The sequence below is a fragment of the Caulobacter sp. genome (genome assembly GCF_017744445.1).
GTDB lineage: Bacteria > Pseudomonadota > Alphaproteobacteria > Caulobacterales > Caulobacteraceae > Caulobacter.
In genome coordinates this window covers 168,570-214,290 of record NZ_JAGIBH010000009.1, presented here as the reverse complement: position 1 = coordinate 214,290, position 45,721 = coordinate 168,570, and the positions used below count along the sequence as shown (strand labels likewise).

General features: G+C 68.2%; 45 protein-coding genes and 2 pseudogenes (1 of these 47 running past the window's edge). 17 read left to right on the top strand and 30 right to left on the bottom strand.

Annotation, left to right across the window (positions count from 1 at the left end):
• A partial coding sequence (gene carB, locus J7528_RS14995; RefSeq protein WP_291875844.1) for a carbamoyl-phosphate synthase large subunit occupies positions 1 to 1,519 on the top strand: 1,519 nt, incomplete at its 5' end.
• A 124-nt stretch (positions 1,520 to 1,643) separates the two neighbouring features.
• On the opposite strand, the gene J7528_RS14990 is transcribed toward carB, so the two are convergent.
• From J7528_RS14990 to J7528_RS14980, 3 genes are all read right to left on the bottom strand, one after another.
• Complete coding sequence (locus J7528_RS14990) at positions 1,644 to 1,826, bottom strand: hypothetical protein (RefSeq protein ID WP_291875842.1); 183 nt, start codon at positions 1,824 to 1,826, stop codon at positions 1,644 to 1,646.
• 383 nt (positions 1,827 to 2,209) lie between these two features.
• Positions 2,210 to 3,370 carry an alkaline phosphatase gene (locus J7528_RS14985; protein ID WP_291875841.1) on the bottom strand — a complete coding sequence of 387 codons (1,161 nt, stop codon included), beginning with the start codon at positions 3,368 to 3,370 and terminating at the stop codon, positions 2,210 to 2,212.
• Between the two features lie 91 nt (positions 3,371 to 3,461).
• A complete protein-coding gene (locus tag J7528_RS14980; RefSeq protein WP_291875839.1) occupies positions 3,462 to 3,998 on the bottom strand; it encodes a hypothetical protein in 537 nt (178 codons plus the stop codon).
• A gap of 188 nt (positions 3,999 to 4,186) precedes the next feature.
• Here J7528_RS14980 and J7528_RS14975 point away from each other — a divergent pair, with 188 nt between their 5' ends.
• The gene (locus tag J7528_RS14975; RefSeq protein WP_291875837.1) at positions 4,187 to 6,118 is read left to right on the top strand and encodes a hypothetical protein; all 1,932 of its coding nucleotides are present in this window, start codon (positions 4,187 to 4,189) and stop codon (positions 6,116 to 6,118) included.
• 39 nt (positions 6,119 to 6,157) lie between these two features.
• Here J7528_RS14975 and J7528_RS14970 read toward each other — a convergent pair whose 3' ends face one another.
• From J7528_RS14970 to J7528_RS14955, 4 genes are read right to left on the bottom strand one after another with little or no spacing between them, the layout of a single operon-like run.
• Complete coding sequence (locus J7528_RS14970; RefSeq protein WP_291875835.1) at positions 6,158 to 6,886, bottom strand: class I SAM-dependent methyltransferase; 729 nt, start codon at positions 6,884 to 6,886, stop codon at positions 6,158 to 6,160.
• A complete protein-coding gene (locus J7528_RS14965; protein WP_291875834.1) occupies positions 6,874 to 7,350 on the bottom strand; it encodes a GtrA family protein in 477 nt (158 codons plus the stop codon). Before J7528_RS14965 ends, J7528_RS14970 begins: the two co-directional genes overlap by 13 nt.
• The gene (locus J7528_RS14960; RefSeq protein WP_291875833.1) at positions 7,347 to 8,330 is read right to left on the bottom strand and encodes a glycosyltransferase family 2 protein; all 984 of its coding nucleotides are present in this window, start codon (positions 8,328 to 8,330) and stop codon (positions 7,347 to 7,349) included. Before J7528_RS14960 ends, J7528_RS14965 begins: the two co-directional genes overlap by 4 nt.
• A gap of 40 nt (positions 8,331 to 8,370) precedes the next feature.
• Positions 8,371 to 8,772, bottom strand: coding sequence for a DUF2177 family protein (locus J7528_RS14955; protein WP_291875831.1), 402 nt, complete (start codon positions 8,770 to 8,772; stop codon positions 8,371 to 8,373).
• 113 nt (positions 8,773 to 8,885) lie between these two features.
• Between J7528_RS14955 and J7528_RS14950 the strand changes: the two genes are divergently transcribed.
• The 4 genes from J7528_RS14950 to J7528_RS14935 all read left to right on the top strand — a co-directional run bounded on the left by J7528_RS14950 (position 8,886) and on the right by J7528_RS14935 (position 12,318).
• The gene (locus tag J7528_RS14950) at positions 8,886 to 10,250 is read left to right on the top strand and encodes an FAD-dependent oxidoreductase (protein ID WP_291875829.1); all 1,365 of its coding nucleotides are present in this window, start codon (positions 8,886 to 8,888) and stop codon (positions 10,248 to 10,250) included.
• 2 nt (positions 10,251 to 10,252) lie between these two features.
• The gene (locus J7528_RS14945) at positions 10,253 to 11,035 is read left to right on the top strand and encodes a DUF1365 family protein (RefSeq protein WP_291875827.1); all 783 of its coding nucleotides are present in this window, start codon (positions 10,253 to 10,255) and stop codon (positions 11,033 to 11,035) included.
• 87 nt (positions 11,036 to 11,122) lie between these two features.
• Entirely contained in the window at positions 11,123 to 11,683 is a 561-nt protein-coding gene (locus J7528_RS14940) for a sigma-70 family RNA polymerase sigma factor (RefSeq protein WP_291875826.1), read from the top strand.
• Positions 11,680 to 12,318, top strand: a complete 639-nt coding sequence (locus J7528_RS14935; protein WP_291875823.1) for a ChrR family anti-sigma-E factor — start codon at positions 11,680 to 11,682, stop codon at positions 12,316 to 12,318. Before J7528_RS14940 ends, J7528_RS14935 begins: the two co-directional genes overlap by 4 nt.
• 48 nt (positions 12,319 to 12,366) lie before the next feature.
• On the opposite strand, the gene J7528_RS14930 is transcribed toward J7528_RS14935, so the two are convergent.
• From J7528_RS14930 to J7528_RS14920, 3 genes are all read right to left on the bottom strand, one after another.
• Positions 12,367 to 13,524, bottom strand: a complete 1,158-nt coding sequence (locus tag J7528_RS14930) for a hypothetical protein (RefSeq protein WP_291875820.1) — start codon at positions 13,522 to 13,524, stop codon at positions 12,367 to 12,369.
• 35 nt (positions 13,525 to 13,559) lie between these two features.
• Positions 13,560 to 15,854, bottom strand: coding sequence for a ShlB/FhaC/HecB family hemolysin secretion/activation protein (locus tag J7528_RS14925; protein ID WP_291875818.1), 2,295 nt, complete (start codon positions 15,852 to 15,854; stop codon positions 13,560 to 13,562).
• A gap of 324 nt (positions 15,855 to 16,178) precedes the next feature.
• Entirely contained in the window at positions 16,179 to 16,637 is a 459-nt protein-coding gene (locus J7528_RS14920) for an Lrp/AsnC family transcriptional regulator (protein WP_291875816.1), read from the bottom strand.
• Positions 16,638 to 16,741: 104 nt separating this feature from the next.
• On the opposite strand from J7528_RS14920, the gene J7528_RS14915 reads away from it, so the two are divergent.
• On the top strand, positions 16,742 to 17,533 hold the full coding sequence (locus tag J7528_RS14915; RefSeq protein WP_291875814.1) for a tryptophan 2,3-dioxygenase: 792 nt from the start codon (positions 16,742 to 16,744) through the stop codon (positions 17,531 to 17,533).
• Positions 17,509 to 18,669: an aminotransferase class V-fold PLP-dependent enzyme gene (locus tag J7528_RS14910; RefSeq protein WP_291875811.1), complete on the top strand. Its 1,161-nt coding sequence runs from the start codon at positions 17,509 to 17,511 to the stop codon at positions 18,667 to 18,669. The genes J7528_RS14915 and J7528_RS14910 overlap by 25 nt, the downstream gene beginning before the upstream one ends.
• A 146-nt stretch (positions 18,670 to 18,815) precedes the next feature.
• Here the strand turns inward: J7528_RS14910 and J7528_RS14905 are convergent, their stop codons facing one another.
• The 10 genes from J7528_RS14905 to J7528_RS14860 form a co-directional block, all read right to left on the bottom strand.
• Complete coding sequence (locus J7528_RS14905; protein ID WP_291875885.1) at positions 18,816 to 19,385, bottom strand: sigma-70 family RNA polymerase sigma factor; 570 nt, start codon at positions 19,383 to 19,385, stop codon at positions 18,816 to 18,818.
• A 94-nt stretch (positions 19,386 to 19,479) separates the two neighbouring features.
• Complete coding sequence (locus J7528_RS14900; protein ID WP_291875809.1) at positions 19,480 to 20,613, bottom strand: TonB family protein; 1,134 nt, start codon at positions 20,611 to 20,613, stop codon at positions 19,480 to 19,482.
• Positions 20,614 to 20,678: 65 nt separating this feature from the next.
• On the bottom strand, positions 20,679 to 21,014 hold the full coding sequence (locus J7528_RS14895; protein WP_291875807.1) for a response regulator: 336 nt from the start codon (positions 21,012 to 21,014) through the stop codon (positions 20,679 to 20,681).
• Positions 21,011 to 21,379, bottom strand: a complete 369-nt coding sequence (locus J7528_RS14890; protein ID WP_291875805.1) for a response regulator — start codon at positions 21,377 to 21,379, stop codon at positions 21,011 to 21,013. Before J7528_RS14890 ends, J7528_RS14895 begins: the two co-directional genes overlap by 4 nt.
• A 98-nt stretch (positions 21,380 to 21,477) precedes the next feature.
• Complete coding sequence (locus tag J7528_RS14885; RefSeq protein ID WP_291875803.1) at positions 21,478 to 21,951, bottom strand: GatB/YqeY domain-containing protein; 474 nt, start codon at positions 21,949 to 21,951, stop codon at positions 21,478 to 21,480.
• Positions 21,952 to 22,023: 72 nt separating this feature from the next.
• A complete protein-coding gene (locus J7528_RS14880; RefSeq protein WP_291875801.1) occupies positions 22,024 to 22,254 on the bottom strand; it encodes a hypothetical protein in 231 nt (76 codons plus the stop codon).
• A 21-nt stretch (positions 22,255 to 22,275) separates the two neighbouring features.
• Complete coding sequence (locus J7528_RS14875; protein ID WP_291875800.1) at positions 22,276 to 23,685, bottom strand: family 43 glycosylhydrolase; 1,410 nt, start codon at positions 23,683 to 23,685, stop codon at positions 22,276 to 22,278.
• 254 nt (positions 23,686 to 23,939) lie between these two features.
• Positions 23,940 to 25,856: an excinuclease ABC subunit UvrC gene (gene uvrC, locus J7528_RS14870; RefSeq protein WP_291875883.1), complete on the bottom strand. Its 1,917-nt coding sequence runs from the start codon at positions 25,854 to 25,856 to the stop codon at positions 23,940 to 23,942.
• Positions 25,857 to 25,873: 17 nt separating this feature from the next.
• The gene (locus J7528_RS14865; RefSeq protein WP_291875797.1) at positions 25,874 to 26,152 is read right to left on the bottom strand and encodes a type II toxin-antitoxin system RelE/ParE family toxin; all 279 of its coding nucleotides are present in this window, start codon (positions 26,150 to 26,152) and stop codon (positions 25,874 to 25,876) included.
• A complete protein-coding gene (locus J7528_RS14860) occupies positions 26,149 to 26,391 on the bottom strand; it encodes a hypothetical protein (RefSeq protein WP_291875795.1) in 243 nt (80 codons plus the stop codon). Before J7528_RS14860 ends, J7528_RS14865 begins: the two co-directional genes overlap by 4 nt.
• Before the next feature lie 61 nt (positions 26,392 to 26,452).
• Between J7528_RS14860 and J7528_RS14855 the strand changes: the two genes are divergently transcribed.
• Together J7528_RS14855 and J7528_RS14850 are read left to right on the top strand one after the other, a co-directional pair.
• The gene (locus J7528_RS14855; RefSeq protein ID WP_291875792.1) at positions 26,453 to 27,073 is read left to right on the top strand and encodes a TIGR02466 family protein; all 621 of its coding nucleotides are present in this window, start codon (positions 26,453 to 26,455) and stop codon (positions 27,071 to 27,073) included.
• 68 nt (positions 27,074 to 27,141) lie between these two features.
• Positions 27,142 to 27,690, top strand: coding sequence for a YbhB/YbcL family Raf kinase inhibitor-like protein (locus J7528_RS14850; protein WP_291875789.1), 549 nt, complete (start codon positions 27,142 to 27,144; stop codon positions 27,688 to 27,690).
• Here the strand turns inward: J7528_RS14850 and J7528_RS14845 are convergent, their stop codons facing one another.
• From J7528_RS14845 to J7528_RS14835, 3 genes and pseudogenes are all read right to left on the bottom strand, one after another.
• On the bottom strand, positions 27,691 to 28,266 hold the full coding sequence (locus tag J7528_RS14845; protein WP_291875786.1) for a hypothetical protein: 576 nt from the start codon (positions 28,264 to 28,266) through the stop codon (positions 27,691 to 27,693).
• 44 nt (positions 28,267 to 28,310) lie between these two features.
• Positions 28,311 to 29,008, bottom strand: a pseudogene (locus tag J7528_RS14840) (DUF998 domain-containing protein).
• A 163-nt stretch (positions 29,009 to 29,171) separates the two neighbouring features.
• Entirely contained in the window at positions 29,172 to 30,881 is a 1,710-nt protein-coding gene (locus tag J7528_RS14835) for a M28 family peptidase (protein WP_291875783.1), read from the bottom strand.
• 377 nt (positions 30,882 to 31,258) lie between these two features.
• Here J7528_RS14835 and J7528_RS14830 point away from each other — a divergent pair, with 377 nt between their 5' ends.
• Both J7528_RS14830 and J7528_RS14825 read left to right on the top strand, forming a co-directional pair.
• Positions 31,259 to 31,498 carry a flagellar basal body rod C-terminal domain-containing protein gene (locus J7528_RS14830; RefSeq protein ID WP_291875780.1) on the top strand — a complete coding sequence of 80 codons (240 nt, stop codon included), beginning with the start codon at positions 31,259 to 31,261 and terminating at the stop codon, positions 31,496 to 31,498.
• A 91-nt stretch (positions 31,499 to 31,589) separates the two neighbouring features.
• A pseudogene (locus tag J7528_RS14825) lies at positions 31,590 to 31,694 on the top strand (hypothetical protein); the annotation flags it as partial.
• A gap of 194 nt (positions 31,695 to 31,888) precedes the next feature.
• On the opposite strand, the gene carA reads toward J7528_RS14825, so the two are convergent.
• Positions 31,889 to 33,055, bottom strand: coding sequence for a glutamine-hydrolyzing carbamoyl-phosphate synthase small subunit (gene carA / locus J7528_RS14820; RefSeq protein ID WP_291875776.1), 1,167 nt, complete (start codon positions 33,053 to 33,055; stop codon positions 31,889 to 31,891).
• A gap of 278 nt (positions 33,056 to 33,333) precedes the next feature.
• On the opposite strand from carA, the gene J7528_RS14815 reads away from it, so the two are divergent.
• Entirely contained in the window at positions 33,334 to 33,588 is a 255-nt protein-coding gene (locus J7528_RS14815) for a DUF1272 domain-containing protein (RefSeq protein ID WP_291875773.1), read from the top strand.
• Positions 33,589 to 33,734: 146 nt separating this feature from the next.
• Here J7528_RS14815 and J7528_RS14810 read toward each other — a convergent pair whose 3' ends face one another.
• Positions 33,735 to 34,103 (bottom strand): endonuclease domain-containing protein, encoded by a 369-nt coding sequence (locus J7528_RS14810; RefSeq protein WP_291875770.1) that lies wholly within the window; start codon positions 34,101 to 34,103, stop codon positions 33,735 to 33,737.
• A 553-nt stretch (positions 34,104 to 34,656) separates the two neighbouring features.
• Between J7528_RS14810 and J7528_RS14805 the strand changes: the two genes are divergently transcribed.
• Positions 34,657 to 37,734 (top strand): TonB-dependent receptor, encoded by a 3,078-nt coding sequence (locus J7528_RS14805; RefSeq protein ID WP_291875767.1) that lies wholly within the window; start codon positions 34,657 to 34,659, stop codon positions 37,732 to 37,734.
• A 246-nt stretch (positions 37,735 to 37,980) separates the two neighbouring features.
• Positions 37,981 to 38,124, top strand: a complete 144-nt coding sequence (locus J7528_RS14800) for a hypothetical protein (protein WP_291875765.1) — start codon at positions 37,981 to 37,983, stop codon at positions 38,122 to 38,124.
• Positions 38,125 to 38,187: 63 nt separating this feature from the next.
• On the opposite strand, the gene J7528_RS14795 is transcribed toward J7528_RS14800, so the two are convergent.
• Positions 38,188 to 38,454, bottom strand: a complete 267-nt coding sequence (locus J7528_RS14795; protein WP_291875763.1) for a hypothetical protein — start codon at positions 38,452 to 38,454, stop codon at positions 38,188 to 38,190.
• A 126-nt stretch (positions 38,455 to 38,580) separates the two neighbouring features.
• Between J7528_RS14795 and J7528_RS14790 the strand changes: the two genes are divergently transcribed.
• On the top strand, positions 38,581 to 39,291 hold the full coding sequence (locus tag J7528_RS14790; protein WP_291875761.1) for an HAD family hydrolase: 711 nt from the start codon (positions 38,581 to 38,583) through the stop codon (positions 39,289 to 39,291).
• An 82-nt stretch (positions 39,292 to 39,373) separates the two neighbouring features.
• Here J7528_RS14790 and J7528_RS14785 read toward each other — a convergent pair whose 3' ends face one another.
• The 4 genes from J7528_RS14785 to manD all read right to left on the bottom strand — a co-directional run bounded on the left by J7528_RS14785 (position 39,374) and on the right by manD (position 43,587).
• A complete protein-coding gene (locus tag J7528_RS14785; RefSeq protein WP_291875759.1) occupies positions 39,374 to 40,474 on the bottom strand; it encodes an acyltransferase in 1,101 nt (366 codons plus the stop codon).
• A gap of 161 nt (positions 40,475 to 40,635) precedes the next feature.
• Positions 40,636 to 41,292, bottom strand: coding sequence for an AraC family transcriptional regulator (locus J7528_RS14780; protein WP_291875757.1), 657 nt, complete (start codon positions 41,290 to 41,292; stop codon positions 40,636 to 40,638).
• Positions 41,293 to 41,515: 223 nt separating this feature from the next.
• Positions 41,516 to 42,265: a FadR/GntR family transcriptional regulator gene (locus tag J7528_RS14775; RefSeq protein WP_291875754.1), complete on the bottom strand. Its 750-nt coding sequence runs from the start codon at positions 42,263 to 42,265 to the stop codon at positions 41,516 to 41,518.
• A 110-nt stretch (positions 42,266 to 42,375) separates the two neighbouring features.
• Complete coding sequence (gene manD / locus J7528_RS14770) at positions 42,376 to 43,587, bottom strand: D-mannonate dehydratase ManD (protein ID WP_291875751.1); 1,212 nt, start codon at positions 43,585 to 43,587, stop codon at positions 42,376 to 42,378.
• Between the two features lie 329 nt (positions 43,588 to 43,916).
• Here manD and J7528_RS14765 point away from each other — a divergent pair, with 329 nt between their 5' ends.
• Positions 43,917 to 45,721: the 5' portion of an alpha-glucuronidase family glycosyl hydrolase gene (locus tag J7528_RS14765; protein ID WP_291875749.1), read on the top strand. Its footprint extends 301 nt past the window's final position; the window shows 1,805 of its 2,106 coding nt (coding positions 1-1,805); the start codon lies at positions 43,917 to 43,919; its stop codon lies off the right edge, out of view.

Sequence of the window (45,721 nt, the reverse complement as noted above, 5' to 3'; positions counted from 1 at the left end):
CTTCGCGCTCGCTGAGGCGGGCTACGAGTCGATCATGGTCAACTGCAACCCCGAGACCGTCTCGACCGACTACGACACCTCCGACCGCCTGTACTTCGAGCCGCTGACGGCCGAGGACGTGCTGGAGCTGCTGCATGTCGAGATGGGCAAGGGCGAACTGGCCGGCGTCATCGTCCAGTTCGGCGGCCAGACCCCGCTGAAGCTGGCCCACGCGCTGGAAGAAGCCGGCGTGCCGATCCTGGGCACCAGCCCCGACGCCATCGACCTGGCCGAGGACCGCGAGCGCTTCCAGCAGCTGCTGAACGGCCTGAACATCGCCCAGCCGGAAAACGCCATCGCCCGCACCTGGGAAGAAGCCCGCGCCGAAGGCGAGAAGATCGGCTTCCCGTTCGTGATGCGTCCGTCCTACGTGCTGGGCGGCCGCGGCATGGAGATCATCCGTGATCATGAGCACCTGGAACGCTACATCGCCAACGCCGGCGAGATCTCGTTCGAGCACCCGATCCTGCTGGACCACTATCTGAGCCGCGCCACGGAAGTGGACGTCGACGCCCTGTGCGATGGCAAGGACGTGTTCGTGGCCGGCGTGCTGGAGCACATCGAGGAAGCCGGCGTCCACTCGGGCGACAGCGCCTGCTCGATGCCGCCCTTCTCGCTGAAGGCCGAGACGGTCGAGGAGCTGAAGCGCCAGACGGTGCAGATGGCTCTGGCTCTGAACGTCCGTGGCCTGATGAACGTGCAGTTCGCCATCGAGGAGCCGCACGGCGACAACCCGCGCATCTACGTGCTGGAAGTGAACCCGCGCGCCTCGCGCACCGTGCCGTTCGTGGCCAAGACCATCGGCCAGCCCGTCGCCGCCATCGCCGCCAAGGTCATGGCCGGCGAGCCCCTCGCGGGCTTTGGCCTGAAGGACGTTCCGTACGACCACATCGCGGTCAAGGAAGCCGTCTTCCCGTTCGCCCGCTTCGCCGGCGTCGACACGGTGCTGGGCCCGGAAATGCGCTCGACCGGCGAGGTCATGGGCCTGGACTGGAAGCGCGACGGCGAGGCCGACATGGCCCCCGCCTTCGCCCGCGCCTTCGCCAAGAGCCAGCTGGGCGGCGGCGTGAAGCTGCCGCGCAAGGGCACAGCCTTTGTCTCGGTCAAGGAAAGCGACAAGCCCTGGATCGTCGAGCCGGTGAAGCTCTTGCAAGCCGCCGGCTTCACGGTGCTGTCGACCGAAGGCACCCGCGCCTATCTGGCCGAGCAGGGCGTGCAGGTCGACTATGTGAAGAAGGTCCTGGAAGGCCGTCCGCACATCGTCGACGTGATGAAGAACGGCGGCGTCCAGCTGGTGTTCAACACCACCGAAGGCAAGCAGGCGCTGGAAGACAGCTTCGAGATCCGCCGCACGGCCCTGATGATGAAGGTGCCGTACTACACGACCTCGGCGGGCGCCCTGGCCGCCGCCCAAGCCATCGCCGGCGCGCCGGACGAGGCCCTGGATGTCCGCCCGCTGCAAAGCTACGCGGCGGAGTAGGCGCTCTTCCCCTCTCCCCTTGCGGGAGAGGGTGGCCGCCGCAGGCGGTCGGGTGAGGGGTTGAAAAACAGAACCGCCGCGACAGCCTCACAGCCGTCGCGGCGGCTTTCGTTTGGGCGAAGCCTCAGGCGCGTTTCGGGATGCTGCTTCGACGGGCTTCGATCAAAGCTCGCGCACGGTCGGCGACCTTGGCGGCGTGGGCGATCTCTTCGGCGTCGCCCGAGCGTGCATCCGCAAGATAGGCGGTGATCGCCTCTTCGCTATCGAGGTACTCGGCGGGGTCGAAAGGCCGTGTTTCCTGGCTCAAACCTCCTGCGCCATGGCCTTGGCGCGAGCGATGTCGCGCGGCTGCGAGGCCTTGTCGCCGCCGCAGAGTAGCACGATCAGGGTCTCGCCGCGCCGGACGAGGCGCTGGATGTCTGTTCGCGGTGCCGGAGTGAAGCGGGCAAAGGAAACCCTCTCTCATGGAGAGAGGGAGGGGCCCGCCGCGAAGCGGTGGGAGGGTGAGTGGGTACGCCGCTGGCCGGGAACCCACGAGCCTTTCAGCGCCGTCTCAGTATCACGGCTCTGTCCGGCAGACGGCTATGCTGTTCCGAGGTCTATTCTGAGAGGGTGAAACCACTCACCCTCCCATGCCTTTGGCGTGGGCCCCTCCCTCTCTCTAAGAGAGAGGGTTTCTATCTTGGACCCCTACTTCCCGTCCTTCTTCCAGCCCCACGCGTCCATCACCACCTCGAACAGGTGCGTGTTCGGGAAGTACCCCCGCACCCGCTCGGCCCCCGCGCCGGTGGCCAGCGCCACGACTTCCTCGCCGGTGTGCGTCCGGTTGACCATCACGTTCTTGAGGCGGACCAGGTCCTCCTCCTTGGCGCCGGGCGTCTGGGCGGCCTTCCACGCCTCATAGCCTTCCAACAGCGGCTCGCCGCGCGTCCCGCCGTCGACCTGCAGGCCGAACGAGTGGTCGGCGGTGAAGAGGAGCAGGGTGTCCTTCAGGTCGACGCGCTTTTCGATCTCGGCGATCAGCTTGTCGAAGTCGACGATGTGCTGCAGGCCTTCCTTCGGGTCGTCGGTGTGGGCGTCCCATTCGACCACCAGCAGGTAGCCCTTGGGCGCGTCCTTCAGCAGGTCCAAAGCCCGCAGCGCAGCGGCGCGGGTGTCGATCGCATCGTCCTCGGTCACCACGATGGGGCGGGCGTTGCTCGCCGGGGCGTCTTCCAGCTTGGCGTAGATCGGGCGGTTGTGGGCCTTGGCCAGCTGGTCGAAGCCGGTCCCGGCCGCCGTCAGCTGCTTGTCGATCGCCGAGCGGCCCGTGCCGAACAGCACGTCGACGCCGTCGCCGAAGCGGGGCTTGAAGGCCTGCTGGAAGATCTCGCCCCACTTCTTGCGGTCGTTGGCGTGGGCGTAGGTCGCCGCCGGCGTCGCGTCGGTGATCGGCTGGGAGGTGACGACGCCCGTACGAAGCCCGCGCTCCTCGGCATATTCCAAGAGGGTCTTGGTCGACGTCCCGTCGGCCTTGCCGCGCACGCCGTCGGGGGCCTGGCTGATCACGCCGTTGTGGGTCTTCACGCCGGTCATGATCGCCGACATGCCGTTGGCCGAGTCCGAGACGAACTGGTCGACCGGCGTGGTGTCGCTGAGGCCGAGGTTGGGCCACTGCTGGACGTGCAGCTTCAGCGGCTGGCCGTAGCCCAGGAGGCTGGCGGCGTTGACCGACGGCACGCCGCCGGCGTCGGCCAGGAAGACGATGACGTTCTTGGCCTTTTGGGAGGGGGCCTTCTGCGGCTCAGCCACGGCAGGAGCGGCGAGCGCCAGCGACAGCAGCGAGGCGGCGGCGAAAAGACCTCTGAACATCGGCGTCTCCCAAGCGAACAGGTATCGATGGAGACGGCTTCTAACCGCTGCGCGGCGCGGTGAGTGTGAAACAAGTGCGACAGTCGCCGGCCTACTCCCGCACCCCGTTGCGTACGTTGAAGCACCGCCGCCGACCCAGCTCGCTGCCGCAGAACCCTGGCTCGAACGTGCCGGCGTGCAGCATCACATACTGGTCGCGCCGGCACTGGAACCAGGCGTGCTGGAAGGGGATGTGCTCGACGTCCTGGTGGAACACCGGCCGCTGGTCGACGGTGTAGAACCGCACCATGCTGGACAGGCCGCCGAAGCTGCCGCGGCCGTTGACCAGCCCGCAGATCTGGCCCTTCCGGGTGGCCCACACCGCGCCCAGCTCCAGCGGGCTGCGCTGGTCCAGCCGGGTCTCCAGATTAGCGTGGACGATGCGCCACTCGGCCTGGGCCCGGGGGCGATAGCGGGCCGCCTGTTCGGCCGAGGGCGGGGGCAAGAGGGCGTTCTCACGCTCGAACTGCATGAAGTCGACGCCGGTGAAGCCCATGGCCCACAGCGTGCCGCCCACCGCTACCGTCGAGATCGCCAGCGCCACCCACGAGCGCCGCACCTTGCGCGTCCCGAAGTCCTTCACCGTCATGACGTCGTCTCCCCTGGTCCCTACGACCTGGATGAGATTACAGGCATAAATTAATTACAAGCGTAATTGTTCGGCGAGCGCCCTGTCCGACGCGACCGGATCGCCGCTCAACCGAGGATGGGCTTTCCCGCATCAGCTTTGCTGCTAGTAATCCCCCTCGCGGTGGGTGCGACGGAATCAGAAAAATCATGACCGGAACCAAGGCGAAATGGGTCTGGGGCGTCGTCGCGACGCTCTGGTGTCTGCTGGTTGGCGCGCTGCTGTCCTGGAACCGCATCCTGTCGCTGTCGGTCGACAGCTCCTACCACCTGCAGGTCATGGAGGTGGTGCGCCACGCGTTCATCATCGCCCCGCAGGGCCATGAGTTCATGGCCGAGATGGCCATCTATCCCAAGCTCTCGCACCGCCTGGCCGCCCTGGCCGCCAGCCTGGGCTGGCCCGAGATCAATGCGCTGCTGCTGGTCGGGGTGACCTCGGCGGCGATCGTCTGGCTGACGCTGTTCGACCAGGCGCGGCGGGTGTCGCTGGGCTTCATGGCCATGTGCGGCTTCTTCGCGGTCGTGAACGTCTTCGTCACCCGGGCGGCCTTCGGGGGCGAGCTGGTCGACAACTTCTTCTATCCGCAGATCGTCGGCGAGGCCGTCGCGGCCCTGGCCCTGGCGGGCGGCGGGGTGCTGCTGTTGCGCTGGCGACCGGTGTTCGTGGCCTACGCCGCCGCCGCCGTGCTGCTGGCCGGCTGCTTCCACCTGGTGCCGACCCTGAAGCTGGCCGGCGCGTTCATGGCCATGCTGGGCGTCGCCTGGCTGCGCGACCTGATCCACGCCCGCCGCTTCGACTGGGTCGGCCTGGTGGGCCTGTTCGTCATCCTGGGCGGCGTCGTGGGCAGCCCGTTCTTCTGGCGCATGCGCTGGATGGCCGCCAACAACGGCAGCCTGCACCTGGCCGCGCCGCTGACCCTGGAAGGCCTGGCCGCCGCCGCCGTCATCCTGCTGCTGCTGTCGGCCTGGATCCTGATCGTCGAGCTGATGCGCGCCCCCGGCGCCGTCGAGGCCGACGAGAAGCCGACCGCCTCGGCCGTGCTGCTGGCCTCGTTCGGCGCGGCCGCCGCCGCCGCCATGCTGGCCCAGTACGCCATGTGGGTGCTGAAGCACGACGGCTCGCCCTACGCGGTGATGAAGCACAGCTTCGGCGTCTTCAGCATGCTGGCCTTCGTCGTGCCGCTGTGGGGCCTGACGGTGCTGGGCCTGCGCGCCACCAGCATGAGCAACGAGCCGCCGGCCTGGGTCCGAGCGATCGGGCCGGCCCCGGCCTTCGCCGCCCAGCTGGTCGTCATGCTGTGCCTGTTCCTGCGTCCCAGCGTCTTCGACGTGCCCAAGGTCAACGCCATCCTGCGCGACGTGCGCGAGGTGCGCCTGACGCGCGGCCTGGAGGGTGAGAAGGTGATGTTCTCGACCACCGGCGTGCCGCCGATCACCACCTATATGGGCACGATCGCCATGCTGAAGTCGCCGCACGGCGGCAATGTGCTGAGCCTGATGCATGACGGCCGTCCGGACCGTCCGGGCGACGTGCCCTTCATCGTCACCCTGGCCGGCGACGCCTATGACAAGCCCGGCTGCCGCTCGGGCGCGCCGCTGGGCCTGGTGGTGGTCGTGGTCGGCGCCTGCGTCGAGCCGCCGTCGCTGATGTTCAAGGCCGGCGGCGCGGGCGTGCCCTATCTGCGCGAGGGCTGGGGCCAGCCTGAGCTGGGCGGCGTCTGGTCGAACGGCAAGCGCGCGATCGTCGACCTGCCGATCTCGCCGGCCCAGCGCACGCTGGCCAATGCGTCCGTGCAGGTGGCCGCCTTCGCCTTCCTGCCGACCAACGACTCGACCCGGACGGTCACCGTGTCGGTTCCGGGCGGCGCGCCCGAGACCTTCACCTTCAACCGCCAGGACGCCATCCGGCACGACTACCTGCTGGCCCTGCCGCCGGAAGCGCTGAAGGGGCAGTTCGTGCGGGTGACCTTCGACATCAAGGATCCCAAGACCCCGCTGGAGCTGGGCCTGGGCACGGACACGCGCCTGCTGGGCGTGGGCCTGGAGGCGATGCGGATCATCCCGACGCCCACCTTGCGTTAGAGGGCGCTTCGATAGAAGATCCGGAGGCCGGCTAGGAGACTAGCCGGCCTTGCGAGCGATCACCGCGATCGACAGGCCGAACGGCAGGCCGCCGCCGGCCGCCAGCGGCGCTTCCAGCGAGAACACCTTGGCCAGAGCCTTGTTCAGCCAGCCGGGCGGCATGGTGTCGTCGGCGCTGTTGTCGCCGACCAGCTTCTTGACCGTGCGCTGGGCCGCGGCCAGCGGAAACAGCAGGGTGTTGAAATAGGTGGCCGTCTCCACCGTCAGCCCGGCCTGGTCGAACAGCGCGCGGTACTGCGGCAGCAGGTAACGACGCTTGTGGTGGTGCAGCACATCGTGATGGCTCCACATCCACTGATAGGCCGGCACCGTGGTCAGCATCGCGCCGCCCGGCTTGATCAGGCCGGCCAGGGCCTTCACCGAAGCGGCGTCGTCATCGACATGCTCGACGACGTCGAAGGCGCAGACCAGGTCGAAGCTCTCGGGCGCGTAGGGCAGGCCGTCGGGCAGCAGGCCGGTGTCGATGGCCAGGTTCAGGCGCTCCGACGCATAGGCGCGCGACTCGTCGTCGGGCTCCAGCGCGGCCACCGCGCCGAACTCGCGCAGCAGGGGGACGTTGCCGCCGGCGCCGCAGCCGACCTCCAGGATCTTGGCCCCCGTCGGCGCGCCGATGCGGCCCAGCAGGCGGCGCAGGATCGTGCGGCGGCCCACGAACCACCAGTGGTCGGTCTCAAGCTCGCGGATACGGTCGTAGATCAGGCGGTCCATGCGGTGTCCTTGCCCGAATTCGCCTCTGATTTCGAGGGGGCGGATGTCGCGTGGTGGGCGAACACCCAGAAGTGGCTCAGCAGGAACAGCGTGCCGGTGTAGCTGACCACGGCCGCGCCCTGGGCGGCGACGTCGAAGATCCGGCCGACCGGCAGCAACAGGTGCGCCAGGCTCAGGACCCCCTGGTTGATCGCGAAGGCGACCGCCACGGCGATGGCGTAGCGCAGCGGCGCGCGCGGCTTATGCTGACGCGTCTTGAACACGAAGAACTTGGACAGGGCGAAGCTGACGCAGATACCGACCGCATAGCCGGCGGCGTTGGCCAGGTGCGGGTCCAGGCCCAGCCCCACGTCGAGGGCCAGGATGACCGACAGGCCGACCAGTGTGTTGGCTACGCCCGCCACGCCGTAGCGCAGGGCCGAGACCAGGAACTCGCGCCGCGCCGGCGTCAGCAGCGCTGTCACTGGTCGAACCCGTGACGGTCCATGACCACGTACAGCGGCCGGCCCTTCACCTCCTGATAGATGCGGGCCACGTATTCGCCCAGCGCGCCGATGGCCAGCATCTGCAGGCCAAAGCTCATCAGGATCACCACCATCAGCGACGGATAGCCGGGGACGTCGCGACCGAAGAACAGGGTGCGCAGCACGATCAGCCCGGCTACGCCTACGGCCAGCACGCCGGCGATCAGGCCGACATAACTCCACACCCGGATCGGCGCGGTGCTGAACGAGGTGATGCCGTCCAGGGCGAAGTTCCAGAGCTTCCAGTAGCGGAACGAACTGGTCCCGGCCGCGCGCTCGGGGCGGGCATAGGGGATGGCCTCCTGGCGGAAGCCGACCCAGGCGAACAGGCCCTTCATGAAGCGGTTGCGCTCGGGCAGCTGGCGCAGGACCTCGACCACCCGCCGGTCCATCAGCCGGTAGTCGCCGGCGTTGTAGGGCAGGTCGACATCCGACATCCGGTTGAAGGCGCGGTAGAAGCCCTGGGCCGTCAGGCGTTTCAGGAAGCTGTCGGCGCTGCGGTCGACGCGCACGCCATAGGCGACGTCGGCCCCGTTCTCCCAGGCGTCGATGAACTGGCCGATCAGTTCGGGCGGATCCTGCAGGTCGCAGTCGATCGGCACGACCATGTCGCCGCTGGCCGCGTCCAGGCCGGCCGACAGGGCGGTTTCCTTGCCGAAGTTGCGGGCCAGGTTGATGACCTTGATCTTCGGGTTGCGCTGGTGCTGGCGCAGCAGCACCGCCAGGGTGTGGTCACGGCTGCCGTCGTTGACGCAGACGATCTCGTAGTCGACGCCGATCTTGGCCAGCTCGTCCTCGATCCGCGCGAAGAACAGGTCGAGGACCTCCTGCTCGTTGAAGCAGGGCGCGACGATCGACAGGCGCTTGCCGGCGCGCGAGCGGCGGGCGGAGGCGGGAGCGGACGCGGAAGACTGAACCATGGCGCTGGTTTAGCCGCGTTGCGCGCAAAGGGGGAGGGGGCTACTTCGCCACCAGCCGCGCGACGGCGTAGCCGATCATGGCCGCCACGGCGGTGAGGGCGGCGCCCCAGGCGATGTCGACCAGGGTGAGCTTGGTCGACCAGGTCCGCAGCGTGGCCTGGTTGGTCAGGTCGTAGGTGGCGTAGGCCATCGCCCCCAGCACCAGGCCACCGACGCCAGCGCGGGTCAGGCTGGCCTCCTTCAGGGCCGGCGCGACGACCAGGAACACCAGGCCGGCGGCATAGGCCAGGTAGAAGACCACGGCCGCGCCCATCCGCGGCTTGGCGGCCAAGAGGTCGCCCAGGGCCGGGCGGTAGATCCGCTCGACCATCAGGCTCAGCCACACGAAGTCCAGCGCGACGAACGCGACCAGCGAGGCGGCATAGGCGGCCAGCATTCTCATGTCGGAACTCCATCCGGGGACGATGCTGGGAATACGCGTGGAAAAACCGACCGGATGCATCCATCCGCCCGCCGCGCCCGCCCGTAGCTGTCTTCGAACCAGGGAGACTTCTCATGCAGGCGCACGTCCCGTTCCAGCCCGATGCCCGGCCGCAGCGGATCGCCGTGATCGGGGCGGGCATATCGGGCCTGTCCTGCGCCTGGCTGCTGAGCCAGCGCCACGACGTCACCCTGTTCGAGGCCGGCGACCGCCTGGGCGGCCATGCCCACACCGTCGAGGTCGCCACGCCGCGCGGGCCGATCCCGGTCGACATGGGCTTCATCGTCTATAACGAGGTCAACTATCCCAACCTGACGGCGCTGTTCCGCCACCTGCATGTCCCGACCAAGCCGGCCGACATGTCGCTCGCCATCTCGCTGGACGACGGCCAGCTCGAGTACGGCAGTAAGAGCCTGGCCTCGCTGTTCGCCCAGCCTAGCGCCCTGCTGCGGCCGCGCTTCTGGTCGATGCTGCGCGACCTGCACCGCTTCTACCGCACCGCGCCGGGCCACCTGGCGACCCTGGATCCGGTGGTGTCGCTCAGCGAGTATCTGCGCGAGAACGATTACGGCGCGGCGCTGAGCCAGGATCACCTGCTGCCCATGGCGGCGGCGATCTGGTCGGCCAGCATCGAGGGCGCGGGCGAGCACCCGGCGGCGGCCTTTATCCGGTTCTTCGAGAACCACGACCTGCTGCGTTTCGTCGGCCGTCGCAGCTGGCGCACGGTGGACGGCGGCAGCCGGCGTTATGTCGAGGGCCTGGCCCGCGCCTTCAGCGGCCGCCTTCGGCTGTCGGCCCGCATCCAGGCCGTGCGCCGCACCGAAGATGGCGTGCGGGTCCTGGAGGCCGACGGTCGCGAGACCGGCTTCGATCAGGTGGTGTTCGCCACCCACGCTCCGACCACCCTGTCGCTGCTGGCCGACGCCGACGCCCGCGAGCAGGCCCTGCTGGGCGCCTTCCGCTACACGTCCAACCAGGTCGTCCTGCACCGCGACCGCCGCCTGATGCCGCGCCGGCGCCTGGCCTGGGCCAGCTGGAACCATCTGGGCCGCCGCGACGATCCCGCTAGCGGCTGCGTCAGCTACTGGATGAACCACTTGCAGAGCCTGCCCCAGACCCCGCCGCTGTTCGTCACCCTGAACCCGCACATCGCGCCGCGCGACGAGCTGGTGCACGAGGTCCGCGGCTTCGAGCACCCGCACTACGACGCCGCCGCCCTGACGGCCCAGCGCGACCTGTGGGCGCTGCAAGGCGTGCGCCGGGCCTGGTTTTGCGGGGCTTGGTTCGGCTCGGGCTTCCACGAAGACGGCCTGCAGTCGGGCCTGGCCGTGGCCGAGCAGCTGGGCGGCGTGCGCCGGCCCTGGACCATCGACGATGAGAGCGGCCGGATCTTCGTGGGCCCCGGACCGGGTCTCGTCGAGTTCGCCAGGGCGGCCTGATTATGGGCGGCCTGACCATGGAGGCCTCGGCCCTCTACCAAGGCGTCGTGACTCACGCGCGGTTCGGGCCGCGCCGCCACCGGCTGCGCTATCGCATTTTCATGCTGCTGCTGGACCTGGACGCGCTGTCGTCGGTGCTGGGGCGGCTGAAGCTGCTGGCGTCCGGGCGTTTCGGTCTGCTGTCGTTTCGCGCCGCCGACCATGGCGACCGTACGGGCGGCGACCTCAAGGCCTATGCGCGAGGCGTCTTGGCCGACGCCGGCATCGTCGCCGACGGCCCGGTGCGGCTGCTCTGCATGCCGCGCATCCTGGGCTATGGTTTCAACCCGCTTTCCCTCTATTTCTGCCACCGCGCCGACGGCGAGCTGGCGGCGATCCTCTACGAGGTGCGCAACACCTTCGGCCAGAGCCACAGCTACCTGGCCGCTGTTCCGGCCCAAGGCGCGGTGGTGCGCCAGACCGCGCCCAAGCGGTTCTACGTCTCGCCGTTCATGGACATGGACCTGGCCTACGACTTCGAGATCAGCCCGCCCGGCGAGGCGGTGTCGGTCACGGTCGGCGTCCGGCGGGGCGACGAGCCCGTGCTGACCGCCAGCTTCTGGGGCCAGCGCTCGGCCCTCACCGACACAAACCTGCTGAAGGCCTGGATCCGCCACCCGCTGCTCAGCTTCAAGGTCATCGCCGGCATCCATTGGGAGGCCGTCCGCATCCTGGCGCGCGGCATCGGCCTGCGCCGCCGCCCGCCGCCGCCCGCTCACCCCGTCACGCTGGGAAAGCCGGCGTGATCCGTTTCTAGTCCAATCCCAGCTCCGTCCCGTATCATGGCCATGCATGCGATTCAGGAACGTCCTTTTGTCCGGAAGCCTCGCGCGGTGACCACCTCGCGCGACTTCGACGGCTGCGTCGTGCGGATCGCCCAGGACCGCGACCGCGAGGCGTTCGTGCTGCTGTTCGACCACTACGCGCCGCGCGTGAAGGCGCTCCTGGTGCGCACCGGCTCCAACCCCGTGGCCGCCGAGGAGCTGGCCCAGGAGACCCTGCTGGCGGTCTGGCGCAAGGCGCACCTGTTCGACCCCGGCCGCGCCTCGGCGGCGGCCTGGATCTTCACCATCGCCCGCAACCTGCGCATCGACAGCATCCGGCGCAGCGACCGCGCCGTCTATGCCGAGGACCAGGCCCCGCCGGGCGACGACCCGCCCCAGCCGGACGCCATCCTGGCCGGCGTGCAGGACGGCCAGCGTGTCCGGGCCGCCATGGCGTCCCTCAACCCCGACCAGGCCCAGGCGATCGAGATGGCCTTCTTCCACGAGCAGACCCATACCCAGATTTCCGAGGCGCTCGGCGTGCCGCTGGGCACCATCAAGGCCCGCATCCGGTTCGGCATGATGAAGCTGCGCGCCTTCATCGAACGCGAAGCGGGAGAGCGGTCATGAGCCTGCGTCGCCTGCCCAGCGAAGAGCGCCTGCTGGCCTATGCCGCCGGCACGCTCAGCCCGCCCGAAGCCGTGGTCGTCGCCACCCACCTGGCCCTGCGCCCGCAGAGCCGCGCCTGGACGGCGCTGGGCGAGGCGGTCGGCGGGGCGATGCTGGACGACCTGTCGCCGCTGGCCCTGGAGGCGCGCGCCCGCGACGACGTCATGGCGCGACTGGAGACCGCCGCGCCCGTCCAGGCGCCAGAGGTCGTGAAGGGCAGTGACCCCACGCTCCCCGAGCCCCTCCGCCACTTCCCGCTGAGCCGCTGGCGCTGGGTCGGCCCCGGTGTCCAGGTGCGCGACGTGCTGGGCCCCCGCGACGGCGACAGCCGCGTCATCATGCTGCGCATCGCCCCCGGCCAGTGCACCCCGGTCCACACCCATGGCGGCGTCGAGCTGACCTGCGTGATCGAAGGCGCCTACGCCACCGCCGACGGCGTCTTCGAACCCGGCGACTTCGAGGAAGCCGACCCCAGCATCACCCACCAGCAGCGCGTGGTCTCGCCCAAGCCCTGCCTGTGCGTGGCGGCCCTGGACGGCCAGATCCAGCTGCCGGGACGCCTGGGCCGCTGGCTGGCGCCATTCGTCAAGCTGTAGGGGCAGGCTCGCCGGCGACCACGCCGGGAGCCTGTTGCCCGCGCGCCGTTACCAGGACAGGCCCAGGGCGCCGTAGACGCCGTACGCCTTGCCGTCCTTGGTGACCGTGAGGTGACCGTCGAGCTCGGCGCCCTCCTTGAGCAGGAACTTGGTCGACAGACTGACCGTCGTCCTCGGTCCATCCTTTTCGTAGGAAACCTCCAGCGCGCCGTTCTTCCAGGTGAACTGCGTGGCGATCATCAGCGCGACGACGGACTCATGGCCAGCGGTCTGGGTGTTCGAATAGGCGAAGGTGATGTCGAGCCCGTTGGGGCCCAGCGCCACATGGCCCTCGCCCTTGACCGTCACCCGCTTCGAGGTCGGGGTCTTGGTCACGCCGATATAGAGGTCCAGGGCGGCGTTCAGGCGGCTGTTGTCGTCCGGGGCGAAGACGGCCTTGATGGCGATGGTCGTGGTCTTGACGCCGCTGGCCGTGTGCTGCTGGTCCAGGGTGAAGACCAGGCTGAAGTCGCTGTCGTCCTTGCGGACCGACAGGGCGCCCTGGATGGTCACGCCCCAGGCCTGACCCTTCTTCACGCCGGTAATCAGCAGCTGGTTCTGCGGCGAGATCGCCGTGCTGGAGCCGGTCGGCATCGTGAACTTGTAGGCGGTGGCGTCGACCTTGAACTGGAAGAACAGTTCGATCTGGTCGGGCTTGCTGGTGTCCCGAACCCATTCGCCCCAGAAGGCCAGCAGGATGGCCGGCGAGGGCGCGGCCTTGTCGCGGAAGGTGTAGCCGAAATAGGCCTTGTTCGAGGTCGGCGTCCCCGTGAGCTTGGATTTCTGGCCGTTGATAGCGACCTCGAGATTGCCGTCCGCCAGCAGGGCGAAGCCGCAGACCAGGGTGAACTCGAACAGCGTGCCTCCGGAAGGCGGCCGCACATGCAGCTTGTTGTCGGAGTCGAGCCGCAGGTCCGGGCGCACGGCCGAGACCGTGAAGTTGAAGGCCGCGCCGGCGCCCTGGGCCACGCAGAGCTGGTTGTCGGCATTGAAGCTCCAGACGACCGCGATGGCCTTGGTCGTCCCATCGGCCTTGGTGAGCACGATCTGGTTGGTGCTCTTGCCGTCGGTCGCCCACGTGCCGAAGGCGCCCGCCGGCGTCGAGACGTCGCCGTTCAGGGTCAGGGTGTAGGTGACGCCACTGTCGGTGAGCGTGAAGCTGGTCATGCGAAGGCTTCCTTCTGAGGCCCCTACATCTTTCATTAGGGGATCACGGTGATCGAGAAGTAGATCGACTGGTCGGACATGCCCCGGGGCGCGCGGGTCGCCAGGTGGGCCCAATCCAGCCGGAACGCCACGGCGTCGCTCGGCTTGAGGCGCAGCCCCAGGCCCAGGCCGGCGTTGAAGGACGGCAGGTCCTGCCGGTTGTTGTCGGCGCCGCCGATGTCGATGAAGGCGGCCAGCTTGAGGCTGTTGCGCAGGATCCCATCGACGCCTCGGCCGAACCGCTCGGTGAAGCGCAGGGGGACCCAGATCTCGTTCTGGACCGACCAGACGAACGTGCCGGCGGCCGCGTCGGATCGCAGGCCGCGCAGGCTGTCGCCGCCGCCCAGGCGCGGCAGCTCGGTCACCGGCGTGCGGTCCGAGGCCCAGTCCAGGGCCAGGCGGCCGTCGTATTCGAAGAAGGTCTCGAAGCTGTCGTGCGCGACCCCGCGCAGCGCGCCTTGCCAGTAGGACGGGGTCGATCCTTCGCCCCACGCCCGGGTGATCGATGGCTCCAGGGTGATGTTGGGTCGGTTGAGAGCCTCGCGGCCGATCCAGACATAGTCCGCGCCCAGCGTCACGCGCGAGGTGCGCGTGGCCGGCGGCGGCGCGGCGCCCGCGCCGGTGTCGAGCGTGACATCCTCATAGCTGAAGGCGGCGTTCAGCCGCAGCGCCTGGTCGTTCCAGTCGCGGAACATTTCGAGCTGGGCGCCGACGCTGGCGCCGGTGCGCCGCTCGTCCGCCCGCGCCGTCCCGTTGGGGACGTCGGGCGTATAGTCGGAGGCCCCTTGGACGCTGAGGGAGAGACGCTTTCTAAACCCCGGAAAGCCGACGAAATCCTTCTCGTAGGCGCCGCTGATGATCGCCTTGCCGCGACTGCCGACCCGCAGGTCGATGGTGTCGTCGCCCAGGAGCTTGGCCTGGTGATATTCGATGAAGGCCGCCGTGGGCTTGTGCGGCTGGGCGTCGACGCCAACGCTGAGCTTGTGCCGAGGCTCGATCGTGATCGGGACGAGTTTGACTTCCTGGCCGTCCTTGGGCTTTTCGCCATCCTTGGCCTTGTCGTCGGTCCGTGGCTCGATCTGGACCCTGGTCCAGAGGCGAGCGCCGCCGAGCTCCATGGAATCGTCGACGAAACCCGCCTCAAAGCCTAGGGCCGTGATCGGCTTCAGGCGCGGCGCCATCTGATCGGCGTAGATCACCGCGCCGGGCGCGGTGGGGAGGTCAAAGGTGCGGTATCGCTTCGACGCCGGTCCCTCGGCCTGGTCGCCGCTGCTGATGATGAGCGTGGGATCGCGCTGGACCGCCCGGAACGCCTGGTCCGGCAGCATCAGATACAGGGCCTTCAGAATAGAGGCCTCCTCGGCCGCCGCGTCGACCGGCTTTTCCCCCGACTTGGGAAGTGGGAAGGCGAACTGCAGGGCCGCCACCGGCGAGGGGCCGTCGACCACGACCGTGCTCGTCGGGTCCAGGCTCGGCGGGACCTCGCCCGCGTGAAGGGGCTGCAGCGCGGCTTCGTCGCGCGCCGGGGTTCTTGATGTCGTGGACGGGAAGCCGGCGAGATGGAGGAGGTCGCCCAGCTGGCGATGAATACGCGCCAGATTCCAGACGCTCCCGCGCAGGGGCCTCAGAGACCGGGCCATGGCGCGTTGGCTGACGCGACCGTCAAAGGCCGCGGCATTTTTCCCTAGGCCGACGACGCAGTCGCCTTGGTCCTTGTCGCAGGCCTGGATCTGCTGGGAGGCGATCGGCCGACGAACGATGAAGTTCAGTCTGCCCGCGTCGAGGTCGGCGTCCGGTCCGCCCGGATCCTCCCAGAGGAGCGCGGTGGGCTCCAGCAGACGCTGAAAATTGTCGTTGTTTCCCAGCTTGCCGAGCAGCCTTCCGACGAGGACCATCTCGGACAGATAGAGCGACCCCTCACCGCCGTACTCGGGATCTCGCACCGCGATCCACTGACTGAACTTTTCGGAAGCCTCTCCCCAGGACGCGTCCTTGATGGTGCAGACCGCCTCGTCCCGGGGCGAGGCGGGCGCGCAGGATGCGCCATCCAGCGTGGCGGCCTTGTCCGTCGTGGCCAGAACGCGATTGAGATCCGCGATCAGTCGCTTCTCGACCTGGTCCTGGGTCTGGCGGTATTCGGCGCCGAACGTCTCGGAGGCCTCCAGCCTGGTCTCCTTCGACTCCGCGTCCGCCGCGAAACGGCCGTCGACGATCTTCAGCTGGACCCGCAGGCGCGTTTCGTCCGCCGCCATGGCGTGCGCCGGCGTCAGGGCCAGCCAAGCGGCGGTCACGAGCGCGATCGCGCCCGCGAGGCTTCTCCGTGGGGGCATGCGCCGCATGGCGTCCTCCGAACACGATCAGACCTGACTCGGGTTTCGGACAGGGGCCGACAGGGCCCGTCCGCTCGACGTACGCCACGCTGGGAGATCACACTGGTGAGGGATCGCGCCCACGCGCCGTCCTCTCCCGGCTGGCCGGGACGACGGCGGCGTCGCGCAAAACGGATAACTACCCCCGGCATTAACCTTGACAGCAACGCCGGGCGCTCGTCCAGCCTCAACCTTCGCGATAACCGGGAAAGCGTGCAGCGAATGACTGTGTTTTGGGTATTGCCCTCACAGCCCCGCCGTCAGCAGCCCGTCCTGCTTGATCGCCTTCATGCACACCGTGGTGGTGTAGCGCTGCACGCCGGGCAGCTGGCTCAGCTCCTTGCGCAGCAGGTGGTCCAGGTCGGCGACGTCGGCCGCCACGATCCGCAGCAGGTAGTCGCCGGCGCCGGCCGTCGAGTGGCACTCGATGATCGACGGATGGCGCAGGACGGCGGCTTCGAAGGCCTCGGCGCGGGCGAACTCGACCGTGGCCAGGGCATAGACGGTCAGGCCCTTGCCGACGGCCTTGGCGTCGATGCGGGCGCGGTAGCCGGTGATGACGCCCTGCTTCTCCAGGGCCTGGACGCGCGACCAGCACGGTGACTTCGACAGCCCCACGCGCTCGGCCAGGGCCGCGAACGAGATGCGGGCGTCGGCCTCCAGGATGCGGAGGATCGACAGGTCGACGCGGCTGAGGATGGACATTCGTTCTGTCTATGACAACTGGATCGGAACATTGTTCTATCCCGCTCGCCTGGCCGCGCGCAAACGAGGACAATGTGCCGTCGGCAACGGCCTAGGGTTCCGCCATGGCGCAAGACATGACCTACGCGCGGTACCTCGCGCTCGACACCCTGCTGGCGGCGCAGCAGTCGCAGAGCGACCGGCACGACGAACTGTTGTTCATCGTCATCCACCAGACCAAGGAACTGTGGCTCAAGGAGATCATCCACGAGGTCGGCCTGGCCAAGGGCCTGATCGCGGCGGGCGATGTGGAGCCGGCCTACAAGGCCCTGGCGCGGGTGTCGCGGATCCAGACGGTGATGACCCTCTCGTGGGACATCCTGGCGACCATGACGCCGGCGGACTACCTCAGCTTCCGGGGCTCGCTGGGGACCAGCTCGGGCTTCCAGTCGGCCCAGTTCCGCACCCTGGAATACATGCTGGGCCTGAAGGACCAGAGCTTCCTGAAGTTCCAGGAGGAGGGCTCCGACGGCCTGGCCTTGCTGCAAGCCGCCCTGGCCGCGCCCAGCCTGTACGACGTCGCCATCGCGCAGCTGCCGCGCCATGGCCTGACGGTTCCGGACAGCGCCCTGCATCGCGACTTCACGCAAGCCTACGTCCCCTCGGAAGAGGTCGAGGCCGCCTGGCTCGAGGTCTATCGCGACCCGCAGCGCTATTGGGAGCTGTACCAGCTGGCCGAGAAGCTGGTGGACCTGGACGATGCTTTGGTCACCTGGCGCCACAAGCACGTGCTGACGGTCGAGCGGATCATCGGCGGGCGGCCGGGCACGGGCGGGACGGACGGCATCGGATATCTAGCGAGCACACTGCGCCGGCGGGCCTTCCCGGAGCTGTGGACGCTGCGGGGCAAGCTGTGAGCGCCCGCAAGGACCTGTTCTCCAAGGCGCTGTCCGTCCCCGGACGGCTGCACATGGCCGCCCACAGCCACCACCTGTGGCCCGACGCCACCCTGGCCGCCCAGCTCGAGGCCTGGGAGGACGCCGTCGTCCTGGCCGACCACAAGTGGGGCAAGGCGCTGGGCGAGGTCTATCCGGCGGCTCAGGGCCTGGTCGCGCGGGAGCTGAACCTGCCGAGCAGCGACACCGTGGTCTTCGCGCCCAACACCCACACTTTGCTGGCCGTGCTGAAGTCGGCGGTGAGCCGCAAGCCCGTCCGTATCCTCTCGACCGACGGCGAGTTCCACTCGTTCCGCCGCCAGGCCCAGCGCTGGCTCGAGGCCGGCGAGATCGAGCTGACCCTGGTGGACAGCAAGGGCCCCGACTTCGCCGATCGCTTCATCGCGGCGGCGCGTGGCGGCGACTACGACCTGATCTTCGTCAGCCATGTGTTCTTCAAGACCGGCTTCGTCTTCGACCGCGTCTGGGAGCTGGCGGACCTGTCACGGCCCGAAGGCCCGTGGCTGGTGGTCGACGGCTATCACGGCTTCCGGGCCGTGCCGACCGACCTGTCGGCGGTGGCGGACCGAGTGTTCTACCTGGCCGGCGGCTACAAATACGCCATGGCCGGCGAGGGCGCGGCGTTCCTGCACGCGCCGCCCGGCTTTGGCCCGCGTCCGGTGCTGACGGGCTGGTATGCCGAGTTCGGCGATCTGGAGGGGCCGCCGGGCGGGGTGGGCTACACCACCGACGCCCAGCGCTTCATGGGCGCGACGTTTGACCCGTCGGGCCTCTACCGCTTCGTGGCGGCCGGGCGGATGCTGGAGGCGGAAGGCCTGACCACGGCGACGGTCGCCGCGCATGTCGGCGGGCTGATGCGGAGCCTTGTCGCGGCCGAGCCCTTGAAAGGCGCGGTGGTGCTGAACCCGCCGGGCGAGGGCCCGCAGGCGCGTTTTCTGGCGCTGCGGCATGAAAAAGCCAGCGCCTGGAAACAGGCGCTGGGCGAAAAGGGCGTGGTCGTGGATGTCCGCGATGATGTGTTGCGGATCGGCCTGTCGATCTATCATGACGAGGCGGATGTGGCGGCGTTTCGGGAGGCTTGCAGTCACCTCACCTAGCCACCCCTAACCCGTATTCCCGGCGAAAGCCGGGACCCAGATCTCATGGCGCTGGGGATGATTGGAAGAGCGCGGCGCCTTTAGAGACCGCCACAGCGCCCTTCCATCTGGGCCCCGGCTTTCGCCGGGGAAACGGATCCACCAGATTAAGCGGCCAGACGCTCCAGCGCCTTGAGCATGCTGCCCATGGCCTCATGCACGGGCAGGCCGTCGCGCTCGTAGTTGCCGCTTTCGAAGATCTGCTGCAGGTCGGCGCGGGCGCGGCTGACGCGGCTCTTGACCGTGCCGACGGCCACGCCGATCACCTCGGCCGCCTCTTCGTACGAGAAGCCGCCGGCGCCGATCAGGATCAGGGCTTCGCGCTGGCTCTCGGGCAGCATCATCATGGCCTGGCGCAGGTCGTCCAGGGCGATGGCGCTGTCGAAATTGGTGTTGGCCACCAGGGTCCGCTCGGCGGTCTCCTGGTCCAGGCCCACCGAGCGCCAGCTGCGGCGCTTGTCCGAGTAGAACTGGTTGCGCAGGATCATGAAGGTCCAGGCCTTCATGTTGGTGCCCATGGTGAAGCTGCCGCGGCTGGCCCAGGCCTTGGCGACGGCGTCCTGCGCCAGGTCGTCGGCGGCGGTGGCGTCGCCGCACAGCGAGCGGGCGAAGGCGCGCAGGTGCGGGATCAGCGCGATCAGGTCACGCTCGAAGGTCTTTTGGTCTTGATGGTCCATCATGGCCCCCTTCGGGAAGAAACACTCAAGCTCAAAACGAGGCAGGAGGGCTCAGGTTCCAGGGGGCGCCGTAGGAAATCCTCGTTTCGAGTCTTCAGTAGTCGTCCTCGGGGATCGCCGGGATGGCGAAGACGATCGGTACGACGCAGCCGCGATAGCCGGTCGGCGGCGCGGTGGGCCGCGCGCCGTTCAGCATGTTGCGGGCATAGTTGCCGAAGATTTCGCTGGGCTGGGCGGCCAGCACCTCGACCGCGCCGACCTGGCCCCACGGCGCCACGTCGAAGCGCAGCATGGCCCAGCCGGCCACCCGCCGCTTGCCGAAGGCGGGCGGATACATCTTGGTCTCGGGCAGGTTCAACTGGGCCTGGGTGATCTTGCAGGCGTCCTGCGGCCGCTCGAACGATTCCCCCGTCGGACGGGCCGGAGCGGGGGTCGCCTTGGGCGTGGCGGTGAAGATCACGAAGCAGCCCGTGCGCGCCGGACCCGGGAAATAGCGAGCCTCGGCCACGGCGCTGGCGGCGGTGTCGGCGAAGGCGGCCTCGCCGTGCTGGGCGGCGACCTTGACATTGCGCACCACGCCGTTGGCGTCGATGTCGTAGCGTAGGCCCGCCCAGGCTGGATCGACGGACTTGTCGTCGAAGGCGCGCAGGTCGGGATAGACGATCATCTGCGGCCGGCGGCGGCTGTCGCAGTCGCCGCCCAGGACCTTGCGGATCCCCGGCCAGGGCGAGCGCGGCGCGGTGGCCATGGTCTCGAACAGGCGGGCGGGGGAGGCCTGGTTCAGCGGCGTGGCCGTCGGCGCCAGGTCGATCGAGCAGTTGCTGGCCGCCGCGCCCGGCGCGAACCGCCAGCTGGCGATGATCGCGGTCTGGTCGTCGATGGCCCAGGGGATTGTGACATTGGCGGACGGCGTGCGCTTCAGGTCGGTGACGTGGCCCTCGGTGTCGACCGAGAAGGTATAGACCTCGCTGCTCGCCAGCGGCGGAGGGGCATAGGGCGTGAGGCCGGTCGCGGCCACGGGCGGGATGTAGGGTTGCCAATACCGAGGCGGCACGGCCGCGCCCTCGATCAGCCGGGCCGAGCCCTGGCCGCAGGCGATCTGGGCCGGCGGAGGGACGAAGGCGACGAGCTGGGCCGGCGCGGTGGACCCGCCCGGCGGCGGCGCGATGTCGGCCATGGCCGCAGCAGGCGTCAGGAAGGCTAAGGCCACAAGCAACAAGCCGCGCATGTACGCTCCGCGATCTAGGGTTGAGGCTATCTCCTCATATCGCGGCGTTCGGTCAAGTGAAGGTTCTAGGCAGCTCGCCTTATCGCCTCGCCCAGCCGGCCCAGGCTGTAGGGCTTGGGCAGGAACGGGTCATTGGCCGGCAGGCGGCGGCCCGAGGTCAGCAGGCAGCGCACGGCGGGGCGGCGGCGATGGATCTCGTCGGCCAGCTCCAGGCCGCTCATGCCGGGCATGTCGATATCGGTGAAGACGACGCCGACCTCCTGGTGGTCTTCCATGACCTCCAGCGCCTCGCTGGCGTCGGCGGCCTCATAGACGGTGAAGCCCTCGTCGCGCAGGGCCTCGGCGGCGCTCATCCGGACGAGAGGTTCGTCCTCGACGACCAGAACCACGGGGGCGTTCATTGGCGAGACTCCAGCGCTCTGCCCAGGGCCTGGAGCAGCTCCCACGGCGCGATCGGCTTGGCGACGAACTCCGAGCGGCTGACGCCGTCGCTGGGGAAGCGATGGGCGCAGCGGGCCGAGACATAGACCACCGGCAGGCCCGGATCGGTCATCCGCGCCCGGCGGGCCAGGTCGAAGCCGTCGGCCCCGGCGCCCAGATTGATGTCCGTGACCAGCGCGGCCGGCGGCTCGCGGTCCAGGCGGCTCAGCGCCTCGTCCGCGTCCGCGGCGACATGCACGCGATATCCCGCCGCCGCCAGCATCGCCTGGCTCATCGCCCGCAGGGCGGCGTTGTCTTCGACCAGGAGCACCGAGATCTGTTCCATGCCCATCCTCCTGAGCAATGGAATGTTCGAAGTGCTTCCTGGTTTCAGGTTTAGTAGAATTAATTTCTTGTAAATACTGGTTAATGTTTGGCTTTTCTTTACCCCCGGGCCAGGGCGCTGGCCATCTTGCCGTCGTACTGGCCGCCGAAGTTCGTCTTCAGGTGCGCCATGATCGCCCCGACATTGGCGTCGGGAGTCTTGGCCTTGAAGTCGTCGATGGCCGCGCGCAATTCGGTTTCCGTCATCTGCTTGGGGCCATACGAGGACAGGATCGCCAGTTCGGTCTCGGCCGCCTTGATCCGTTCGTCCGCCTTCGACACGTCGCCGCCGGCCGCGGCCAGGCGCGCGCGTTCGGCGGCAAGGTTTTCCAGCGTCTGCTTGATGTTCTTCGAGAACTTGGCGACGGTGGCGACGACCTTTTCGTCGGTGACTTCCGTCACGCCGCGCTTGAATTCTTCGGTCGTGATCTGCGTGGCTTCGCCGATCAAGGTGGTGAGCAGGTCGGCCTTCAGGCGGTCATTCGCCTTGCGCGCCGCCAGTTGGTCCGCCTTGAGCGCGTCAAGCAAAGCCATGTCGTCGTCCTTTCAGTATTTCGGTCGTGCTGTCGTGGATAATGGCCGCGACTCTTCAGGGGAAGGGCCTGGCTACTCGTCCAGCGGCGGTTCGTCGTTTTCCGGCGAGCCCTTCATCGGCTCGGCCGCCTCGATGGCGTGCTTGGATGGCGGGTCCATGACCGCGCCCAGGCCCAGCAGCATCGAGGCCAGCATCAGCCCGCCCTTGGCCCTGGAGCCGAAACGGTGCGCCAGCCACGCGACCAGCGGCGCCAGCACCACCAGGGCGGCGAACGCGATCAGATATTGCAGCCAGACAGCCATGCCCTCGTAGGTAGGGCGGCGTCAGGTCACCGCAAAGGTCGCCGCGCCCATATCGCCGCCGCCGACCAGGACCACGCCGTCGCGATGCCGCAGATGTCCGCCGCTCAAGCCCGCGAAGGATACGCCCTTGCCGGCCAGGCCGACGCCGCGCTTGAAGCTGGCGCGCTTGGGATCGCCGCCGCCCGCCGGGACGATCTCCACCGCGCCGTTCGCCCCGACCGCCAGCACCGAGCCCGGCTTCAGGATCGGCTCCAACGACACCGTCCCCGGACCCGCCAGGCCCGGCTTCTGGCGGAACTGGGTAGTCGGCAGCTCGCCCGCCCCGACCACCGGCCGGTCGCCCTCATGGCGCAGGAACATCCCCGGCCGATCCAGCGGCGAGAACCGGTCCGGAACCTCGCCCGCCCCGACCGGCACGCCGAAGTCCGGGGTTCCGTCGGGCTTGTAGTAGAGGCGCTGCACCCGCGTGTGGCGGTTGGGGTCGAACAGGGGATCGCCCTTGATCTCCTTGTAGTCGCGGCCGTGATAGACCAGGACGTCGCGGCCCTGCTCGTCGACCGTGAACGAATTGTGGCCTGGCCCCCAGATGCGGGTCTCCTCGCAGGTCTTGAACACCGGCTCGGGCGACTTGCTCCAGGAGGCGGGCGCCATCAGGTCGGCGTCCTCGTCGGCGGACAGCAGGCCCAGGCAGTAGCGGTCGTCGGTGGCGCTGGCCGAGTAGCTGATGAACAGCTTGCCGTTGCGGTGCAGCGGGGCGGGGCCCTCGGCGACCTTGAAGCCGCGGATCTCCCAGTCCAGCGTCGGCACGGTCAGGCGCGCCGGCGGCCGGGCCAGGGTGGTCGGGGTCGCCATCGGCGCCAGGTACAGGTTGCTGTTGGTCTTGATGCCCGGCTCGGTCTGGGCCCACAGGATGTAGCGCACGCCCCTGTGGCTGAAGACCGTCGAGTCCAGCGTGAAGGTGTCCCACGGCGTCTGGAACTGGCCCTCCATCGCCCAGCGGCCGGTCAGTGGGTCCTTGTCCTGGCAGCGCAGCACATAGGTCCGGATGTGGAACGGCGCGCCCGCGTCGCCGGCGGCGAAGTACAGGCGCCAGGCGCCGTCGAACCAATGCAGCTCCGGCGCCCAGATATAGCCGCCCAGCTTGCCGGTCGCGGGCCTACGCCAGATTACCGTCTCCTGGGACGTAGAGAGGCCGGCCAAGGTCGGCGCGCGGCGGAGGACCAGGCGGTCGTACTCCGGGACCGAGGCGGTCATGTAGTACTGGCCGTCGCGGTGCTTGAAGATCTGGGCGTCGGCGCGCTGGCGGACCAGGGGGTTCGACGGGGTGACGGGGGAGATGCGGGCGGCGGCTGGTCCGGCGATGGCCAGGGCGCCGGCGCTCGCCAGGACAGCCCGGCGCGAGGTGGCCGCCTCGATGAACCTGCCCGCCATGCCACGCCCTTGCCAACACATCCCCGTCCGCGCGGAGTTGCGCGGATATTGTAGGACAAATGGTAGGGTCGCAAGGCCGCGGTGGGGCACATGCAGCTTGGAGCCACCCTCTACCCGACGATCCCCGCGAAAGCGGGGACCCAAGCCGAGGCAGAGGGTCATCGCTCGGTCTCACCCCATCCTGAAAGGCAGCTTGGATCCCCGCTTTCGCGGGGATAGTCGGTGGTGGTGGGGGCGGTGAATGCCGGCTCGCGCTACCCCTTCCGGAAGAACCCGTGGATCCGTTCGGCCAGCGCCTGGCTGACGCCTTCCACCTTCACCAGGTCCTCGACGCTGGCGCGGCCCACGCCCTTGGCCGATCCGAACGCGTGCAGCAGGGCCTTCTTGCGGCCCGGTCCCACGCCTTCGATCTCGTCGAGCGGGTTCTTCTTCAGGTCCATGGACCGGCGCGTGCGGTGGGCGCCGATCGCGAAGCGGTGGGCCTCGTCGCGCAGGCGCTGCAGGTAGTAGAGCACCGGCGACTTGGGCTCGAGCATGAACGGCGTCTGGCCGGGGATGAAGAACCGCTCCAGCCCGGCGTCGCGGTCCGGACCCTTGGCCACGCCGACCACGGCGATGTCGTCGACGCCCAGGTCGGCCATGATCTCCAGCGCCGCGTCCAGCTGGCCCTTGCCGCCGTCGACCAAAACGAGGTCGGGGCGGTTGGCGTCGTCGCCTTCCTCCTCTTCCTTGACCAGGCGGGCGAAGCGGCGGCGCAGCACCTCCTTCATCATGCCGTAGTCGTCGCCGGGCGTGAGCTCGGTGCTCTTGATGTTGAACTTGCGGTACTGGCCCTTCATGAAGCCTTCCGGCCCGGCCACGATCATGCCGCCCACGGCATTGGTGCCCTGGATGTGGCTGTTGTCGTAGACCTCGATCCGCTCGGGCGGGGCCTCCAGCTTGAAGGCTTCACACACGCCGGCCAGCAGCTTGGTCTGGGCCGAGCCCTCGGCCATCTTGCGGCCCAGGGCCTCGCGCGCATTGGTCAGGGCGTGACCGACCAGGTCGGCCTTCTCGCCGCGCTTGGGCACGCTGATCTCGACCTTGCGGCCGCTCTTCAAGGCGAAGGCCTCGGCCAGCAGCTCGGTCTCGGCCGGTTGGACATTGGCCAGGATCAGGCGCGGGATCGGCTTGTCGTCATAGAACTGGCCCAGGAACGCGGTGAGGATGCGCTGCTCCTCGGTCGTGGTCTCGTCCTCGGATTCATCGGCGTTGCCGGTCACCCGCGGGAAATAGGCGCGGTTGCCCCAGTTCTGGCCGGCGCGGAAGAAGAACACCTGTACGCAGGCCTGGCCGCCCTCGACGTGCAGGGCCACGACGTCGGCCTCGTCCACGGTCTCGGGGTTGATCTGGGTCTCCTGGGCGACGCTGGAGAGGGCGCGGATGCGGTCGCGCAGGCGAGCGGCGCGCTCGAACTCCAGCTCCTCGGCGGCGGCTTCCATCTCCTTGGCCATCTGGCTCATCACCGCGCGGGATTTGCCGCGCAGGAAAGCCTCGGCCTGGTCGACGAGCGCCTGGTAGTCGTCCTTGCCGATCAGGCCGGTGCAGGGGGCGGCGCAGCGCTTGATCTGGTGCAGCATGCAGGGCCGGTCGCGGGCGTCGTAGACGCTGTCGCTGCACGAGCGCAGCAGGAACGCCTTCTGCAAGGTGTTCAGCGTGCGGTTCACCGCCCAGGCGCTGGCGAATGGCCCGAAATAGTCGCCCTTGAGGGTGTGGGCGCCGCGATGCTTGCGCAGCTGCGGCGCGTCGTGGTCGCGGCGGATGACGATCTCGGGGAAGCTCTTGTCGTCGCGCAGCAGCACGTTGAAGCGCGGCTTTAGTTGCTTGATCAGGTTGATCTCGAGCAGCAGGGCGTCGGCTTCGGTGCGGGTGGTGACGAACTCCATCGACCGCGTGGCGTCGACCATGTGGGCGATGCGGTTGGTGTGGAAGCGGCCCTGCGCGTACTGCACGACCCGCTTCTTCAGGCTCTTGGCCTTGCCGACGTACAGCACCTCGTCGGCGTCGCCGATCATGCGGTAGACGCCCGGCGCGTCAGGCAGGCGCGTGACCTCGTCCTTGATCAGGGCGGCGCCGATCAGGCGGGGGGAGGCGGTGTCGTCGAAGGAGGTGTCGGTCACGAGGGCAGATATAGGCGAGTCCGGCGCGTTCAGCGACGTTCCAGGCTGTGGAAGACGCGGGCGATCACGACGCGGTCGCCTTCGACGAAGTATTGCAGAACGTAGCCGGCGGAGCCGAACTTCACCGGAAGCTCCCTGATACCCGCCTGGGTCAGGCGGCCGCGCTCAGGGAAATCGATCAAGGACCGAGCCGCAGCCAAGATTGTGTTCGTCGCGCGCTTGGATGCGCTGGAAGACCGCTCCGCCAGCCAGCGTCGCAAATACCGAATGTCACCTTGGGCGGTCGCCGAAATCTCGACGCGCCTCATTCAGCCTCGCGACGGCGCGGCTCGGGCGGTGGCAACTCGTTCTCTGTGTCCCAGGAGTCGACCCAACGCTGGACATCTTCCAGCGGAATACCTCCGTCGCGCAGGGTCTCTTCTGCGATGCGCTGAACTTCCTCCCAATGCGCTTCGTTATCCTCGAAGCCGGGACGTTCGACGAAGTCGCTTTCGGGGAGGCTGCCAGCCAGCGTCGGATCGATCTTGGTGGGCGAGTTACCGGCCATGTTCTGACTATGTTCCACTCGCCGTTTGTCGTCAACGCACTCCGGCGCTATGACGCGCCCCATGACCACGCGCAGCCTCTTCGTCACTCCGCTCTATGAAGCCAGCCTCGCCAGCGAGAAGGGCTTCGACGACTTCATCGACGAGCTGCACGACGCCTGCATCGCCATCGCCGAGGACGACGACGCCGGCCAGGCCTGGGCCTACAACAAGGGGTATCTGGGCTACACCTCGTACGCTTCGCTGAACGATCTGCCACAGCGCGACAGCCTGTTCGCGGACCTCAAGAAGAAGCTCGACAAGCACGCGGCCGCCTTCGCCAAGGACCTCTGCTTCGATCTGGGCGCGGGCAAGCTGGTCATGGACAGCTTCTGGATCAACATCCTGGAGACCGGCGGCCAGCACACCGGCCATATCCACCCCCACAGCGTTATCTCCGGCACGGTCTATGTGACGATCCCGCCGGGCGCCTCGGCCATCAAGTTCGAGGACCCGCGCCTGCCGATGATGATGGCCGCCCCGACGCGGGAAGAGGAGGCCCCGGAAGGCCTGCGGCCGTTCGTCTACGTGCAGCCGTCGCCGGGCGCGATCCTGATGTGGGAGAGCTGGCTGCGCCACGAGGTGACGCCCAACCAGGCCGACGAGCAGCGCATCAGCATCAGCTTCAACTACGCCTGGCGGTAAGCGTCCCAGGTTAAGCCGGGAAACTTGGCTGGGCGCTCGAGGGTTGCGGCCCTCGAAGGAGACCCGCCATGGCTCAAGCCCCAGATCATTCCGGAGACGCGCTCGTCATCCAGAAGGTCCAGCCGTTCGGTGAGGGCCAGGTCGTCCTGACCACGCCGTCGCTGGACGCCGACGGCCGACTGGAGGACCGCCACTCGGCGTATCACGAGAACCGCTCGCCGCCGCTGGTCTGGACGCCGGTGGAGCACGCGGCCGCCTACGCCATCGTGGTCGAGGACCCCGACGCCCCGCGCGAGCATCCGTTCGTGCACTGGTTGATCTGGAACATCCCGGCCGAGGCGACCAGCCTGCCCGAGGGGCTGCCGAACGAGGCCAGTCTGGGCGCGATCGGCGGCGCGACCCAGGGCGTCAACGGCGCGGGCAAGATCGGCTGGTTCGGACCACGCCCGCCGCCGGGCCACGGCCTGCACCGCTATCACTTCCAGATCTTCGCCCTGGCCGAGCGCCTGGCCTTCGGTCCCAACGTCCCGATGGAGACCCTGGTCAGCGCCCTGAAGGGCGACACCTTGGCCGAGGGCCTGCTGGTGGCGACCTATGAGGCGCCCGAAACCCAGTGACTACGGCCCGCAGGTCCAGGTGCCCTCGATGACCCGCTTGGCGCCGTCGGCGCGGTCGTAGGTCAGGGTGGCGGGATAGGCCGGGGACTCGCCGCCGCCAGTGGCCTTGCCGGTGATGGCGATCTTGATGGTCTTGCCCTGGCCGCTGAAGGTCGTGCCATTGACCATGGCGTCATAGCCGCCCGGCGCGACGATGCGCTCGACATAGGTTCCGACCTTGACCAGGCCGTAGCCCGGCTCCTTCACGCCCGAATAGCCCACCGCGTAGAGCAGCGGATCGGTCCCGCCGCCGCTGTTGAAGCCGCAGCCCAGCTCGCCGTCCAGCTTGTTGGCCTCGAAGTCGGCGCGCAGCAGGGGCGACAGCTGGATCTGCGAGCCGTCGCCGCCGACGGTCCCATTCGAGGGCGCGCCGTCGTTGGGCGCGGCGGTGACCGGGGCGGGGACCGCCGGCGCGACCGCCGGGGTGCGCACCTCGTCGGGCGCGGGCGGCGCGGCGGGCTGGTCCTCGGTCTTCTGCTGCGAGCAGGCGGCCAGCACGAGAGCGGCGGCGATCACGGTCGCGAGGCGGTAGGTCATGGCGTTCCCCCCAAATAACGCTGAATGCATCGTTGAGAACGAGGTTAGACGGTCGCCGGCTGCGCCGCCACCGCACTCGCCTTCCAGCCCTTCTCCAGGGTCCAGGCGGCGATGGCCAGCCACAGCAGGCCCAGGAACGCGTGGCCGCGCTGCCAGTAGCCGACGTCATAGCCGGTGCGGATGTTCCACACGCCCGTCAGCAGGGCGAAGACCAGGAACAGGCCGAAGAACCAGCCCAGCGAGAAGTGGGCCAGGCGCCGATAGCCAGTCTTGCCCCACAGGGCCCAGGCGGTGAACAGCGGCGCGAACTGCATGGCCAGGCCCACCCCGCAGGCGCGGTGCATGGGATCGGGCCAGTGGAAGACGCCCGCGAAGAAGGCTCCTAGCCCCGTCAGCGCCACGAATAGGCCGGCGAAGGCCGAGACCCGGCGACGGCCGCCGGCCTCCTCCAGCGCATGGGCGAAGCCCGCGCCGGCCAAGAGGCCCGCGACGCCGGCGATCATCATGCCGTAGTTGAAGATCTCGGGCAGGGGGGCCTTGGGCCCGCCCAGCTCGCTGATGAACTGGGCGCCGGCGTCGAAGCCGGGGAACAGCCGCTGAGCGATCACGACGTCGGCCACCATGATGGCCGGCGCGATCACGCCGATCTTCAGGAAGGCGCCGGTGCGGACGGTCAACGCGAAGGATCCGAGGTCACAAAGAAAGAGGGCGGCAGAATCCCTTCCGCCGCCCTCCGGGTCAATATCCATCATCCCCGCCATTCCCATTCCCGTTTTCCCGGCGAAAGCCGGGACCCAGATCTCAGGGCGCCGGGGCTGATTGGAGAAGCTCCGAGTTCGTAGAGCCCACCTCAGCGCTCCGCCATCTGGGCCCCGGCTTTCGCCGGGGAGACGGGTTTAGGGCCCTTACTTCGCCGCCGACGGATGCCCCGCCGGGGCGAAGGTGCCGCCGAAGAAGTCGCCCTTCTTCCAGACCGGACGCGCGGGCTGGTTGGCCAGTTCGCGGGCGATCTCGTAGTTCACCAGGGCGAACTTGGCGGCCGCGTTGTAGTCGATCGGCTGGTTCAAATCATCGCCCGGGTGGTGGTAGTTGGTCTTCAGGAAGGTGGTGAAGGCCTTTTCGCCGCCGTTCTGGAAGCCGGTCATCAGGAACACCGAGGGGATGCCCTGCTCGACGAAGCGGTAGTGGTCCGAGCGGGTGAACAGGCCTTCTTCCGGCAGAGGATCCCCGGAAAGCGCCACGCCCACGCGGGCGCCGGCGTGCTTGACGGCCTCGCCCACGGTCGAGCGGTCGGCGCCGAACGCGATCACGTCGGTGAACGGGTACAGCAGCACCGGCATGTCCAGGTTCACGTCGGCGGCGATATTGGCCTTCGGCACGGTCGGGTTGTTGGCGAAGTAGTCCGAGCCGACCAGGCCCTTTTCTTCACCGGTCACGGCCAGCAGGATGATCGAGCGCTTGGGGCGCATCTTGCTGTTCTTGAAGCCGCGCGCGACCTCCAGCAGCGTGGCGATGCCCGAGGCGTTGTCCAGGGCGCCGTTGTTGATGCGGTCCTCGCCCGGCTTGGCGTTGTCCTTGATGCCGATGTGGTCGAGGTGCGCCGACAGGATGATGGTCTGGGCCTTCAGCGTCGGGTCCGAGCCCTCGATGACGCCGACGACGTTGCTGCTTTCGCGCTTCTCGATCTCGGTCTTCAGGCTGATCTTGACCTTGCCCGGCAGGGCGAAGCCCTTGACCGCGCCTTCCGGCTTTTCAGCCTGCTCCAGCACGCTGGCCAGCGGCGTCGCCGAGCCGGCGAACAGCTTCTCGGCGCCGGCCAGGCTGATGGTGGCCAGCGACGGGGCCGACGGCGCGCGGATGGCGCCGACGTCCTGGGCGTTGCGCCAGATCACCCGCCATTCCTTCATGCCCGCCAGGCCGCGCGCGAACGGGCGGCGCTTCTCGCTGCTGGTGGTCGGGATGATCAGCACGCCCACGGCGCCGCGCTTGGCGGCTTCGACGCGCTTGGTGTTGGGGTTGCTGAAGTGGGCGCGTTCCTCGGTCTGGATCGAGGTCGGGGCGCCGGTCAGGATGACGACGACCTTACCCTTGACGTCCAGGCCCGCGTAGTCGTCGCGACCGCGCGAGGGATCGACCACGCCGAAGCCCGCGAACACCAGCGGCGCGTCGACATTGACGTCGGCGGCCTGGGCCTGGGCGCCGGGCAGGTAGTCTTCGCCGTACTTCAGCGCGACGGCCTGGCCGTCGGCGCCCGTGACGCTGACCGCGCCGTCCGAGGCCGGGCGGAAGGCGATCAGCGGCACGTGCTGCTGATAGCTGACGCCGGTGGTCAGCTTGTCGCCGGCCGGCTTCACGCCCAGCAGGGCATATTGGGCGGCCACGTAGTTGGCGGCGATGTCGTAGCCGCGCGTGCCGGCCTCGCGGCCTTCCATGGCGTCGTCGGCCAGGAAGGTCATGTGGGCCTTGATGGCCTCGGCCGACGGCGTGAAGTCCGAAGCCGGGGCCGCCTTCTTGGCGGCGGCGGGCGCCGGCTTGGCGGGGGTGGCGGCGAGGACCGGTTGAGCGGCCATGAGCAGGGCGGCGCTGGCGAGCGCGGCGCGGCGCGTAAACGACATGTCTTGGAGAGCCTCTTGAAAAAGGCAGGCCGCCCCCGGCCCGCATAGGGGGCGAACCATGTCGGCGCTGTGACGGCTTGTCGAGACGCGCGCGCCTGAACGTTTTGTAATGTTGGGAAGGATTTCCCGTTGCGAACGGCGTTCTCGCAACGCGGCTCGCGCGACGGGCGAAGGCCGGGCCAGCAACGGCCCCCGACGGATCGGTTAGCGACAGATTCACCCTGTTCGAGGCCCCGATTTGGGTCCCCGAAACATGGTTAATCCGCGTAAAAAATTATGACCAAGGTATGAATTTTACCATTTTTGGTTGCAACCGCTTAACCCAACCGGCGCGATAACCAACGTCAACAACGGCAATTCCTTTGGGGGACTTTCCCATGCAGGCAATCTCGATCGCCGCCTCGGGCATGATGGCCGCCGCTGACCGGCTCCACGCTTCGGCCCAACGTGTGGCCGCGTCGGACGCCCAGGCCGAGCGCGCCCAGACCCTCGGAGATGTCGACTACGTCAACGAGCGGGTCCAGCAGATCGGCGCCGCCACCGACTTCAAGGCCAATGCGGCGGTGATCCGCACGGCCGACGAAATGGCGGGAGCCCTGCTCAACCTCAAGGTCTGAGCCGGCTCCCCAGCCCCAGTTTGGACGCGGGACCTCCCGCGCTCCCACGAAGTTAGAGCCCAGGTCAGCCGAGGCGGCTTCTGCCGCAGCGGATGGGCTCTAGCGGCCGGACGCCCAAAGCGCGCCCCCCTTGCAGAGGGCGTTCGGCAGCCGCCTCCCGCTTTGCCCCCTAGTCTTGCGGGAGGCGGCCCCCAATACGAAAAGCCCGCGCCATCAGGGATGACGCGGGCTTTGCTTTGTTTCTCCTCCCCCTCTTGGGGGAGGGGGACCGCCGAACGGCGGTGGAGGGGCTAGCACAGGCTTAGGCCGCACAAACCCCCTCCGTCACGCCGCGCTTCGCGGCGCGCCACCTCCCCCAGGCGGGGAAGGAGCGAAGTAAGCGCTCGGCGCTTACTTCGCCTTGTCCATCAGGCCCGCGAAGCGTTCGAACAGGTACAGGCTGTCCGTCGGGCCCGGCGAGGCTTCCGGGTGGTGCTGGACCGAAAAGACCGGCTTGTCGGCCAGCTGGATGCCGGCGTTGGTGCCGTCGAACAGCGAGACGTGGGTCTCCTGCACCGGGGCGGGCAGGCTTTCGCTGTCCACCGTGAAACCGTGGTTCATCGAGACGATCTCGACCTTGCCGGTGGTCAGGTCTTTCACGGGGTGGTTCGCGCCGTGGTGGCCCTGTTCCATCTTCACGGTCTTGGCGCCCAGCGCCAGGGCCAGCATCTGGTGGCCCAGGCAGATGCCGAACACCGGCTTGCCGCTCTCGACCAGCTTCTGGATCTCGGGGACCGCGTAGGCGCCGGTCGCGGCCGGGTCGCCGGGGCCGTTGCTCAGCAGCACGCCGTCCGGGTTACGGGCCAGGATGTCCTCGGCCTTGGTGTCGGCCGGGACGACCGTGGCGCGGGCGCCGACATGGGCGAGAGCCCGCAGGATGTTGCGCTTCACGCCGTAGTCCAGGACGACCACTTCATACTTGGGCTTGTCCAGCTTGGCGTAGCCTTCCGGCCACGACCACAGGCCCTCGTCCCAGGTGAAGGTCTGGGTGGTCGAGGCGTCCTTGGCCAGGTCCAGGCCTTCCAGGCCGGCCCAGGCCTTGGCCTTGGCGACCAGGGCGTCGAGATCGAACTTGCCGTCGGGCGAGTGGGCGATGACGCCGTGCGGCATGCCGGTCTCGCGGATCTTGCGGGTCAGGGCGCGAGTGTCGATCCCGGCCAAGCCGATGACGCCGCGGTTCTTCATCCAGGTGTCGAAGTCGCCGCCGGCGCGCCAGTTGGCCTGCTCGGTCGGGACATCGCGGAAGAGGGCACCGCGAGCAGCCGTCTCGGCCACGCCGGTGATCTGCTCGACGTCCTCGACGTTGGCGCCGACATTACCGATGTGCGGGAAGGTGAAGGCCACGATCTGGGCCATGTAGGACGGGTCGGTCAGGATCTCCTGGTAGCCCGTCATGGCGGTGTTGAAGCACACCTCGCCGACCGCGTCGCCGACCGCGCCGCAGCCCACGCCTTGCAGGATGGTGCCGTCGGCCAGGGCCAGAACGCCGGTAACGCCGGGGAGAAGGTCTTGGGACATTCTTGGAAGCGCTCCTACACGCGGTGGGGTGGGTCTATTTTTGCAAAAAAGCGGGCCGGGGTGTACCCCGCCCGCCGCGCAAACGGCGCGGTGTATAGGGGGTTAGGGGAGGGGGAGCAACCCCACCTGATCACGCGGATTTCGCTTGGCTCCACATTCCCGTGATATGCGACCGCGCCCCCTCGCGCGGGCGGCTGAAAAGCCCTTATGGTGAAAGGCTTCCAAGCAATCAGAACCTTTTAGGCGAAAGAACTGGGCGAACACGGGAGGACGGACCCATGCTCGAACTGCGCCCCAATTGCGAGTGCTGTGACGCCAACCTGCCGCCCGACAGCGACGCGGCCCGAATCTGCACCTTCGAGCATACGTTCTGCGCCGATTGCGCGGACGTGCGGTTCGAGACGGCGTGTCCGGACTGTGGGGGCGGGCTGGTGGCGCGCCCGATCAGGCCGGAGAGCCAGCTGCATCGGTATCCGGCCTCGCTGCGGCGGGTGAACCGGGGGCATCGGTACGGACGGGCTAGTGTGAACTAAGCGCCGCTTAGCGCCCCTCCGTCTCGCTGCGTATCCGCAGCGATCCACCTCCCCCGTTTCACGGGTGAGGAGGAAGCTGTCTCCCTCCTGCCCCGCTTGCGGGGGAGGTGGCGCGGCGCGGATACGCGACGTGACGGAGGGGGCGCTCAGCGGCGACTCCGCATCCGCGCCACGCACGCATCCCAAATTCCATCCGCCACCCCGATCGGATCGCGCATCACCTCATCCGCCGGATACCGCACGACCGTGAGCCCTTGCTCGACCATCCAAGCGTCGCGTCGCTCGTCCCGCGCTGGCCGATCGCCCATGTTGTGGCTCCAGCCGTCGACCTCGATCACCAGCTTCGCGGCCGAGCAGTAGAAGTCGGCGATGTACGGGCCGATCGGATGCTGGCGGCGGATACGCGGGCCGTCGGGTTGGCGGGCGCGGAGACGGGCCCAGAGGATGACTTCGGGTGGGGTTAGGGCGCGGCGTAGCGTCTTGGCTTGGGTGTGGGTTTTGGAACTTGATCTCATAGGTTGAATTTAGCGACTTGCGCCCCCTCCGTCACGCTGCGTATCCGCAGCGCGCCACCTCCCCCGCAAGCGGGGCAGGATGGTGCAGCTGCCTCCTTCCCCGTGAAACGAGGGAGAAGGAGGGGCGCTCAACGATCTGCCAGCGCCACCATTGGTCTGACATTTTTGTCTGAGTAATTTTACGACTTTTGCGCGCCAGCGGCTGCTTTCACCGTCACGACTCGAGAAGATCTGCCGTTCCGCGCGAGATCTATCCTCCGACCATTCGCCGATGTGCGCGCGAACATCGGCGCAAAAACCCCAATCTTACCGCCCAATGCCTCCTCCGCCCACGCCCATAGCGTGGCGCCGGCGCCGCAGCCTGGCCTCAAAGGTCGGACGTTCATCCTCTGATAAGGTCAGACCACCTTGACCGAATAGGACTTACCTCGTAACGCTGCTCTTTGTGACCGCTACCACCGTCGTGGAGGCGCGAACGTCGGCATGGGAAGGCCGGCGGCCCCGCGGCGGCAACAGAACAAGTGCGCAGAGCACCGTCTCTTAGGGGAGAAACATGCCGTCCATTCGACAAAATCGTTCCGTCCGCCTGGCTCTCATTGGCGCGACCTGCCTGACCAGTCTGGCAATCGGTCAGGCCGCTTTCGCCCAGACCGCGCCGACGCCCGCCGCCAGCGACTCCGTCGAGGAGATCGTCGTCACCGGCTATCGCAAGAGCCTGGCGCAATCGACCGTGGCCAAGCGCGAGACGACCGGCTTCGCCGACGCCATCTTCGCCGAGGACATCGGTAAGTTCCCTGACTCCAACATCGCCGAGTCGTTCAACCGCATCCCCGGCATCACCATCACCCGCGACATCACGGGCGAAGGCACGAACGTCGCCATCCGCGGCCTGGGTTCGAACTTCACCAACGTGACGCTGAACGGCGCTTCGATCGCCGTGGCCTCGTCGGGCGCGACCGACGCGCAGGGCACCGACCGCTCGGTCGACCTGAGCTTCTTCCCGACCGACCTGTTCACCAAGCTGACGGTCAACAAGAGCTACTCGGCCAGCCTGCTGGAAGGCGGCGCGGCCGGTAACATCGACATGCGCTCGGCGCGTCCGTTCGACCGTCCCGGCCAGCACCTGACCATGAACGTCCAGGGCGTGAAGGCCGACGGCGCCAAGCTGGGCGGCAAGGGCTCGCTGATCGCCAGCAAGACCTGGGACAGCTTCGGCGTCCTGTTCGGGGTTTCGGGCCAGCGCCTGAACACCGACACGCGGGGCTACGAGACCATCGGCTTCACCAACCCGAACCTGTCGGCGGCCCAGTGCGGCGCGACCACCGGCTGTAACCCGACCGGCGGCGGCAACTGGACGATCCCGGGCACGGTGCCGGTCGGCGCGGGCGGCGGCCTGGTGGCCGGCACGGTCATCGACCGCGACTTCCTGCTGGCCAACAACCCCGGCGCCTCGATCCAGCAGATCGACAACGGCCTGCTGCCGCGCCTGGGTCGTCCGTCGGCCGAGTACGGCCGCCGCGACCGCATCAACCTGGTCGGCAGCGTCGAATGGCGTCCGAACGACGACATGAACTTCTATGTCGACGGGATGTACGGCTACAAGAACAACGACCTGCTGCGCGAGGACATGAACTGGATCGTCCGCAACGGCGCGATCATCCCGCTGAACACCAAGTACGACAAGACCGACTGCTCGGCCGGCTGCACGGTCACGCAGGGCACCTACGCCAACTCGCAGTTCTTCCTGGAATTCCGTCCCTATCTCGAGAAGACCGAGCTGTGGGGGATCAATCCGGGCGGCGAATGGCGCATCAGCGACAACCTCAAGCTCGAGGCCCAGGCCAACTACACCAAGAGCACCTTCCACCGCGAAAGCCCGACCTTCGGGCCGGTGACGGCGCTCGGCCTCTCCACGACCGTCGACTACATCTACAGCCCGAACGGCATCCCGACGATCAAGAGCAGCCTTGACCTGAACAACCCCGCCAACTTCATCTGGAACGGTGGCCGGGTGAACATGCAGGACGAACGGCGCTGGTACGAGACCAAGGGCGCCCGCGCCGCCGTCACCTGGGGCCAGGACGCGCTGAACCTGAAGGTCGGCGCCAACTATGACGACGTCTCGCGCACCATCCGCGGCTACGACAACACCACCCCGTGGCAGAACGCGACCTGCGGCAACAACCCCAGCATCAACCTGCTGTCGCCCAACAGCACGCCGCCTTGTCAGGGCCTGAACCAGCCGGGCGCCGCGCCGGCCGGCTATCCGACCTATCCGGGCTACGGCACGGGGGCCACGGCCGGCCAGACCGGGACGCTGACCTACGGCGGCTCGCTGATCCCGACCGCCAGCCTGGCTAGCTACCTCAAGCCCGGCCCGGCCGGCTTCGTCACCGTCGACTGGGACAAGGTCAAGAAGGCCACCAACTACGACGCGCTGCATGACGCCTCGCCCGAGGCCGGCGGTTCCAACACCGGCGCCAGCGGCGGCTATATCAACGAGAAGAACAGCTCGGCCTATACGGAGCTGAACGGCGTCACCCAGGTGATGGACAGCGACCTGCGCTTCAATGTCGGCGTCCGCTACGTCCACACCAAGCAGACGATCGGCGGCCGGGTCTCGCTGGCCGACCCGCGCAACACCCTGCCGGGCGGCGCCCAGCTGGCCGACGGCGCGCGTTATCCGAACATCACCAACTTCGTCTATGTCGAGAACACCTATTCGAAGTGGCTGCCGGCCGCGAACATCGCCTACGATGTCAGCGAGCACGCCGTCGCCCGCGTGGCGGTGTCCGAGACCATGACCCGTCCCGATCCGGCCGCCCAGCTGCCGGGCGTCAGCTTCGGCGCCCCGTCGGCCGACCAGGCCACGATCGGCAACTCGGCCCTGACGCCGTACTTCTCGAAGAATATCGACCTGGGCTTCGAGTTCTACACCGGCCAGGAAGGCGTGATCGCGGTCAACGCGTTCCGCAAGTCGATCACCGGCTTCACGCAGAACAACGTCGTGACCCAGCCGTTCGGCTACCTGGCCCAGTACGGCATCACCTACGACACCCTGAACGACACCCAGAAGACCGCGATCAATTCGCGCGGCGGCCCGGGTGCGGCGCAGGTCCAGATCCAGTCGCAGATCAACGTCGACAACAAGCTGACGATCAACGGCCTGGAATTCCAATGGGTCCAGCCGCTGGACTTCCTGACCAGCCGCTTCGGCGTCGAGGGCCTGGGCGTCAACGCCAACGCCACCATCGTCGACCAGACCAGCAACGGTCCGGCGATCGCCTACGGCGTGGCCAAGTACACCTACAACCTGACGGGCTACTACGAGCATAACGGCGTCAGCCTGCGCCTGAGCCATGTGTTCCGGAAGGGCTCGCAGTCGAGCAGCGCCAACCAGAACGGCATCGGCGCGGCCGCCCTGTTCGCGGACGACTACAAGCAGACGGACTTCTCCTCGAGCTACGACCTGGAGAAGATCTTCGGCCTGAAGAACGCCCCGCAGCTGACCTTCAACGTGACCAACCTGACCAACGAGGCGCTGCGCTCGCACTTCCAGTACGACAACGCGACCTTCACCTACTACAAGCCCGGCCGCCAATATGTGGTCGGCCTGCGGATGAGCTTCTAGGCCTTCTGAGTTCCCTCTATCCCGCCGGCCGCGTTCCCTGGGCCGGCGGGGTTCTTTTCCACCCCATTCGCGCGCGGGATCCTAGTCACTGCCTCCCCTCGCGCGTGGCCTTCGCGGCGTGTCCTCCACCGAGGACGCGCCGTTCTTTTTGGGCGGTGAGGGGACAATCTGTCGCGGTTCCGTGACTGTGGCGGAATCTGGGCGTTAACCACCGCCGGTCCATGCTCCGAGTCGCAAGGAGCACCCATGACCCACCTGGACCCGACTACCGCCAAGATCGCCGCGATCTCCGCCAAGTTCGCCCTGGGCGTCGGCGAGACCGTGCTGAACCTGGCCCTGTCGGCGGCCGTGCCGGTCAGCATCGTGGTGTTCGTCGCGCTGACCTTCTAAGCGGCCGCTCCAAAGCGCCTGGAAACAAGCCCCGGACACCAGGTGTCCGGGGCTTTTCCGCGTCTAGAGGTCGCCTCGGCCGCGCAGGCGCGACCAGTGGTCGGTGTCGGGCGCCTCATGGTCGAGCGCCGCGTCCAGATGGACGAGGATCCGCGCCGCGCCGAACACCATCAGCCAGACCAGCGCGAAGAACCGGATCAGGTCGGCGTGGAGCGGGAGGTGGGCGCTCCCAAATCGCGTGCTTAGGGCGATCAGGCCGGCGAAACCGCCCAGGCCCACGATCATCAGGACCAGCAGCAGGCGGCGATGGGCGGGGGATCGGGCGGTCATGACGCTTGAAATACGTCCAGGCCGCGTAAGGGCGCTGTTCGGAAAAGCGGTCCCCGGCATAAACGTCCCATAAGTCGCAGCGGGCATAAGGATATCCTTATGTGATTTCCGTGCTAGTCTCGCCGCATGACCACGATCACCACCGTCGGCGTCGACGCCGACGACACCCTCTGGCATTGCGAGAGCAAGTTCCGTCTGTCGCACGCCCGCTTCCTGGACCTGCTGTCCGACCACGGCGATCCCGAGAAGATCGAGAGCCAGCTGCTGGCCTGCGAGAAGCGCAACCTGCGGGTCTATGGCTACGGGGCCAAGGGCTTCACCCTGTCGATGATCGAGACGGCGCTGGAGGTCACCGACGGCGCGGTCGACACCCGCGTGATCCGCGAGATCCTGGCCGTGGGCCGCGAGATGCTGACCGAGCCGATCGAGCCGCTGTCGGGTGTCGACAAGGCCCTGGCCGAGCTGTCGGAGCGCTACCGCCTGATCCTGATCACCAAGGGCGACCTGCTGCACCAGGAGCAGAAACTGGCCTCGTCGGGGCTGGGCGACTACTTCGTGGCCGTCGAGATTGTGTCCGAGAAGGACGCCGGCACCTATCGCCGGGTGTTCGAGCGCTATGGCACGGGCGCCGAGCAGGCGGTGATGGCCGGCAACTCGATGAAGTCCGACATCCTGCCGGCCCTGGAAGCCGGCTGCTGGAGCGCCCTGATCCCGTATCCGCTGGTGTGGGCGCACGAGGCCGCCGAGGCTCCGGTGGGGCATGAGCGGTATGTGGAGCTCTCGAGCATCAGCGAGCTGCCGGGGTGGGTGGATAGTCTGACTCAACGCCCAAAATAAGCTTGTCATCCCGGCCGTAGCGAAGCGGAGAGCCGGGACCCAGGGGCCAATGCGGTGCGGCTGCCCCTGGGTCCCGGGTCGGCTACGCCGCCCGGGATGACGAGGTTTTTTTGGGTTTGCCGAGGTTGGCCAAAGCGTCCCGCGCCGGGCGCTCGAAGCTGATCAGCGACAGATAGGCGATCGGGAAAAGCGCCACGATCCACACCAGGCACCACAGCCGCATCGCATCCCCGTTCAGCCGCCACATCCCGAACCCTACCCAGTTCAGCGCCACCTTCAGCGCGATCGGGTGCAGCAGGTAGAGGCTGAAGCTGAGTTGCGCCCAGGGCGCCATGGCCTTGCTGACGCCGCCCTGGACGCCTTGCGCGTCGGCCGCGACGCCGGCCAGGCCGACGGCGTAGATGACGAAGAGCAGGCTTGTCCGCGAGGCGCCCATCCCCGATGCGACGATGAACGCCGCCAGCAGACCCCACATGACAAAGCGGGCGTAGGGGATCTTCGCCAGGGCGTCCCGCAGCTGGAACGCCAGCATGCCCAGCATGAAGCCCGGCACGGCGCGGGCGACGCCGAAGTCGTAGGTCCACTGCGAGAAGGTCTCGCCGGTGCGCGAGATCCACAGCAGCAGGATCAGGCTGCCAATGGCGGTGGTCGCCGTGGCCCAGGCGCCGCGGGCGGTGATCCAGAACAGAGCGGGCAGGGCGATGTACAGGCCCATCTCGGCGCTGATCGCCCAGCTGACGAAGTTCCAGGTCTGGGCCTTGCAGGTCCCCCAGGCGTGGATGAACAGCACGTTCTGCGGGATGCAGCCGACGTCATAGCGCGACGGGTCCCGCTCGTTCAGCAGGCCGGCCCAGCCCAGGGCGGCGATCGCGACGAACACCAGCATCGTCGCCCAGTGCAGCGGACCCAGGCGCGCCAAGCGCTTTTGCAGGAAGTCGCGGTACTTGGCGGCGGTGGTCAGCTTGCCGGTATAGATCGCGGCCATGACGTAGCCGGAGATCAGGAAGAACAGGTCCACGATCAGGCTGAAGCTCTTGATCGTGTCGTCCGCCAGCCGCCACTGGCCGTCCAGGTTGATGAACCGGTTGAAGTGGAACACCACGATCATCACGGCGCCCACGATCCGCAGGGCGTCCAGGTGCAGCATCTGGTCGGAGTCGGGTTTCAGGGGGGGCAGGCGCATGGGGAAGCTGTGGCATGGGAAGCGCGCGGCGGCCAGATAGATGCTCCCCCGCGATGCGGGGGAGCTGTCGCGTAGCGACTGAGGGGGCTAGCTGGACGCATGCCGCGTTAGCCCCCCTCCGGCCCTCTGGGCCACCTCCCCCGCAACGCGGGGGAGGATCTTTATGCCGCCGTTCTCCACGCCCCCGGCGTCCGCCCCGTCAGCGCCTTCACGTCCCGCGTCATGTGCGCCTGGTCGGTGAACCCGACCTCCGCCGCGATCCCCGCCAGCGTCTCGGACGATCCCGTGATCAGCCCCCAAGCCCGCCGCGCCCGCGCCTCCACCCGATACCGCGAGGGCGCCACCCCATACGCCTGGCGGAACCAGCGGAAGGCCGTCTCGCGGGTGACGCCGTGATCGCGGGCCCAGGCCTCGATGGCCAGGTCCGAGGCGTCCGAAAGGGCCGCGGCCATGCGGTCGGGCGCGTCGGCGAGGGCGGCGCGGCCGGACGTCCAGTGGGTGACCAGATAGGCGGTGGCGGCGACGGGATCGCGCTCGGCCAGGCGGACCAGCGTGTCAGGATCGGCCAGGCGGGCGATGGCGAAGGCCGGCGAGGCGGTGAGGGGCAGGTTCAGCACGACGACGCGGCGGCCGGGCGCGGGGTTGAAATGCGCACTGAAGGCGGCGTGGACCAGCACGTCGCCGGCCTCGACCCGATAGCGGCCGCGCTCGCCGGCTTCCTCGTAGCCGCCTTCCAGCACCACGGCGGCGTAGGGCGCGGCGTGCAGGTGGCGGGGGATGGCGTCGGGGGGGAGGGTGTGACGCAGGGGCGGGTGCATACACCGACGCTAGCCGGAGGTTGGGCGGCGAGCGAGTTAAACCCTCGTCATCGGAAGAAGCATCTCTCCTCCCCCTTTGGGGGAGGGGGACCGCCGAAGGTGGTGGAGGGGCCAGCGCCGGCCGGCTCATGACCAGCCCCTCCGTCACGCCGCGCTACGCGGGCGCGCCACCTCCCCCAAGAGGGGGAGGAGTGGGAAGCCTCAGGTCACTGGGCCGCTGAGCCTAGATCGCCACCCGCTTCGCGATCGCGCTCCTGCGCGCCTTCGTCTCCTGCTGCGCCCGCTGCACCGCCTCGGTCTCGGTCGCGTGCAGCAGGTGGTCGATCACCCGCTCCAGGTGATCCCGCATCGCTTGGCGCGCCGCCGCCGGATCGTGGGCCTTCAGCGCATCGACCACCCGGCGGTGCTCGACGATCCGCGGCTCCAGCCCCATGCCGCGCGCGCGGGTTAGGATGTTCCGCGCCAGGGGCGAGCGGTTGCGCCAGTCCCACAGGTTCTCGATGGTGGCGATGATGGCGCCGTTGCCGGTCGAGCGGGCGATGGTCAGGTGGAATTCGCGGTCGGCGTCCTCGCCGCTGATCTCTTCTTCCTCGTGCATCCGCTGCAGCAGGCCTTCCAGCACCTCGATCTGCTCGTCGCTGATCGAGGTGGCGGCCAGGGCGGCGGCCTCGCCCTCGAACAGGCGGCGGGCCTCGATCAGCTCGAAGGCGCCGATCTCGAAGTCGATATCGGCCGAGGGAGCCACCGGGCGGACATTGCCGGTGACGTAGATGCCCAGGCCATGGCGAGCCTCGATCATGCCCAGCATTTCCAGGGCGATCATCGCCTCGCGCAAGGTGGGGCGGCTGACCCCGAACTGTTCGGCCAGCTCACGCTCGGTCGGCAGGCGGTCGCCCAGCTTGTACTGCCCCGCCTCGATGGCGTCGGCCACGGAGTCGGCGATCTTGCGGTAGAGCTTGACGTTGTCTGACATGGCTCGAGGGGGCTTTTAGAGACGCTGGCAGGAGCGGATTCCATGAATCACTACCACGGAGACCCGCGCGAATTGTCCTACTTTCTCTCCCTCCTCGCCGATTGGTCAGATCACCAGTCGTGCATGGAGCCGTCCAGGCGGCGAGCGACCGGCAGATAGGCGCGCTGGTAGGGGTATTTGGCCGCCAGGTCCTCGTCGATATCGACGCCCAGGCCCGGCGCCTCGCCCGGATGCAGCATGCCGTCCGCGAAGGTGTAGGCGTGCGGGAACACCGCGTCGGTCTCGGGCGTGTGGCGCATATATTCCTGGATGCCGAAGTTGGGGATCGACAGGTCGAAATGCAGGGCCGCGCCCATGCAGACCGGCGACAGGTCGGTGGCCCCGTGGCAGCCGGTGCGCACGTGATACAGGTCGGCGAAGCTGGCCAGCTTCTTCAGGTGGGTGATGCCGCCCGCATGCACGACCGTGGCGCGGATGTAGTCGATCAGCTGTTCCTCGATCAGCTGCTTGCAGTCCCAGACCGAGTTGAAGATCTCGCCCACGGCCAGCGGCGTCGTCGTGTGCTGGCGGATGATGCGGAAGCTGGACTGGTTCTCGGCGGGGACGGCGTCCTCCATCCAGAACAGGCGGTAGGGTTCCAGGTCCTTGCCCAGGCGGGCGGCCTCGATCGGGGTCAGGCGGTGGTGCACGTCGTGCAGCAGGTGGACGTCGTCGCCCAGGGCCGCGCGGGCCGCCTCGAACAGGGCCGGAGCGCTGCGCAGGTAGCGCTCGGTCGACCAGACGGTTTCCTTGGGCAGGTCGCTGTCGGCCGGCTCGTAGAAGAAGCGGTCTTTGGAGACGCCATAGGCGCCCTTCATGCCGGGCACGCCGGTCTGCAGGCGGATGGCCTTGTAGCCTTGAGCGGCATAGTGCTTGGCGTTCTCGATCGTCTCCTCGACCGTCTCGCCATTGGCGTGGCCGTAGACCATCACGCCCGTGCGGCAGGCGCCGCCCAGCAGCTGGTAGACCGGCAGGCCGGCGATCTTGCCCTTGATGTCCCACAGCGCCATGTCGACCGCGGCGATGGCGGCCATGGTCACCGGACCCCGACGCCAGTAGGCGCCGCGGTACAGGAACTGCCAGATGTCCTCGATCTGGTGGGCGTCGCGGCCGATCAGGCAGGGGATGACGTGGTGGGTCAGATAGGCCTCGACCGCCAGCTCGCGGCCGTTCAGCGTGGCGTCGCCGATGCCGTACACCCCTTCGTCGGTCACGATCTTCAGGGTGACGAAGTTGCGCCCCGGACACGTGACGATGGTCTTGGCGGCGATGATCTTGGGCATGAGGACGCTTGTGCTGAAATCCGCGGGCGGGCCGAAAGATCGAAGGCGCGCCAAACTGCAGGCGCGGGCGTCCAATCTTCCTCCCTGACTATCGGTTTACCGCTACCATGAGGGTTGTCAACCCGGTGGTCTGACCACTAAAGAGAGGTGACCCGACCTTTGGCGGTGATGCCGCCGTCCAGGTTGGGAGAGAAACAAAAACCCCGTCTTCCCGGCGAAAGCCGGGACCCAGATCGAAAGGCTGTGTCGCGCCAGGCCGGGCTCAAGCTCAGGCTGGATCTGGGCCCCGGCTTTCGCCGGGGAAACGGATGTGGGTAAGGGAGTGAGACATGCGTCTGTTGGCCTTCGCCGCGGCCCTTCTGCTGATGGGTTCCGCCACCGCTCATGCCGAGGACGGCTATGACCTGTGGCTGCGCTACAAGCCGGTCGAGGCCGCCGCGAAGGCGCCGTACGCGGCCCGCGCCGCCGCTGTCGCGCCGGTCGCCAATACGCCGACCTTGAAGGTGGCCCGCGCCGAGCTGGAGCGTGGCCTCACCGGCCTGGTCGGCAAGCCCGCGAGCGCCGCCGCCGGATCCCGCGACGGCGTCATTCAGCTGACCGTGGCGCCGCAAGCTGGCCTGGGCGACGAGGGCTATCGCATCCGCACCACGGCGGTGAACGGCAAGAAGACCACGGTCATCGCCGGCTCCAAGGACATCGGCGTCCTGTACGGCGTCTTCCGCTACCTGGAACTGATCCAGACCCGCCAGCCGGTCGAGAGCCTGGATATCGCCAGCGCGCCCAAGGTGAAGCTGCGGATGCTGAACCACTGGGACAACCTGAATCGCACGGTCGAGCGCGGCTATTCGGGCCAGTCGATCTTCGACTGGTGGCGGCTGCCCGGCCATGTCGATCCGCGCATGGTCGACTACGCCCGCGCCAACGCCTCGATCGGCATCAACGGCACGGTGCTGAACAACGTCAACGCCAAGGCCGACAGCCTCACCCCGGCCTATATCGCCAAGGCCGCCGCCCTGGCCGACACGTTCCGGCCCTATGGCATCCGCGTCTATCTGTCGGCCCGCTGGTCGGCCCCGGTCGAGCTGGGCGGCCTCAAGACCGCCGACCCGCTGGACCCCGCCGTCGCCGCCTTCTGGAAGGCCAAGGCCGACGAGATCTACAAGGCCATTCCCGACTTCGGCGGCTTCCTGGTGAAGGCCAATTCCGAGGGCCAGCCCGGCCCGCAGGACTATGGTCGCACCCATGTCGACGGGGCCAACATGCTGGCCGACGCGGTGGGCAATCGCGGCGTCGTGATCTGGCGCGCCTTCGTCTATTCGCACGAGCAGCCCGACGACCGCGCCAAGCAGGGCTACAACGAGTTCAAGCCGTTCGACGGCCAGTTCCGCGACAACGTGGTCATCCAGGTCAAGAACGGCGCCATCGACTTCCAGCCGCGCGAGCCGTTCCACCCGCTGTTCGGGGCCATGCCCAAGAGCAACCTCGGCATGGAGTTCCAGATCACCAAGGAATATCTCGGGTTCTCGACCCATCTCGTCTACCTCGGCCCGATGTACGAGGAGACCCTGCGCGCCGACACCATGGCCAAGGGCAAGGGCTCGACCGTGGCCAAGGTGGTCGACGGCCAGCTGGACGGCCGCAAGCTGACGGTGATGGCGGGCGTGGCCAATATCGGCACGGACCGCAATTGGTCGGGCTCGCAGTTCGACCAGGCCAACTGGTACGTCTTCGGCCGCCTGGCCTGGGATCCGGAGGCCTCGACGAAGGACATCGCGACGGACTGGGCGAAGATGACCTTCAGCAACGACCCGCGCTTCGTGAAGCCGGTCGTCGAGATGATGATGGGCTCGCGCGAGGCGACGGTGGACTACATGACCCCGCTGGGCCTGCACCACCAGATGGGCCGCAGCCATCACTACGGCCCCGGGCCTTGGGTCGCCGGCGGCGAGCGCGCCGACTGGACCAGCGTCTACTACGCCAAGGCCGGGCCGGACGGCCTGGGCTTCGACCGCACGCCGACGGGCAGCAACGCCACGGCCCAGTACGCGCCGGCGGTGGGGGCGTGTTTCGCCGACCTCAAGTGCGTGGATGAGAAGGACCTGCTGTGGTTCCACCACCTGAGCTGGGACTACCG

Bases quoted from the DNA above. Each gene is read 5' to 3' on its own strand.
- J7528_RS14985 (WP_291875841.1), bottom strand. From the start codon at position 3,370: ATGTTCAGAGGTCTTTTCGCCGCCGCCTCGCTGCTGTCGCTGGCGCTC.
- J7528_RS14980 (WP_291875839.1), bottom strand. From the start codon at position 3,998: ATGACGGTGAAGGACTTCGGGACGCGCAAGGTGCGGCGCTCGTGGGTG.
- J7528_RS14975 (WP_291875837.1), top strand. From the start codon at position 4,187: ATGACCGGAACCAAGGCGAAATGGGTCTGGGGCGTCGTCGCGACGCTC.
- J7528_RS14970 (WP_291875835.1), bottom strand. From the start codon at position 6,886: ATGGACCGCCTGATCTACGACCGTATCCGCGAGCTTGAGACCGACCAC.
- J7528_RS14960 (WP_291875833.1), bottom strand. From the start codon at position 8,330: ATGGTTCAGTCTTCCGCGTCCGCTCCCGCCTCCGCCCGCCGCTCGCGC.
- J7528_RS14955 (WP_291875831.1), bottom strand. From the start codon at position 8,772: ATGAGAATGCTGGCCGCCTATGCCGCCTCGCTGGTCGCGTTCGTCGCG.
- J7528_RS14950 (WP_291875829.1), top strand. From the start codon at position 8,886: ATGCAGGCGCACGTCCCGTTCCAGCCCGATGCCCGGCCGCAGCGGATC.
- J7528_RS14945 (WP_291875827.1), top strand. From the start codon at position 10,253: ATGGGCGGCCTGACCATGGAGGCCTCGGCCCTCTACCAAGGCGTCGTG.
- J7528_RS14935 (WP_291875823.1), top strand. From the start codon at position 11,680: ATGAGCCTGCGTCGCCTGCCCAGCGAAGAGCGCCTGCTGGCCTATGCC.
- J7528_RS14930 (WP_291875820.1), bottom strand. From the start codon at position 13,524: ATGACCAGCTTCACGCTCACCGACAGTGGCGTCACCTACACCCTGACC.
- J7528_RS14920 (WP_291875816.1), bottom strand. From the start codon at position 16,637: ATGTCCATCCTCAGCCGCGTCGACCTGTCGATCCTCCGCATCCTGGAG.
- J7528_RS14915 (WP_291875814.1), top strand. From the start codon at position 16,742: ATGGCGCAAGACATGACCTACGCGCGGTACCTCGCGCTCGACACCCTG.
- J7528_RS14905 (WP_291875885.1), bottom strand. From the start codon at position 19,385: ATGGACCATCAAGACCAAAAGACCTTCGAGCGTGACCTGATCGCGCTG.
- J7528_RS14900 (WP_291875809.1), bottom strand. From the start codon at position 20,613: ATGCGCGGCTTGTTGCTTGTGGCCTTAGCCTTCCTGACGCCTGCTGCG.
- J7528_RS14895 (WP_291875807.1), bottom strand. From the start codon at position 21,014: ATGAACGCCCCCGTGGTTCTGGTCGTCGAGGACGAACCTCTCGTCCGG.
- J7528_RS14890 (WP_291875805.1), bottom strand. From the start codon at position 21,379: ATGGAACAGATCTCGGTGCTCCTGGTCGAAGACAACGCCGCCCTGCGG.
- J7528_RS14885 (WP_291875803.1), bottom strand. From the start codon at position 21,951: ATGGCTTTGCTTGACGCGCTCAAGGCGGACCAACTGGCGGCGCGCAAG.
- J7528_RS14880 (WP_291875801.1), bottom strand. From the start codon at position 22,254: ATGGCTGTCTGGCTGCAATATCTGATCGCGTTCGCCGCCCTGGTGGTG.
- J7528_RS14875 (WP_291875800.1), bottom strand. From the start codon at position 23,685: ATGGCGGGCAGGTTCATCGAGGCGGCCACCTCGCGCCGGGCTGTCCTG.
- J7528_RS14865 (WP_291875797.1), bottom strand. From the start codon at position 26,152: ATGAGGCGCGTCGAGATTTCGGCGACCGCCCAAGGTGACATTCGGTAT.
- J7528_RS14860 (WP_291875795.1), bottom strand. From the start codon at position 26,391: ATGGCCGGTAACTCGCCCACCAAGATCGATCCGACGCTGGCTGGCAGC.
- J7528_RS14855 (WP_291875792.1), top strand. From the start codon at position 26,453: ATGACCACGCGCAGCCTCTTCGTCACTCCGCTCTATGAAGCCAGCCTC.
- J7528_RS14850 (WP_291875789.1), top strand. From the start codon at position 27,142: ATGGCTCAAGCCCCAGATCATTCCGGAGACGCGCTCGTCATCCAGAAG.
- J7528_RS14845 (WP_291875786.1), bottom strand. From the start codon at position 28,266: ATGACCTACCGCCTCGCGACCGTGATCGCCGCCGCTCTCGTGCTGGCC.
- J7528_RS14835 (WP_291875783.1), bottom strand. From the start codon at position 30,881: ATGTCGTTTACGCGCCGCGCCGCGCTCGCCAGCGCCGCCCTGCTCATG.
- J7528_RS14830 (WP_291875780.1), top strand. From the start codon at position 31,259: ATGCAGGCAATCTCGATCGCCGCCTCGGGCATGATGGCCGCCGCTGAC.
- carA (WP_291875776.1), bottom strand. From the start codon at position 33,055: ATGTCCCAAGACCTTCTCCCCGGCGTTACCGGCGTTCTGGCCCTGGCC.
- J7528_RS14815 (WP_291875773.1), top strand. From the start codon at position 33,334: ATGCTCGAACTGCGCCCCAATTGCGAGTGCTGTGACGCCAACCTGCCG.
- J7528_RS14810 (WP_291875770.1), bottom strand. From the start codon at position 34,103: ATGAGATCAAGTTCCAAAACCCACACCCAAGCCAAGACGCTACGCCGC.
- J7528_RS14805 (WP_291875767.1), top strand. From the start codon at position 34,657: ATGCCGTCCATTCGACAAAATCGTTCCGTCCGCCTGGCTCTCATTGGC.
- J7528_RS14800 (WP_291875765.1), top strand. From the start codon at position 37,981: ATGACCCACCTGGACCCGACTACCGCCAAGATCGCCGCGATCTCCGCC.
- J7528_RS14795 (WP_291875763.1), bottom strand. From the start codon at position 38,454: ATGACCGCCCGATCCCCCGCCCATCGCCGCCTGCTGCTGGTCCTGATG.
- J7528_RS14790 (WP_291875761.1), top strand. From the start codon at position 38,581: ATGACCACGATCACCACCGTCGGCGTCGACGCCGACGACACCCTCTGG.
- J7528_RS14785 (WP_291875759.1), bottom strand. From the start codon at position 40,474: ATGCGCCTGCCCCCCCTGAAACCCGACTCCGACCAGATGCTGCACCTG.
- J7528_RS14780 (WP_291875757.1), bottom strand. From the start codon at position 41,292: ATGCACCCGCCCCTGCGTCACACCCTCCCCCCCGACGCCATCCCCCGC.
- J7528_RS14775 (WP_291875754.1), bottom strand. From the start codon at position 42,265: ATGTCAGACAACGTCAAGCTCTACCGCAAGATCGCCGACTCCGTGGCC.
- manD (WP_291875751.1), bottom strand. From the start codon at position 43,587: ATGCCCAAGATCATCGCCGCCAAGACCATCGTCACGTGTCCGGGGCGC.